Consider the following 57,671-nt stretch of genomic DNA (forward strand, 5'->3'; position numbering starts at 1 on the left):
GGCACTGACCTTCTTCTCCGGGCCCCGGCTACTGGCGGCCCTTATCGTGCTGCCAGCGCTGCTGCTGTCGGCCTGCCTGGCCGCCGTTTGGCCGACCCTCTCTCACTGGATAGCCCAGTTCTCCCATTGGGTGTCGGAAGGGGAGCCGGTGCTGGCCTGGGGCCTTTACGGGGTGGTGGACCGGCTGCTGTCCCCCCTTGGCCTGCAGCACATCTGGAACGTGCCCTTTTTCACCGAAGCCGGCGGCGTGTGTGTGCTGGACGGCCAGCTACTGCCTTTGAACCAGGACTCCTGCTACGGCAGCTGGATAAGGGGAGAGCTGCGCCGCTTCTTGGCCGGCGACCCCACCGCCGGCCATCTGGCCGGGGCTTACCTGACCAAGCTGGTGGGGCTGCCCATGGCGGCCCTGGCCATCTGGCTAAAGGCCAAACCCAAGGAGCGGGCCAAGGTGGGGGGCATCATGCTGTCCGGGGCCCTGGCTTCTCTGGTGACGGGGGTGACCGAGCCGCTGGAATTTGCCTTCCTGTTCGTGGCCCCCATGCTGTACCTCTTTCATGCCCTGATGAACGGCCTGGCCTTTGTGCTCTGCGTCGCTCTCGGGGTGCACCACGGCATGAGCTATTCCCAGGGGCTTATCGACTTTATCGCCTACTGGCCATTGGCCAAGAACCTGGGACCCTTGTTCTGGCTGGCGCCCATTTGGGCCCTGGCCTACTTCCTGGTGTTTTACGTGTCCATCGGTGCCTTCAAGCTGGCTACCCCGGGGCGCACCGACACGGTGGCCGGGGACGAATTGGTGCCTGCCACCCAGCAGTTGGTGGCCGACGCCTTGCTGGCGGCCCTTGGCGGCCGGGACAACCTGGTGCGGGTAGACGCCTGCATCACCCGGCTGCGGCTACAGGTGGCTGACCCGAAAATGGTGGACAAGAAAGCCTGCCGCCGGCTGGGGGCCAGCGGCGTATTGGTGATAGGCAATGGGGTGCAGCTGGTGTTTGGCGCCAGGGCTGTCACTTTAAGGGACGCCCTGGCGCGGCAACTCGCCTGAAAAGTAGCCTGGGGCTACCTTTTTCAATGCTTGTGGCGAGGGTCTTGGTAACGCAGCTGCCCGCGAATAGCACCAGATGGGTACTGCGGGTTATGGACATTGATGTAGAACTGTTCCGGGTTTTCCAGAATGCGCTGCACCAGCCCCGGTTCCATGGTCGGGAACTTGCCGTCTTCATATTCGCTAAGGCAATCGCCGGCGTTACCGTCTTCAGGTCCAGCCAAGTTGGCCACGACGGGCCCGTTGCTACCCCTGGCGCCTTCGTGGATATGTGCGGCCATGCCAGCACCGACCGGCACCTGCTGGATTTTCTCAACGGTCAGCACGTAACAGAGCGTCAGGGGATCGCCGTCGATACCAAAGACATAGGCTTCGCCTCGGCCGTTCGGGTCACCGGCAATGGCGTTGCCAGGCCCGCTGCTCACTTCTTCGGTGCCGTAAAGATCTGTGGTCAGTACCGTATTGGTGTGGCCGGCCAAGGCCAGGGGGGAGGTCAGAGTCAGGGCTGCCAGTAAGGGGACGAAGAGCTGTTTGGGGTGGGAAAGTGTCATGAGGAGGTCCTCTTGGTTGAAAGGATGCGAGACAACCTCTAACCACTGTCCGCCTTTTGTTAACGGCAGCCTGACTGTTTTGGATCACTGATCGTCAAAAAAATGACGAAAAGGCGGCCTGGGCCGCCTTTTTGCCAATGAGTCACTGGCCCTTAGTTATGGGCGTGCAGCTCGGCGTTCAGCTCGATGGCGGACTTGTTGGTCTTGACCTCGATACGGCCGCTTTGGGAGTTGCGGCGGAACAGCAGGTCCGGCTTGCCGGCCAGGGTGCCGGCCTTGACCGTTTCCACGTCCTGGCCCTGGTCGTCCAGCACCACCACCTTGGAGCCACCGGTGACATAGAGGCCGGCTTCCACGGTGCAGCGGTCACCCAGGGGAATACCCAGGCCGGCGTTGGCGCCGATAAGGCAGCCTTCCCCAACCGAGATCACCACGTTGTTGCCGCCGGACAGGGTGCCCATGGTGGAGCAGCCGCCGCCCAGATCCGAACCGTTACCCACTACCACACCGGCGGAGATACGGCCTTCCACCATGCTGGTACCCAGGGTGCCGGCATTAAAGTTGACGAAGCCCTCGTGCATGATGGTGGTGCCTTCGGCCAGGTGGGCACCCAACCGTACCCGGGAGGCGTCGCCGATACGGATGCCGGCAGGCACCACATAGTTGGTCATCTTGGGGAACTTGTCCACAGACTGCACGTCCAGCACCCGCCCTTCGGCGCGGGCCTTGAGCTGGCGCAGGGGCAGTTCGTCCAGGGCCACAGCACCCTCGTTGGTCCAGGCAAGGTTCGGCAGCAGGCCGAACATGCCGGTCAGGTTGATGCCGTGGGGCTGGACCAGGCGGTGGGACAGCAGCTGCAGCTTGAGGTAGACCTCGGGGGTGGAGGCGGGCTGGGCATCGCTTTGCAGCACGGTCAGCACCAAGGGCTGCTTGGTGCCCACCAGGGCCAGGGCGATGGCCTCCTGGTCGGCCAGGCCGGCGGCGGCAAAAGCCTCGGCCAGGGCCGGCAGGGCGCTGGGATCAAGGTCGATGGCCTGGTTGGCGCCCTGGTAGCCAAAATCCTTGGCAAGGGCCTGGATCAGGGCCGCGCTCGGGGCCATCAGGGGCTTGCTATAGAACACTTCCAGCCAGTCGCCGGCGGCGCTGCGGGTACCGATACCCAGGCCCAGACTAAAGTGGTTGCCACTCATCTACAGGGTCTCCTACGAGTTTGAATAGTGCGGCGGCGCACTTGGCACCGCTGTGAAATTGGTCGGCAACGTCAGGCCGCACGCCCCAGTAATGGGGCATTGGGGGGATTATCCCCATTAATGGGCCAGGGCGTCCACCAAGGCGTCCCGCAACCGCTGCTGCTGCTGGTCGGTGAGGGCTTCACCGGCCATGGTGGTGAGGATAAAGAAGTCCTCGGCCCGCTCCCCTATGGTGGTGATCTTGGCTGCCTTGAGGGAAATGTCCTGTTCGGCAAAGACCTGCCCCACCTGTGCCAGCAGCCCCGGCCTGTCCAGGGCGGTAAATTCCACCAGGGTCTGCTTGCGGCTCGACGGCAAGAAGGTGACGTCTGTCGACACCTGGAACGGCTTTAACTGGCGGGGCAGGGGCCTTTGCACCGGTTTGGGGAACTTGGCCTGCAGCAGCGCCTTTTCGATGGCGCGGCGGGTGCTTTGCACCCGGGACGGGCTTTCCACCGGGCTGCCGTCCCGTTCCACCACCACCAGCGAGTCCAGGGCCCAGCCGTCTTTGCTGGTCATCACCTGGGCGTCGTTGATGGACAGGTTCTTGCCGTCCAGCACGCTGGCGATGCAGGCAAAGAGCTGGGCCCGGTCGCGGGTGTAGACGAACAGTTCTGTGCCGCCCCTGGTGGTGTGCTTGGACAGTTTGACCAGGGGGCCGTCCCGGTGCTGGTGCTTGAGGATGGCCTCGGTGTGCCAGGCCACCTGCTCGGGGCTGTGGCGCAGAAAGTAGTCGAGGCGAAAACGCCGCCATAGCTCCTTGAGGGCGCTCTTGGAGATGGCCCGCCTGGCCAGCAGCCGGGCGGCCTCTTCCTTGGCCTCGCGGATGGCGGGGCGGATGTCGATGGGCTTTTCCAGGCCCCGGCGCAGGGCCTTTTGGGCGGCGAAATAGAGCTCGCGTAGCAAGGAGCCCTTCCAGTCGTTCCAGAGCTTGTCGTTGGTGGCGCGGATATCGGCCACTGTCAGGCAATAGAGGTAGTTGAGGTGGGTCTCGTCCCGCACCAGGGCGGCGAACTGGCGGATGACCTCGGGGTCGGAAATGTCCCGGCGCTGGGCGGTCACCGACATCACCAGGTGGTGCTCCACCAGCCAGGCTACCAGCCGGGTCTCGGTGTCGGACAGGCCATGTAGCTGGCCAAAGCCCAGGGCGTCGGCGGCCCCTAATTCTGAATGGTCGCCGCCCCGGCCCTTGGCAATGTCATGGAAAAGGGCGGCCAGGTACAACAGCTCTGGCTTGCGCATCTGCCGCACCAGAAGGCTGGCCAGGGGGAACTCCTTGGCCCTGTCTGGCAAGGAGAAACGGTAGCTGTTGCGCACCACCTTGTAGGTGTGCTCGTCCACGGTGAAGGCGTGGAAGAGATCGAACTGCATCTGGCCGACGATATGGTTCCAGGCCGGCAGGTAGGCGGCCATGATGCCGTGGCGGTGCATCAGCTTGAACGCCAGGCCCATGCCCCTGGGGTGGCGCACCAGGCTCATAAAGCGCTCCCGGCACAGGTGGTCGTCGCAAAGAGGGGTCTTGAGTTCCCGGCGCACGGTGCGAAGGGCCCGCAAGGTGCCGGCGGCGATGCCGGTCAGGTTGGAGTCCCGGGCCAGGTGCAAAAATAGATCCAGCAGGTAATGGGGCTGCTCCCCCAGGCGCTCGGGGGCGCTGCACAACAGCAGGTTGCCACGGGCCTCGAACAGGTCGTCCAGGCGGCGGCTGGGGGGATGGGGCTCGGGGCTCAGCTCTTCGGCGAGGATCTCTAAGAGGATGGCATTGAGCTCCGACACCCGGCGCAGGGTCTGGTAGAGCTGCTGCATCATGGCTTCCACCGCCTGGCGATTGTCCCCTTCAAAGCCCAGGCGCCTGGCCACTTCCGGTTGCAGGTCAAACAGCAGCCTGTCTTCGCTGCGCCCGGCAGCCAGGTGCAGGGCAAAGCGCACCCGCCACAGCAGATCCCGGGAGGCAATCAGCTCGTCCAGTTCGTCCTGCTCCAGCCAGCCCTGTTCGGCCAGGGCCGGTAGGTCCTGGCGGTTAAGGTGGCGCAGCAGTACCCAGACCACGGTCTGAATGTCGCGAAGGGCACCGGGGTTACCCTTGAGGTTGGGCTCGAGGTTGTAGGCGGTGGAGTCGTAACGGCCGTGGCGGGCGATTTGCTCGTCCACCTTGGCCTTGAAAAATTCCGCCACTGGCCAGCAATGGGCCGGGGACACCCCCCTTTTCAGGGCCTCGAACAGGGCCTGGGAGCCATGCAGCAGCCGCGCCTCCAGCAGGTTGGTGGCGATGGTGATGTCGTCCTTGGCTTTTTGCAGGCAGTCTTCCAGGGTGCGGGTGGCGTGGCCAAGGTCGAGGCGGGCGTCCCACAGTTCGGTGATGAACTGGCTGATGGCGTCCTGCTCGGTGGCGGTCAGGTCCTTTTCCGACAACACCAGCAGGTCCACGTCGGAGTAGGGGTGCAGCTCGCCCCGGCCGTAGCCGCCGACGGCGATCAGCGCCAGGCGCCTGTCGTCAAGGCCCAGGGCCTGCCAGCGCTCCACCAGCAGCCGGTCCATCACCGCCGCCCTTTCATGGATCAGGGCGATGATGTCGGCGTCCGGGCTTTGCCGGGCCAGCAGGCTGTCGGTATGGGCTTTGATGCGTTCGCGCAGGGCCAGGGCGGCGTTCATGGCTGTCCTTTCATCCAGAAAAAAGCCCCTCGGCGAGGGGCTTGATGTCAGTGCTCTATGACCCTTGGCAGGTCTTCGTCCGGACGCAGTGTCAGGACCTCGACGCCGTTGTCGGTCACCAGCAAGGTGTGTTCCCACTGTGCTGACAGGCTACGGTCCTTGGTGACCACAGTCCAGTCATCTTTAAGCACTTTACAGTGATATTTACCCACGTTGACCATGGGTTCGATGGTCAGGCACATGCCGGCCTTGAGTTCAAAGCCGGTGTTGGGCTTGCCGTAGTGCAGTACCTGGGGCTCTTCGTGGAACTCGTTGCCGATACCGTGGCCGCAGTAGTCGCGCACCACCGAATAGTTGTGGCCCTCCACGTGCTTTTGAATGGCATGGCCGATGTCCCCCAGCCGCACCCCGGGTTTGACCATCTTGATGCCGATGTAGAGGGCTTCCTGGGCAACGCGGCTGACCCGCTCACCCTGGATGCTGGGCTTACCGACGATGAACATCTTGGAGGTGTCGCCGTGGTAGCCATCCTTGATAACGGTGATGTCGATATTGATGATATCGCCGTCCTTGAGCACCTTTTCGTCGTCGGGAATGCCGTGGCAGACCACGTGGTTGACCGAGGTACAGATGGATTTGGGGAAGCCGTGGTAGTTGAGGGGGGCCGGAATGGCTTGTTGCACGTTGACGATATAATCGTGGGCGATGCGGTCCAACTCACCGGTGGTAACCCCTACCTTGACGTGGGGGGCCAGCATCTCCAGCACGTCGGCCGCCAATTGGCCTGCCACGCGCATTTTCTCTATCTCGTCCGCCGTCTTGATCTTGGCACTCATTGGACTACTCTTTTGGCGCAAAAAACGCGCTTCACCTTGGTTTCAGTAAGTCCTTTATGGTATAAAGCGCGCCGGCAATTTACAAACTGAGTTGCCATTAACCCTAACCCACACACGGGTCGACACATGCGCCGGGGTGCCCTCAAGGGTCGGATGCATGGGACTCGTGGAGGCCTAACCCCAATTTTGGAGACGACAATGTCCAAAGTTTCTATGCGCGACATGCTGCAAGCCGGTGTTCACTTCGGTCACCAAACCCGTTACTGGAACCCCAAGATGAAGCCTTTCATCTTCGGCGCCCGTAACAAAGTGCACATCATCAACCTCGAGCAGACCCTGCCGATGTTCCACGATGCCCTGAACTACCTGTCCTCCGTGGCCGGTAAGAAAGGCAAAGTGCTGTTTGTAGGCACCAAGCGCGCCGCCAGCGAAGCCGTTAAAGACGCAGCCAACAGCTGTGGTCAATACTACGTCAACCACCGCTGGCTGGGTGGTATGCTGACCAACTGGAAAACCGTTCGTCAGTCCATCAAGCGTCTGAAAGACCTGGAAACTCAGTCCCAAGACGGTACCTTCGACAAGCTGACCAAGAAAGAAGCGCTGGATCTGACCCGCGAAATGGAAAAGCTTGAGAAGTCCCTGGGCGGTATCAAAGACATGGGCGGCCTGCCTGACGTGCTGTTCGTGATCGACGCCGACCACGAGCACATCGCCATCAAGGAAGCCAACAACCTGGGTATCCCGGTTGTATCCATCGTTGATACCAACTCCAACCCGGACGGTGTTGACTACGTGGTTCCCGGCAACGATGACGCCATCCGCGCTATCCAACTGTACGTTGGTGCCGTGGCTGCAACCGTGAACGACGCCAAAGGCGCCGCTCCTGTTGCCGAAGGCGAGTTCGTCGAGACTGCCGAGTAAGGCATCCGTCTCGCCCTTGATTAACCATCGAGGATGGATTGGTTAACAGGGGCCCCAAAGGCCCCTGTTTTTTGGCAAGTAAAACCGAGGAATTTCACATGGCAATTACTGCTGCCCTGGTAAAAGAACTCCGTGACCGCACCGCTGCGGGCATGATGGATTGTAAAAAAGCCCTGACCGAAACCAATGGCGACATCGAAGCCGCCATCGAGCTGATGCGCAAAAACGGTCAAGCCAAAGCCGCTAAGAAAGCTGGCCGTATCGCTGCCGAAGGTACCATCATCATCGCCAGCGCCGGTAACAAGGCTGCCATCCTGGAAGTGAACTGCGAAACCGACTTCGTCGCCAAAGACGCATCCTTCCTGGCCCTGGCCAACGCTGCTGCCCAAGCCGCCCTGGCCAACGGCATCACCGACATCGAAACCCTGGCCAACACCGAAGTGAACGGTGAGACCCTGGACACCACCCGCCTGAACCTGATCGCCAAGATCGGTGAGAACATGAGCTTCCGCCGTGTGACCATCGTTGAAGGCGCCAACCTGGGCGTGTACAACCACGGCAGCCGTATCGGCGTTGTGGTCAGCCTGACCGGTGGCAGCGAAGAACTGGCCAAAGACGTTGCCATGCACGTTGCCGCTTCCAAGCCTGAGTTCACCAAGCCTGAAGACGTTTCCGCCGAAGTGGTTGCCAAAGAGCGCGAAATCCAGATCGATATCGCTGTTCAATCCGGCAAGCCCCAGGAAATCGCCGAGAAGATGGTTGAAGGCCGCATGAAGAAATTCACCGGTGAGATCTCTCTGACCGGTCAGCCTTTCGTTAAAGATCCCTCCATCTCCGTTGGTGACCTGCTCAAGGCCGCCGGCGCCGACGCCAACAGCTTCGTGCGTTTCGAAGTAGGTGAAGGTATCGAGAAAGAAGTGGTCGACTTCGCTACCGAAGTGGCCCAGCAAGCTGCCGCAGCTGCCGCTGCCGCCGCAGCCAAGCAGTAAGAAATACCGAGGCCGGCTTGCCGGCCTCCTTTTTATCCGGGCCGTGGCTCAGTGCCGCGGTCGATTTGTGTCTGCAAGGTGAGAAAGGATCATGAGCACCAGTTCCAAGCCCCAATATCGCCGCATCCTGCTGAAGCTCTCTGGTGAAGCCCTGATGGGGGAAGAAGGTTTCGGTATCGACCCCAAAGTCCTGGACCGCATGGCCACCGAGATCAAAGAGCTGATCGAGCTGGGTGTCCAGGTCGGCCTGGTGATCGGCGGTGGTAACCTGTTCCGTGGTGAGGGCCTGGCCCGTGCCGGTATGAACCGGGTAGTGGGCGACCACATGGGTATGCTGGCCACCGTCATGAACGGCCTGGCCATGCGTGACGCCCTGCACCGTGCTTATGTGAACGCCAAGCTGATGAGTGCCATCGACCTCAAAGGGGTCTGCGAAAGCTATAACTGGGCTGACGCCATCGGCATGCTCCGTGACGGCAAAGTGGTGATCTTCTCTGCCGGTACCGGTAATCCCTTCTTCACCACCGATTCCGCCGCCTGCCTGCGCGGCATCGAAATCGAAGCCGACTGCGTGCTCAAAGCCACCAAGGTGGACGGGGTCTATTCTGCCGATCCGGTAAAAAACCCCGACGCAGTGAAGTATGATAAGTTGACATACGCAGACGTACTGGAGCAGGAACTGAAAGTCATGGATTTGGCGGCTTTCACCCTGGCCCGTGACCACAATATGCCGATCCGCGTATTCAACATGAACAAACCTGGGGCCCTGAAAGCCGTGGCCATGGGCGAGCCAGAAGGCACCCTGATTAGTCACCAGGCCTGATAAGAAAGAGGACGTCTATCCGTGATCAACGAGATCAAAGCCGACGCTAAAACGCGTATGGAAAAATCCCTGGAAGCCACCAAGAGCCAGATGGCCAAGGTGCGCACCGGCCGTGCTCACCCCAGCCTGCTGGACAGCATCCGTGTCGATTACTACGGCGCCGCCAGCCCCCTCAAGCAGGTGGCCAACATCACCGCCGAAGATGCCCGTACCCTGGCCATCACCGTATTCGACCGCAACATGATCCAGGCCATCGAAAAGGCCATCATGATGTCCGACCTGGGTCTGAACCCCTCTTCTGCCGGCACCACCATCCGTATCCCGTTGCCGCCGCTCACCGAAGAGCGCCGCAAGGATCTGGTCAAGTTGGTGCGCGGTGAAGCGGAAAACGGCCGTGTGGCTATCCGCAACGTGCGCCGCGATGCCAACAACGACATCAAGGCCCTGCTCAAGGACAAGGAAATCTCCGAGGATGACGAGCGTCGTGCTCAGGACGAAATCCAGAAACTGACTGACGCTTTTGTGAAGCAGGTCGATGAAGTCCTGGCTGCCAAAGAAGCCGAGCTGATGGAATTCTAAGGCCTGATCGGGTAAGGTTTTGACGCCGCATGGCTTTGCTGTGCGGCGTTTGTTTATTTAAAAACCAAGGTAACCGATCGATGTCTCAAATCCCTGCCGTTGATGCCGCTTCAGGCAAGGCAAGCCCCCGCCACATTGCCATCATCATGGATGGTAATGGGCGCTGGGCGGAGAGCCGTGGCAAGGCCAGGATCATGGGGCACAAACAAGGTGTGGAAGCGGTGCGGGAAACCGTGCGGTGTGCCACCCGCCTGGGGGTAGAAGCCCTGACCCTTTTTGCCTTTTCCTCGGAAAACTGGCGCCGGCCAGAGGAAGAGGTCAACTTCCTGATGGAACTGTTCCTGCTGGTCCTCGGCAGGGAAGTGAAGAAACTCCACAAGAACAATATCAAGCTGCGGGTTATCGGTGACTGCAGCGCCTTTTCGGCGCGCCTGAAAAAGAAAATCGATGAAGCCCAGGCCCTGACCGCCGACAACACCGGCCTGGTGCTGAATGTGGCGGCTAACTACGGTGGCCGTTGGGACATAGTCCAAGCCACCCGCCAGTTGGTTGAGCAGGCCGTCCAGGGCGAGCTGCAAAGCAGCGACATAACAGAAGACTTCTTCGCCAAGCAGCTGTGCCTGGCCGAATTGCCAGCGGTGGACTTGATGATCCGCACCGGCGGCGACCATCGCATTTCCAATTTCCTGCTGTGGCAGCTGGCCTATGCTGAGCTGTATTTCACCGACACCCTTTGGCCCGATTTTGGCGAGCAGGCCTTTTCTGAGGCCGTGGCTGCATTCTTGAGCCGGGAACGCCGCTTTGGTTGTACCGGTGCCCAGGTTCGGGCCTGGATGAACGAATCAAAATAAGGATAACGATTTTGCTCAAGCAACGGATCATAACCGCCTTGCTCCTGCTGCCCGTCGCGCTGCTGGTGATCTTCTGGCTGCCTTTGGACGCCTTCGGTTGGGTGGCGGCCGTCCTTATCGCCATCGGTGGCTGGGAATGGGCCCCCCTGGCCGGCCTTAAAGGCCGTTTCTACCAGGGCCTGCTGGCCACCATCACCTTTGCCATTTTGGCCCTGGTGCAATACGTGGTGCCGGTATCGGCCCTGTGGGCCGGTGGCCAGCCTGCCGGTTTTTACAGCCTGATGGTGCTGTTGGCCGGGTTCTGGTGGACGGTAGCTGCCGTGCTTATCACCCAATACCCTGAGCCCACCCGTTTTTGGCAGCAGCATAAACGCTGGCGCCTCATCTTCGGCGCCCTGACCCTGCTGCCCACCTGGGCCGGTCTGGTGGTGCTGCGCAGCTGGCGTTACCAGGAAGACCCCCTGTTCGGTGCCTGGGCCATACTGTTCGTGTTGTTGCTGGTATGGGCTGCCGATACCGGCGCCTATTTTGCCGGCCGCACCTTCGGTAAACACAAGTTGTCCCCCAAGGTCAGCCCCAACAAGACCCTGGAAGGGGCGGCCGGCGGCCTGCTGCTGGCCATGGCCATCTGTGCGGCCTGCCTCTACCTGCGCCCGGCCAGCATTTCGGCCAGCGCCATAGTGGTGGCCAGCGCCCTGACCGTACTGGCTTCCATCCTCGGGGATTTGAGCGAGTCCATGTTCAAGCGTGAGGCGGGCATTAAGGATTCGGGCTCCATCCTGCCGGGCCACGGAGGCATCCTTGACCGCATCGACTCCATTACGGCGGCAGCGCCCATCTTCGTGCTGGTGATGCTGGCCATGGGGGTCTGATGCAAGGGGTAGTGGTACTGGGAGCCACCGGTTCTATCGGTGACTCCACCCTGGACGTCATCGCCCGCCACCCGGACAAGTACCGGGTGGTGGCGCTCTCTGCCCACTCTAATGCCGAGAAGTTGCTGGCCCTGTGCCTGCAGTTTTTCCCCCAGCAGGCGGTGCTGGTGGAAGAGGGCAAAAGCCAGTGGTTGCGGGCCGAGCTGAAAGCCGCCGGCAGCCAGACCGAACTACTTACCGGTGCCAAGGCCTTGGAAGACATCGCTGCCCACCCGGACGCTCGCCAGGTGATGGCCGCCATCGTCGGCGCCGCCGGCCTTCTGCCGACCCTGGCCGCAGTCCGCGCCGGTAAAAGGGTGCTGCTGGCCAACAAGGAAGCCCTGGTGATGTCAGGGGAGCTGTTTATGGATGAGGTGGCCCGCCACGGCGCCGAGCTGCTGCCCATCGACTCCGAACATAATGCCATCTTCCAGTCCCTGCCTTTTGCCTGCCAGCAGGGGGACCACTACCGCCACCATGGGGTGTCGCAGATCTTGCTGACCGGTTCTGGCGGCCCCTTCCGGACCCGGGACCTGGCCAGTTTTGGCGCCATTACCCCGGCCCAGGCCGTGGCCCACCCCAACTGGTCCATGGGCCAGAAGATCTCGGTGGATTCCGCCACCATGATGAACAAGGGCCTGGAATTTATCGAGGCGCGCTGGCTGTTCGATTGCGCCGTGGATGACATCCAGGTGGTGCTGCACCCGCAAAGTATCATCCATTCCATGGTCCGCTACAGCGACGGTTCGGTGCTGGCCCAGATGGGCAACCCGGACATGCGTACCCCCATAGCCCATGCCATGGCCTATCCCGAGCGCATCGACGCTGGGGTTGAGCCCCTGGATTTCTTCTCCCTGGGCCAGTTCAGCTTCGACCAGCCCGACCCGGCCCGATATCCCTGCCTGTACCTGGCCATTAACGCTTGCCGCCTGGGCCAAGGGGCCACCACTGTGCTTAACGCCGCCAACGAAGTGGCGGTGGACGCCTTCTTGAAGGGGCGGCTGCCCTTTACCGGCATTGCCGGGCTGGTTGAGCAAAGTCTCGACACACTTGCCCACAAGACAGCCAGGGATTTGCGCAGTATCCTCGAGCTTGACCAAGAAGCTCGTCACTATGCGGAACGCCTGCTGCCATGCTAACCCTGTTGTGGAACCTGTTTTTCTTCATCCTGGCCCTGGGCCTGCTGATCACCATTCATGAATATGGCCATTTCTGGGTGGCCAGGCGCTGCGGCGTCAAGGTCGAGCGCTTTTCCATCGGCTTTGGCCCGGCCCTGCTGCGCCGGGTAGGGCGGGACGGCACCGAATATGTGCTGGCCGCCATCCCCTTGGGGGGGTACGTCAAGATGCTGGACGAGCGGGTGGCCGAAGTGGCGCCAGAGGATCGGCATCTGGCCTTTAACAACAAGTCCCTCAAGGCTCGAACTGCCATTGTGGCTGCCGGCCCGGCCGCCAATATCCTGTTTGCCATCCTGGTCTACTGGCTGATGTGGATGGTGGGGGTACCCGCCATCAAGCCGGTGGTGGGGGCCGTGGCGCCCCAATCCATCGCTGCCGAGGCCAAGCTGCCCCTGGGGGAGATCTTCAGCATCGACGACCAGCAGACCCGCAGCTGGGAAGAGGTCAATCTGGCGCTGGTGGCCCACATCGGCGAGCCCAGCATCGCATTGCAGGTCAAGGACAACGACGGCCTTATCCATGATGTCCGTTTTGACACCCGCCAGTGGCAGTTCAACCCGGACCAACAAAGCAGCCTGACCAGCCTCGGCATAGTGCCTTTTCGCCCCCGTTTTGACCTGGTGGTGGATAAGCTCAAGGCCGGTGATGCCGCCGAACGGGCCGGCCTTAAGCCCGGCGATAAACTGTTGGCCCTGGCCGACGGTCAAACCCTGGACTGGGACGGCTTCGTCAAGGCGGTGCAGCAGTCGCCCAATAAGCCCCTGGAATTTTTGATTGAGCGGGACGGTGAACGAATGACGTTGACCGTGGTCCCAGATGAGCGAGATGGGCAAGGCTATGTCGGCCTTTATCCTGTGGCACCAAGCTGGCCGGAGGGTATGCTGACCGAGATCCGCTTCGGGCCGCTGGATGCATTGCAAGAAGGTGTTAAACGCACCTGGCAGATGGTTAGCCTTACCGGCAGCACCCTGGCCAAACTGGTGACAGGGGATCTGGCTCTGGACAACCTCTCCGGGCCCATTGCCATAGCGCAGGGCGCAGGGGCGTCGGCCGGCATTGGCTTTGCCTATTTTCTTGGTTTTTTAGGGCTTATCAGTGTTAATCTGGGCATCATTAACTTGTTGCCGTTGCCTGTTTTGGACGGCGGTCATCTGCTGTTCTTTCTGTGCGAAGCGGTGCGAGGCAAACCCCTGTCGGAGCGGGCACAAGACGTGGCCTTCCGCCTGGGCGCCGCACTGCTGCTGACGCTGATGGGCATTGCCATATTTAACGACCTCGCAAGGTTATAGCGGGGCAAGGACGGATAAATAAAATCAATGAGAGCCGTGCAATCATTGCTGTGCGCCTCGGTGCTGGCGGCCGTTTCCGTGCCCAGCCAGGCCATGGATGCCTTTAAAGTCGACGACATTCGGATCGATGGACTGCAGCGGGTCGCCTTGTCAGCGGCCCTGACCTATGTACCGGTCAAGACCGGTGACATCGTGGATCAAGCCCGCGTGTCCCAACTGATCCGCAGCCTTTACAGCTCAACCCACTTCGAGAACATCGAAGTGCTGCGTGACGCCAACACCTTGATCATCAAGGTTAAAGAACGCCCGACTATCAGCTCCATCGATTTCAGCGGCAACAAGGACATCAAGGAAGAACAGCTCAAGCAGAGCCTGGAAGATTCCAATGTCCGGGTCGGTGAACCCCTGGACAGAACCATGCTCACCCAAATCGAAAAAGGTCTGGTGGACTTCTACTATTCCGTCGGCAAGTACGACGCCAGCGTTAAGGCCGTGGCCACGCCGCTGCCCCGCAACCGCATCGGCCTGAAGTTCAACTTCAAAGAAGGTAAGGCGGCCGAAATCCAGCAGATCAATATCGTTGGTAACAAGGTTTTTTCCAACGAGGAACTGCTCGACAAGCTGGAACTGAAAGACAAGCTGGCCTGGTGGCAGGTGTTCTCCGAGAAGCGCTACCAGAAGCAAAAGCTGGAGTCGGATCTCGAGACCCTCAAGTCCTACTACCTGGACCGGGGCTACCTGCGCTTTAACGTGGACTCCACCCAGGTGTCCATGAGCCCCGAGCGTACCGGTGTCTATGTCACCGTTAACGTGACCGAAGGCGAGATCTACAAGGTCAAGGAAGTGAAGCTGGTCGGCAACCTTTTGAACAAAAAGGAGCTGATGGAAAAGCTGGTGCCTATCCAGTCCGGCAGCACCTACAGCGGCGCCGAAGTGACTTTCACCGAAGAGATGCTGGCCAAGTTCCTGGGCCGCTTCGGTTACGCCTATCCCAAGGTCACCACCTACCCGCAGATTGACGACAAGACCAAGGAAGTGACCCTGACCATCAACATCGATCCGGGTTCGCGGATCTACGTCAACAGGGTCAATTTCGAAGGCAACGCCACCACCTCGGACGAAGTACTGCGCCGGGAAGTGCGGCAGATGGAAGGCACCTGGCTGTCCAACAGCCTGGTGGAGCTGTCCAACGACCGTTTGAACCGCCTCGGCTTCTTCGAGACGGTGGAAAACGACATCGACAGGTCAACCGACCAGCCCGATCAGGTGGACGTCAACTTCAAGGTCAAAGAGCAGCCCTCCGGCTCCTTGAACGCCGGTGTCGGCTACGGCTCCTATGGTGGCCTGTCTCTGAGCGCCGGTATCAGCCAAAGCAACTGGCTGGGCTCTGGTAAGTCGGTGGGCATCAACGTCTCCACCAACAACTACCAGAAGCAGGTGAGCCTGAGCTACCTGGACCCCTATTTCACCATCGATGCCATCAGCCTGGGCGGCCGTCTCTACTATAGCGACATCGACTACGGTAGCGCTTACCTGGAAGCCTACGACCAGAGCTCCTGGGGTCTTAACACCACCTTTGGCTTCCCGGTCAACGAATACAACCGCCTGAACTTCGGTATTGGTTACAAGAACTCCAAACTGAGTTCGATCAACTCCCACGACCAGGCGCTGCGTTTCTATAAGGTGTATTCCGACCAGGACATCCTGGACGGCAAGATCGCCTATGACGAAGTCGAGCTGACCGCCGGCTGGAGCCGCCGTACCCTCAACAGGGGTACCTTCCCCAGCGCCGGTTCCAGCCAGGATCTGTCGTTGTCCATGACCACGCCAGACTCTGAGCTGAACTACTACAAGCTCAACTTCAACGCCCGTAACTACTGGCCTTTGGACCGCAACCAGGACTGGGTGATCTCCACCAACCTGAAGCTGGGCTACGCCCAGGGCTATGGCACCACCAACGGCCAGGACAACATCCTGCCGTTCTGGGAAAACTTCTATGCTGGCGGTAGCCAGACCATGCGGGGCTTTGAGTCCAACTCCATCGGTTCTCGCGCCATCTACCGCCAGAAGATTGGGGTAGACGGTGGCACCAGCCCGCCGTACCTGCCGCCTTCCGAGGACCAGGTCTACGTGGGCGGCGCCCTGGGCGGTAACGCCATGGCGGTGGCCAGCCTCGAGTTTATCGTGCCGACCCCCTTCTTGGACGAGGCATACAAGCGCTCAGTACGGACCTCTGTGTTCCTGGACGTGGGTAACGTCTGGGATACCGAGTTCGACTACAGCCAGTACGAGAACCTGGCCCTGCGTAGTGGCAGCCGCGAGCTTTACGACTACTCGGATCCTTCTGCCTACCGTGCGTCCTATGGCCTTAGCCTGCAGTGGCTGTCGCCCATGGGCCCCATGGTGTTCAGTTTCGCCCGTCCCATCAAGAAGCAGGACGGCGACCAGACCGAGTTCTTCTCATTCAATATCGGAACCACTTTCTAAGGAGCTGCCATGGGTAAGTTTCACCTGGGTATAGATGCCCAAGCCCTGGACGGCGCCACCCTGGCCATAGTGCCAGGGGACCCGGCACGGGTTGAGCGTATTGCCAGTTTGTTGGATGAGCCGCAGTTCCTGGCGGCTCAGCGTGAATTTACCATCTGGCGTGGTAAGCTGGCTGGGCAGAGCATCATCGTATGCTCCACCGGCATCGGCGGTCCTTCCACGTCCATTGCCGTGGAAGAACTGGCCCAGTTGGGAATACGCACTTTCCTGCGTATCGGTACCACGGGCGCCATTCAGCCGGATATCGCGGTTGGCAGTATCATCGTCACCACAGGCTCGGTGCGCCTGGACGGGGCCAGCCAGCACTTTGCGCCGCTGGAGTTCCCGGCGGTTGCCGATTTCGAATGCACCGAGGCGCTGGTATCAGCGTCCCGGGCTTTGGGCGTCAAGCCCGTGATAGGTGTAACGGCCTCGTCCGACACCTTCTATCCCGGCCAGGAGCGGTATGACACCTATTCCGGCCGTGTGGTACAGCGCTTCCAGGGCTCACTCAAGGAGTGGCAGGCCATGGGCGTGCTCAATTACGAGATGGAGTCGGCCACCCTTCTTACCATGTGCGCCAGCCAGGGATTGAAAGCCGGCTGCGTGGCAGGTGTGGTGGTCAACCGTACCCAGCAGGAGATCCCGGACGAGGCCATGTTGGCCCAGACCGAGGCTCTGGCCATCAAGGTGGTGCTGGGCGCAGCCGCAGAGCTGCTGAAACAATCACAATAAGGAGAGAACCTTGAAGAAGTCACTCATTGGTGCCGGCCTGGCGCTGGCGTTGTCCGCCGGCATGGCCTTGCCTGCCGCTGCCGATGCCCGCATTGCCGTTGTGGACATGGCCAAGATTTTCCAAAACCTGCCCCAGCGTGAGCAGGTGGCCCAGAAGCTGGAAAAAGAATTTGCCGACCGTATCGAAGCGGTTCGCAAGCTTGAAGAGCAGATGCAGGGTATCCAGGATCAGGCCCGTCGTGATGCCTCCATCATGACCGACAGCCAAAAGACCGACCTGTCCCGTAAAATGGAGTCCCTGCAGGCTGACTACCAGCTCAAGCGCAAGGCCCTGGACGAAGACATGCGCGGCCGCCAGGCCGAAGAGCGCAACAAGCTGCTGACGACCATTCAGAACGCCGTCGATTCTGTCGCCAAAGGCAAATATGACGTCGTACTGCAGCGCGCCGCTGTCGCCTACATCTCCAACGATGTGGATATTTCCGACAAGGTTATCGCTCAGGTTTCCAAAGGTAAGTAACGCATGACATATAGCCTGGCCAAATTGGCCGAGCTGGTTGGCGCTGAAGTAGTCGGGGATGGCGAGCTGATCATCAGTCGGGTCGCCACCCTGGAAAGCGCCACCGTTGGCCAGATCGCTTTTCTGGCCAATAGCAAATACCGTAAGCACCTGGACGCCACCAAGGCGTCTGCGGTGATCTTGGCCGAGGCGGATCTGCCCTTTTGCAAAGGGGCCGCCCTGGTCATGAAGAATCCCTATCTGGGCTTTGCCAAAATAGCGCAACTCCTGGATACCACTCCGGCCCCGGCCGACAGCCTGCATCCTACCGCCATTATCGCCCCCGACGCCGTGCTGGGGGAGGGCGTGGCCATAGGCCCCTACAGCGTCATCGAAAGCGGTGTGGTGCTGGAAGCGGGGGTCAAGATAGGCCCCCACTGTTTTATTGGCAAAGGCAGCCGTATCGGCCAAGGTAGCACCCTATGGTCCAATGTGGCCATCTATCACGGGGTGAGCCTTGGCAGCCATTGTAAGGTCCACGCCAATGCCGTGATCGGCTCTGACGGCTTCGGTTATGCCAACGACAGGGGCAAGTGGGAAGCCATTCCCCAGACCGGCGGTGTGCGCATCGGTAACCGTGTGGATATCGGGGCTGGCACCACCATAGACAGGGGCGCCCTGGAAGACACCGTCATCGAAGATAACGTCATCATCGACAACCAGGTACAGATCGCCCACAACGTGGTGATCGGCACCGGCACGGCCGTGGCGGGCACCACCGTTTTTGCGGGCTCCGTTACCGTTGGAAAATACTGTATCATTGGCGGCGCCTGCGCCATTGCCGGCCATTTGAGCATCGCCGATGGCACCACCATCACTGGCATGTCCATGGTCACCAAGGCCATCACCGAACCGGGCGTCTACAGCTCGGGCACGCCGGCAACCCCCAACCGGGAATGGCGAAAGAGTGCAGCACGTTTCAGGCAGCTTGATGAGATGCACAAGCGGCTTAAGAGCCTGGAAGAGAAGCTGGCTGCCAAAGAGCAGTCCGGCCAATAACGAAGAGTGGACGACGACCCATCATGACTGAAATGAACACCATGGACATTCTTGAGGTGCTGGAACATCTGCCGCACCGCTATCCTTTCCTGCTGGTCGACAAAGTCCTGGATTACACCGTTGGTGAGCGCCTGGTGGCCCTCAAGAACGTGACCATCAACGAACCTTTCTTCCAGGGGCACTTCCCCCAGAAGCCGGTCATGCCGGGGGTACTGATCCTCGAAGCTATGGCCCAGGCCACTGGCATCCTGGCGTTTAAAACGGCCAATCAGAAGCCCACCGACGGTGTGCTTTACTATTTTGCCGGTATCGACAATGCCCGTTTCAAGCAGCCTGTGGTGCCAGGTGATACCCTGATCTTTGAAGTGGAAATCGTCAAACTCAAAGCGGGCATCGGCAAGTTCCACTGCAAGGCCCTGGTTGACGGCAACCTGGTCTGTGAAGCCGACCTGATGTGCGCCAAACGCGAGATCTGAACGTGATCGATCCCCAAGCTTTCGTCCATCCCGAGGCCAAGCTCGGCAACAACGTCAAAGTCGGCCCCTGGAGCTACATCGGCGCCGGTGTCGAGATCGGTGACGACACCGAGATCATGTCCCATGTGGTGATCAAGGGCCCCACCGTCATTGGCAAGCGTAACCGCATCTTCCAATTCGCCTCAGTGGGCGAAGAGTGCCAGGACAAGAAATACCAGGGTGAACCTACCCGGCTGGTGATCGGTGACGACAACGTCATCCGCGAGTCGGTGACTATTCACCGTGGCACAGTCCAGGACCAGGGCCTGACCGCCATCGGCAACAACAACCTGCTGATGGCCTATGTACACGTGGCCCACGACTGCATCATCGGCAACAACGTGATTATGGCCAACTACTCGGCCCTGGCCGGCCACGCGACAGTCGGCGACTGGGCCATCATGGGCGGCCAGAGCGGCGTACACCAGTTCTGCCGGGTCGGTGCCCATGCCTTTGTGGGAGCCTGCGCCCTGGTGGTCCAAGACGTTCCGCCTTTTGTCACCTGCGCCGGCATGCGTGCCGAGCCTTTCGGCATCAACCTCGAGGGCCTCAAGCGCCGTGGTTTTTCCAAGGCCAGCCTGCAGGCACTGCGCAAGGCCTACAAGGCCCTGTATCGCCAGAACCTGACCCTCGAAGAAGCCAAAGTCGAGCTGGCCACCCTGGCCGCCGACGAGCCTGCCGTTGCCGAGCTGTTGGCCTTCATCAACCAGTCCGAACGCGGCATCATTCGCTGAGGTGATCATGTCCAGACCATTACGGGTGGGCATGATCGCAGGCGAGGCCTCCGGCGACCTGCTGGGGGCCGATCTCATGGCCTCCTTGCAGGCCCAACATCCCGACATTCAGTTCTACGGCATCGGCGGCCCGCGCATGCAGGCCCTGGGCTTTGAAAGCCTTTTTGACATGGAAGAGCTGTCGGTGATGGGGCTGGTGGAGGTGCTCAAGCACCTGCCACGCCTGCTGCATATCCGCAAACATATCGTCCGCCATTTCATCGACAATCCCCCCGACGTGTTCATTGGTATCGATGCCCCCGACTTCAACCTGGGGGTGGAAAAGCGCCTCAAGGACAAGGGCATCAAGACGGTGCATTACGTCAGCCCCTCGGTTTGGGCATGGCGGGAAAAACGGGTATTCAAGGTCAAGGCCGCCACCGACCTGGTGCTGGCGCTGCTGCCTTTTGAAAAGGCCTTCTACGACCGTTACCAGCATCCCTGCGTCTTCGTCGGCCACCCGCTGGCCGACCGCATGCCCCTGGACGTGGATGTACCGGCGGCCTGGCAGGCCCTTGGCCTTGCCGAGCAGCACCCGACCTTGGCCATACTGCCGGGTTCCCGTGGCGGTGAAGTGGCCCGCATGGCGCCACTCTTTAAAGAAGCGGCGCTAAAGCTCAAGGCCGACAACCCGGCCCTGCGCTTTTTGGTGCCAGCCGCCAATGCCAAGCGCCGCGAGCAAATCGAAGCGGCCTTTAGGGATGTGGCCGATGTGACAGTGGTGGACGGCAAGGGCCGCGACGTAATGGCCGCCAGCGACGCCGTGCTACTGGCCTCCGGCACCGCCACCCTGGAGGCCATGCTGGCTAAAAAGCCGATGGTGGTGGCCTACCAGGTGCACCCCTTTACTTATTGGCTTGCTAAGAAGCTGGTGCGGGTAAACCGCTTTAGCCTGCCCAACCTGCTGGCCGACGCCGACTGGGTGCCGGAACTGATTCAGGAAGACGCCAGCCCGGATGCCATCTTTGCCGCTGTCAAAGGCGCCTTAGGGGAAGCCCAGCAGGACAACCCGGCCCGTTTTCGCGCCCTTCATGAGCGCATTCGCCAAAACGCCTCCGAGCAGGCGGCCAAGGCAGTATTGGAGCTGTTATGTTGATTGCCGGTGTCGATGAAGTGGGCCGTGGCCCCCTGGTGGGAGACGTGGTCACCGCCGCCGTGATCCTGGACCCGGCCAACCCCATCGCCGGGCTCACTGATTCCAAGAAACTCAGTGCCAAGCGCCGCGAGGCCCTGGCCATCGAGATCCGTGAAAAGGCCCTGGCCTGGTGCGTGGCAAGGGCCACGCCGGCGGAAATCGACGACATCAATATCTTCCAGGCCACCATGCTGGCCATGAGCCGGGCCGTGGAAGGCCTGAGCCTGGTGCCGGATGTGGCCCTGATTGACGGTAACAAGGTGCCGAAGCTGGCCATGCCGGCCCGGGCCATCGTCAAGGGCGATCTACTTGAGCCTGCCATTGGCGCCGCCAGTATCCTGGCCAAGGTGGCCAGGGACGCCGAGATGCTTGCACTGCACCAGTGTTACCCCCAATATGGCTTTGACAAGCACAAGGGTTACCCCACGGCCGAACACCTGGCAAAGCTGGCAGAGTTGGGCCCTATCGACGAACATCGACGCAGTTTTAAACCGGTGCGCCTGGCACTGGGACTTTCAGCATGAGCACTCCAAGCTTTATCCATTTGCGGGTCCATTCCGACTTTTCCATGGTTGACGGTGTGGCCAAGGTCGGCCCCATCGTCAAGGAAGCGGCCGCCCAGCACTACCCGGCCCTGGCCATTACCGATCAGGGCAACCTCTGTGGCCTGGTGCGCTTTTACGGCAGCGCCCATGGTGCCGGTATCAAGCCCATTATCGGTGCCGACCTGTGGGTGACCAGCGGACCCATGGGGGACCAGCTATACCGGCTGACGGCCCTGTGCCTGGACAACACCGGCTACCAGAATCTCACCATGCTTATCTCCAAGTCCTACCTGCGTGGCTATGTGCAGGGCCGCCCCGTGGTGGACAGGGACTGGCTGGCCCACCACAACGAGGGCCTGCTGCTGCTGTCCGGGGGCAGGGAAGGGGACCTGGGCATAGGCCTGTTGAAGGGCAACCAGCAACTGGTGGATGAAGCCCTGGGCTTCTACCAGCAATATTTTGCCGACCGCTTCTACCTGGAGCTGCTGCGCACCAACAGGCCGGACGAGGAAAACTACCTCCATTATGCCGTGGAGCTGGCCCAGGCCAGGGGTATTCCGGTGGTGGCCACCAACGAGGTGGTGATCCTCAAGGAAGAGGACTTCGACGCCCACGAGACCCGGGTTGCCATCCGCGACGGTTATGTGCTGGCCGACCCCAACCGCCCCAAACGCTACAGCAACCAGCAGTATTTGAAATCTGCCGAGCAGATGGCGGAGCTGTTCTCTGATATTCCCTCGGCCCTGGAAAACAGCGTTGAAATCGCCAAGCGCTGTAACGTCACCATCCGCCTTGGCGAATACTTCCTGCCCAACTTCCCCACCGGGGAGCTGAGTATCGAGGACTTCCTGGTCAAGGTGTCCGAGAAGGGCCTGGAAGAGCGCCTGACTTTCCTCTTTCCCGACGAGAAGGTGCGGGCCGAGAAGCGCGGCGAGTACGACGAGCGCCTGAAGATCGAGCTGGACGTGATCAACCAGATGGGTTTTCCCGGCTACTTCCTGATCGTAATGGAGTTTATCCAGTGGTCCAAGGATAACAACATTCCGGTAGGGCCGGGGCGGGGCTCGGGGGCGGGGTCATTGGTGGCCTATGCCCTGAAGATAACCGACCTGGACCCCCTGGAATTTGACCTGCTGTTCGAGCGCTTCTTGAACCCCGAACGGGTATCCATGCCTGACTTTGACGTCGACTTTTGCATGGACAAAAGGGACCAGGTCATAGACCACGTGGCCGAGCTCTACGGCCGCGATGCGGTATCGCAGATCATCACCTTCGGTACCATGGCCGCCAAGGCGGTGGTGCGGGACGTGGGCCGGGTCATGGGCCACCCCTACGGCTTTGTGGACCGTATCTCCAAGCTCATTCCCGGTGACCCGGGCATGACCCTGAAAAAGGCCTTCGAGGAAGAGCCGCGCCTGCAAGAGGTGTATGACGCCGACGAGGAAGTGCGCGCCGTTATCGACATGGCCCGCAAACTCGAAGGGGTTACCCGTAACGCCGGTAAACACGCCGGGGGGGTGGTGATTGCCCCCACCACCATCACCGATTTTGCGCCCATCTACTGCGATGACCAGGGTAACCACCCTGTTACCCAGTTTGACAAAAACGATGTGGAATACGCCGGGCTGGTCAAGTTCGACTTCCTGGGCCTTAGGACCCTGACCATCATCGACTGGGCGCTGGAGATGATTAACCCGCGCCTGGAACGCATGGGCAAAGCGCCGGTGGATATTGCCGCCATTCCCCTGGACGACAGGTACAGCTTCTCCAAGCTGCTCAATGCCGAAACCACGGCGGTGTTCCAGCTCGAATCGAGGGGTATGAAGGAGCTTATCAAGCGCCTCAAACCCGACTGTTTCGAAGACATGATAGCCCTGGTGGCCCTGTTCCGGCCTGGCCCTTTGCAGTCGGGTATGGTGGACAACTTCATCGACCGTAAGCACGGCCGTGAGGAGCTCTCCTACCCCGACGCCCAATACCAGCACGAAAGCCTCAAGCCCATACTGGAGCCTACCTACGGCATCATCCTCTACCAGGAGCAGGTGATGCAGATAGCCCAGGTGCTGGCCGGCTATAGCCTGGGCGGCGCCGACCTGTTGCGCCGGGCCATGGGTAAGAAAAAACCGGAGGAAATGGCCAAGCAGCGGGCCACCTTCGAAGACGGCGCCAAGGCCAACGGCGTCGACGGCGAACTGGCGATGAAGATCTTCGATCTGGTAGAGAAGTTCGCCGGTTATGGCTTTAACAAGTCGCACTCTGCTGCCTACGCCCTGGTTTCCTACCAGACCCTCTGGCTCAAGGCCCACTTCCCGGCCGAGTTCATGGCGGCGGTAATGTCCGCCGATATGGACAACACCGACAAGATAGTGACCCTGGTGGACGAAGTGCGCCGCCTGGGCCTTGTCATGCAGCCGCCGGACGTCAACGTCGGCCTCTACAAGTTCACCGTCAACGACAAGGGTGAAGTGATCTACGGCATAGGGGCCATCAAGGGGGTAGGGGAAGGCCCTATCGAGGCCATCCTCGAAGCCCGCGACCAAGGGGGCCCCTTTAGCGATCTCTTTGATTTTTGCAATAGGGTCGACATCAAGAAGGTCAACCGCCGGGTGTTGGAAAAGCTGGTCCAAGCCGGCGCCATGGACAGCCTTGGGCCCATTAAGGGCAGCCTCAAAGGGCGCCTGGGCGAGCAGCGGGCGCGGCTCTTTGCCACCTTGCCAGAAGCCATCAAGGCCGCCGAACAGCACACTAAGGCACAGAGTATCGGCCAGGGAGATCTGTTTGGCCTGGTCAACGAAAGCCCCGAAGATAACCAGCAGAGCTTTGCCCAGGCCGATACCTGGCCGGACGAAGTCTGGCTGCAAGGGGAACGGGACACCCTGGGGCTTTATCTTTCTGGCCACCCAATAGACAGATACCTGGGGGAACTCAAGCACCTGGTGCGCTCAAGACTGTCCGACGTTCAGCCGACTCCTAAAGGAGGGAGCGTGGTCCTGGCCGGCCTGGTGCTGGCGGTACGCCCCATGATCAACAAGCGCAACGGCAAGCGTTGGGGTATTTTGACCCTGGATGATGGCTCTGCACGATTAGATGTCATGCTATATGCTGACACTTACGAGCAATATCAGGATTTTTTGGCTCCGGATCTGGTATTGGTGGTCGAAGGACAGGTCAGCTTTGATGACTTTTCCGGGGGCTATAGAATGACGGCACGTAATGTGATGACCATCACTCAAGCCCGTGAACGCCATGCCCGGGGTTTGACGTTGCAGGTCGCGGACCACATCAGCCCCGAGCAGTTGCTGGGGGTGCTGGAGCCTTTCAGCCAGGGCACTTGCCCTGTCACCTTGCACCTGGCTAACCAGGAAGCGGCGGGTGAATTGAACCTGGGAGTGCGTTGGCGGGTGATGCCGGAGGACGCGCTGCTGTTCAAGCTGGGGACCTTATTGGGGAAAGAGGCGGTAACGCTTCAGTATGACGCTTAAGGCGAAGCCTTCAGGATAATGGATAGAACATGAGCCTTAACTTTTTGGAATTCGAACAACCTATCGCCGAACTGCTTGCCCAGATCGAAGAACTCAAGGCGGTAGGCGACAACAACGGTGTCGATCTCAACCTCAACGAGGAGATCGGCCGTCTTAACGACAAATGTGACGAACTGACCAGGAAGATTTTCAGCGATCTGACCCCCTGGCAGGTGGCTCAGCTGGCCCGTCACCCACAGCGCCCTTACACCTATGACTACGTCAAACACATCTTCACCGAGTTTGACGAGTTGGCCGGTGACCGCGCCTATGCCGACGACAAGGCCATTGTCGGTGGCGTTGCCCGCCTGGAAGGGGAGCCGGTGATGGTGATCGGCCACCAGAAGGGCCGCGACGTGCGTGAACGCACCAAGCGTAACTTCGGCATGCCGCGCCCCGAAGGCTACCGCAAGGCCCTGCGCCTAATGCAGATGGCCGAGCGCTTTAAGATGCCGATCATGACCTTTATCGACACCCCCGGTGCCTACCCGGGTGTGGGCGCCGAAGAGCGCGGCCAGTCCGAAGCCATCGCCCGCAACCTAAAGGTCATGGCCACCCTCAAGGTGCCGGTGATCTGTACCGTTATCGGTGAAGGCGGCTCCGGCGGCGCCCTGGCCATCGGCGTGGGTGACCGGGTCAACATGCTGCAATACTCCACCTACTCGGTGATCTCCCCCGAAGGCTGCGCCTCCATCCTGTGGAAGAGCGCCGACAAGGCCAGCGTGGCCGCCGAGGCCATGGGCATCACCGCCGGGCGCCTCAAGGAACTCAAGCTCATCGACACCGTTATCGAAGAGCCCCTGGGCGGCGCCCACCGTAACGCCACCTTGACGGCCGAGCGCCTCAAGTCCCGCCTTATCACCGACCTTGACGCCCTGCGCGGCCTGGACGGTGACACCCTGCTGGACACCCGTTACGAGCGCCTGATGGGGTACGGCTACTGCTGATGCAGGCTGTACTCGACGCCCTCGATACACAACTGAGCCCCCGCCTTGGCGGGGGCTCTGTGATCCTGGCCCTGTCCGGTGGCCTGGACTCCCTGCTGTTGCTCCATGCCCTGGCCCCTTGGTGCCAACAGCAAGGGCATCCCCTCAAGGCGGTCCATGTCCACCATGGCCTCTCTGCCAACGCCGACGCCTGGGTTGCCCATTGCCAGGCTGCCTGTGACCACTTACAAGTGCCCTTGGCCGTCCACCGCCTAAACCTGCAAAAAGGCCCGCGCCAAAGCCTGGAAGCCCTGGCCAGGGACGGGCGTTACCAGGCGCTGGCGGCGGCCATGGCGCCGGGGGATTGCCTGGTCACCGGCCACCACCAGGACGACCAGGCCGAAACCTTCCTGCTGGCGGCCCGCCGGGGCTCGGGCCTTGAGGGGCTCGCTGCCATGCCGGTGGCCAGGGCCTTTGGCCCGGGGCTTTTGGTCAGGCCGCTGTTGGGGCTGAGTCGCCAACAGCTGGAACACGAAGCCCAGGGCCTTCATTGGGTGGAAGACGAGTCCAACCAAGACACCGCCTTTGACCGCAACTTCCTGCGCCAACGGCTTCTGCCCCAAGCCAACCAAAGGCTGGGGGGCTTTAGCCAGGGCTTGGCCCGCAGCGCCGGGCTCTTGCAGCAGGAGCTGCCGGCCCGGGACTGGCTGCTGGCCCAGGAGCTAAGGCGCCGCTGTCTGGCTGACGGTAGTTTGGATCTTGCCGAGGTGCCGTCCGAGGCGGCGGCCTTGCTGCTAAGGGCCTGGACTGCTGAGCTGGGGCTCAGCCTGTCCCATAACAGCCTGGCCCAGATGCTGAGCCAGCAGCAGGCCAGGGAGGACGCTTCGGTGCGGGTGGGTCCCTTTGGCCGCTTCCAGGGCCGCTGGTACCTGATACCGCAGGCCCTTGGGGAAGTTGAGCTGCACTGGCAGAGCGGCCTGGGCCTGGCCAGCATCCAGGGCCTGGAATTGACTCAGGGGCTGCCTGGCAGCACGTCTTTTCACCCCCATGACAGGGACAAGGGCCGGACCTTGAAGAAACTGTGGCAGGAATGGGGCATTCCCCCCTGGCTCAGGGCCCATTGGCCGCTGCTGGTGGATAAGAACGGCGTTCTGGTGGCGGTGCCGGGTCTGGCGGTCAGCCAACCCCTGGCCGTCACCGACGGCCAATTTCCCACCCTGGCGGCCCCTTCGGCCTTGATGGCCTTCCAGCGCCTGCCTTAAACCAGTCCCAGGTGCGGTGCCAGGGCGCCCCTTTGGGCCTCGGCGTCCGCCTCCCCCAGGGCGATGAGCTCTTTACAGTAGGGGCTTTCAAAGAGCAGATAGGACAGCAGCGAGGATTCCGCTTCGTCCGCTACCCCCACCCGGCCCAGCAGCCAGCGCACCGTCTTGGGCAGCACCTTGTAATGGCGCGCCGCCAGCTTATCCAGATCCTGGCTGGGCTGGATCACCATGACGTTAAGGGGCCTTAAGGCCAGTTGCTGGCGTTTTCGCTCCGGCACCAGCTCCAGGGTCTGGTTGATGCGCCAGGCCCTTTCCATGTCGGCGTTAAGGGCGTCGGTAAAGATGGTGTCTAGCATATGGCCGGCGATGGCCCCCACGGTTGGCGGGTGGCTGGGGTTGCGGTTTTGCACCGGGATCTGGTGGTGCTGGGTCCCTATCACCAGGATCCGCTCGGCCCCAAGGTGGATGGCCGGGCTCAGGGGGCTGAGCTGGTGGATGGTGCCGTCGGCGAAATACTGGTTCTTGATACGCACCGGCGGAAACAGGAAGGGCAGGGCGGTACTGGCCATCAGGTGCGCTTCGTTGAGGTGGGCCCTGACCCCCATGCGCCGGGCCCGCTGCCAGGGGTGACAGTCCTTGACGGCGGTAAAGAAGCTCACCGAGGTGCGCTGGCTATAAGACGATGCGGTTATGGCCAGGGCTCGCAGCCGACCCCGGGTCAACTGGTGCTCGAGGCGTCCAAAGGGGATGTTGTCCGCCAACAGCTTTTGCAGGGGGGCCGGGTTTAGCAGGCAGGGTTGGAGCTGGCGGGCGTAGTCGGCCTGGAAGAAGCGAGCCAGGCGGCGAGTGAGATGGCTGCTCAAATGCCAGAGATCGGCGTGGAACACCTGGCCGGTGTGGAACTGGCTCCACACCCCTTCCAGTTGTTTGACCCCCTTGCAAAGGCAAGAGGCCCAGGCTGCCAGGGCGGTGGCATTGATGGCCCCGGCCGAGGTGCCGGAGAGGATATGAAAAGGCAAGCCCCTGTGGGGCCCCTGCCAGCGCCCTATGGCCTTGAGCACCCCTACCTGGTAGGCAGCGCGGGCGCCGCCTCCGGAGAGGATAAGGGCGGTGTGGACAGGGTTGAACATGACTGGCCTCTGGCGGAAATCCTGCTATATCAGCTTAGATTACAACGCCTTAACCTGCCCTCTGGTAGGATAAGCCAAGAAAAAGCCCCGCAGATGCGGGGCTTTTTTATCAAGCTTGCAGCTTGGCCTTGAGGCTGGCCACCACCTGGTCGAGGGGCAGGTTGTCCTTGTCGCCGCTGCGACGGGACTTGTACTCCACTTCGTTGGTGTCCAGGCCACGTTCACCGATGATGATGCTGTGGGGAATACCGATAAGCTCCATATCGGCGAACATGACGCCGGGGCGCTCTTTGCGGTCATCGAACAGCACCTCGATACCGGCGGCCTGCAGCTCCTGATAAAGCTGCTCGGCGGCGTCCTGTACCCGGTGGGACTTGTGCATGTTCATGGGGATGATCACCACCTGGAAGGGGGCGATGGCGTCCGGCCAGATGATGCCCTTGTCGTCATGGTTCTGCTCGATGGCGGCGGCCACTACCCGGGATACGCCGATGCCGTAGCAGCCCATTTCCATGACGGTGGCCTTGCCCTGCTCGGACAATACCGTGGCTTTCATGGCTTCGGAATACTTGGTGCCCAGTTGGAAGATATGGCCCACTTCGATACCGCGCTTGAGCTCGATGGTGCCCTGGCCACAGGGGCTGGGGTCGCCGGCTACCACGTTGCGGATATCGGCAACGGCGGCAAATTGGGCATCGCGGTCCCAGTTGACGTTGGTGTGGTGCTTGCCATCGACGTTGGCGCCGGCGGCAAAGTCGCTCATCACCGCCACGCTGCGGTCCACGATCACCGGCAGTTTCAGGCCAACCGGGCCCAGGGAGCCGGGGCCGGCACCGATGGCGGCGCGGATGGCGGCTTCGTCAGCAAAGGCGAAGGGGCTGGCCACCTGGGGCAGCTTCTCGGCCTTGATCTCGTTCAGCTCGTGGTCGCCACGGACCAGCAGGGCCACCAGGGGGGCCTCTTCGCTGGCACCTTTGACGATCAGGGTCTTGACGGTCTTGTCGATGGCGATACCGAACTGGCTGACCAGGTCATCGATGGTCTTGGCATTGGGGGTGTCCAGCAGCGCCAGTTCGGCGCCGGGGGCGGCACGCTCGGCGCTCGGGGCCATGGCCTCGGCCATCTCGACGTTGGCGGCAAAGTCGGAACCGGTGGACACCGCAATCAGATCTTCACCGCTGTCGGCCAGTACCTGGAACTCATGGGAAGCGCTGCCGCCGATGGAGCCGGTGTCGGCCACCACGGGACGGAAATCCAAGCCCATACGGCTGAAGGTGTTGCAGTAGGCCTGGTGCATCTTCTGGTAGGTGTCTTCCAGGCTGGCCTTGTCTAGATGGAAGGAATAGGCGTCCTTCATCAGGAACTCGCGGCCACGCATCACCCCGAAACGGGGGCGCACTTCGTCGCGGAACTTGGTCTGGATCTGGAACAGGTTCAGGGGCAGCTGTTTGTAGCTGCTCACCTCACCGCGTACCAGGGCGGTGATCACTTCTTCGTGGGTCGGGCCCAGTACGAAGTCGCGATTACCCCTGTCCTTGAAGCGGCACAGCTCGGGGCCGTAGGCTTCCCAGCGGCCGGACTCCTGCCATAGCTCGGCGGGCTGGACCACCGGCATGGACACTTCCACGGCACCGGCTTTTTCCATTTCCTGGCGCACTATGGCTTCGACCTTTCTCAGGGTGCGAAGGCCGGTGGGCAGCCAGGTGTAGAGGCCGGCGGCGATTTTACGCACCATACCGGCACGCATCATCAACTGGTGGCTTTTGACCTCAGCGTCGGCTGGGGTTTCCTTAAGGGTGGACAGCAGATATTGGCTGGTACGCATCTTCCGAACTTGGCCGTCAAAAAGTGAAAAAAGGTGCTGTAGTGTAGCAGCCCCGGCGGCCCCCTAGAAGCCCAGGTGGCGGCCCATTCTGTGCTCTTCCAGTTGCGCCAGCAGTTGGGTGGCATTGCTGCCCGGTTGCACCGGCAATCTAGAAGCCCGGGTGGCGGCCCATTCTGTGCTCTTCCAGTGGCGCCAGCAGTTGGGTGGCGTTGCTGCCCGGTTGCACCGGCAATACCGCCCAGGACAATACCAGCCCAAGCGGCGGCCCCAGCTGTAGGCTAAGGGCTTCGGCAAAGCTTTCGGCTTGCGGGTGGTTGGCCCTTGGCAGGTACATCAGCAGCCGGGCACCGTCGCCCCTGGCCAGGATGTCTCCGGCCAGGCACTCGCGCTTGAGGCGCTCGGCCAGGGCCTTGAAGGCCTTGTCGCCGCTGTCAAAGCCCTGGGCCAGGTTCAAGGAACGCAGGTTATCCACGTGCACCATCAGCAGCCAGGCGTCCTGTTCGTTCCTGTCCATCAGCCGGCACAGGCGGGCCCGGGTGGGCAGGCCGGTGATGGAGTCATGCTCCAGGCGGTGTTCCAGGCGGGCCAGGCGGGCCATGTTGCGCTGCAGCCGGCCCTGGGCCAGGCGCCAGCGCCAGGACAAGAGCCCAAGGGCGCTAAGGGCCAGTGCCAGGGCCAGCCAGGGCAACCAGTGCCAACTGGCCGGGGCGGCCGGCTGGTAGAGGAAGGTGCTGATGTCGTCGACCTTGGGGATTTGGCCAATTGCGGCCAGTTCATCGGCGATCAGCCGCCAACGCCTGGGGTTCATGTGCCCAATGCTCACCAGGTCCGGCATGATCAATTGGCGGGCAGTGTCCAATTCGAAGCGCATATGGCCCTGGGACTTGCCGATGCTGTAGTGCTGGTTGATGAGATCCAGGGTTTCCTGGGGGTGGTCCAGGGCGTAGGCCCAGCCCCTCAAAGAGGCACGGCGAAAGGCGGCCACCTGGTCCGGGTGGGCCTTGAGGTAGTCCTGGTTGGTAAAGAGGATGTCGGAGTAAAAATCCATGCCCAGGGAGCGGGGGTCGAGGATCAGGTAGGGGAGCCCCAGCTTGTCCAACTGGTAAGGCTCGTTGGTCAGGTAGGCGTTGAAGGCGTCCACCTTGCCGGAGATAAAGTCCTGGATGTCGGTGGAGGTGTCGACCCGGCTCAGCTGCTCCGGGCTGATGCCGGCCTTGTTGAGCATGGCGATGATCTCCGGGTCTAGGCCGCCGGGAAAAAACATCACCTTGTGGCCCACCAGATCCCGCACCGTCTTGATGCCCTTGTCGGTGCGTGCCACCAGCACCGAAGGGGAATGCTGGTAGATGGCGGCCAGGGCCACGAAGGGATAGCCTTCGGCCCAGAAGCTCAGTACCTCCATATTGCCGACCCCGAACTGGGCCCGCCCTTCCTGCACTTCTATCACCGGAAAGCGGTTGGCATTGCCCTCGCGAATGGCTACATCCAGCCCTTCGTCCTTGTAAAACCCCTTGTGCAGGGCCACGTAATAGCCGGCGAATTGAGGCTGATGGTGCCAACGCAGTTGCAGGGTGATGGGATCGGCGGCCAGGGCGAAGCTGAAGAGAAGGGCGAGGGCAGCGGCCAGTCGCAGCATGGAGAGTCCTTGAACCATAGAGGCGTGAAGCCACTATGGTTCAAGGTCTTCACTGAGTAAAGCCTTGGATATCCAAGACTTGCACCTGATCGTCTTTGACCTGAAAACGCACATTGAGGCCAGAGAGCTTGACCCCGTAGGCCTTGTCGTCGGCTTGGCCCTTGCGGTAGGCCGGCCTGGGGTCCTGGGCCAGTACGTCGCTGATAAAGTCCTGCAATTCTTCCTTGCCGGCCTGGGCCAGGGCGGCAAGGGCCTCTGGGGTCCAGCTTACCGCCAATACCTTGGGCGCCTCGGGTGCATAACCGCCCTTGGCGTCGGCCAGGGCGTCGGCGTAGGGCAGATAGGGCTTGATGTCGAGGATGGGGGTGCCGTCCACCAGGTCCAGCCCCCCCAGGGTCAGCACCCCGGCCTGGGCATCCACGGCTTTAAGTTCCACCACCGACAGCCCTATGGGGTTGGGCCTGAAGGTGGAGCGGCTGGCAAAAACCCCGGTCTTGGCGTTGCCCCCCAGGCGCGGTGGCCGCACCAGGGGCTGCCAGCCCCGCTCCAGGTGTTCGTGGAACACGAATACCAACCACAGATGGGAGAAGGCCTCGATGCCGCGCAGGGCCTCACCCCGGTAGGGGGCTTCCAGCACCAGGGACGCCTCTGCTGAGGCGACCAGCCCAGGCTGGCGGGGCACGGCGAATTTCTCGGCGTAGGGGCTGGCGATATGGCCTATGGCCTCGAATGAAAAGGCGCCCATCAGGGCGCCTCCATTTTGATGGCCTGAGCCTGGCAAATGGCCTGGGTGAGGCAGCCGGGGGCGGCGTCCTCCCCGCCCAGGGTCAGGCATTGGCGAACCACTATGGCGTTGGCCCCAAGGGCAGCCGCCTTGGCACGGGCGTCGGTGCGGGCGTCGCCGATTTGCGCCGGCCGCTCGTTGGCTGCCTCCTGGCAGGCTTCACCGCTGACCATGCCCAGTACCCGGTAAGGCTGGCCTGCCAGGGCGTCACTGCTCAGCACCTGAACCTGGCCCGGGGCGAAGTAACCTTCGATACGGGATTGGTCGAGGTTAGTGTTGACCTGGTAGTCGGTGGCGCAGCCGCCGAGCAGCAGGGCCAGCAGCAGCGGCTGCGACAGGCCTTTGTTCATTCCTTACTGTCCTTTCTGTTGGTACTTGCGGTACAGGCGTTTTTGGCGATTATCCAGATCCACGGCCGCGCCGTCGATATAAAGCGCCTTGACGCTGACCCCGCCGTAATCGAACAGGGGATGGTCGGTGAGCAGCAGGGTGGCGCTGCGGCCTACCGCCAGGTCGCCGTACTGCTTGCCGATACCCAACAGGTTCGCCGGCACCTGGGTCACCGAGGCCAAGGCCTTTTGCGGGTCCAGGCCCCAGGCCATGGCCTGGCCTACGGCAAAGGGCAGGTCCCGGGACGACCAGGAGCTGGGCAGGGCGATGGCCACTTCTACCCCGGCCTTGTCGAGGATGCCGGCCAGGGCAAAGGCCTCGTCGTAGGGGGCATCGTCACTGGACGGCAAGCCTTGGGGGCTGGTCACCACCACAGCCACCTGGCGGCGGGCCAGGTCCTTGGCGTAGGTTTCGGCGCCACGGCCGCCCACCAGGGTCCACTTGAGGCCGAAACGGTCACCAAAGCGCAGGATCTGGTGGATGGCGGCGCCGCCATCGGCATGGATAAAGAGGGGGATGCGTTTTTCCATCACCCCGGTCATGGCTTCCAGGTTGGCGTCCAGCAGCTGCTGTTCACTGTCGGAACGGCGCTGGCGATAGGCTTCGGCGTCGGCGAAGTAGTTTTCCAACTTTTCGCGGGCCTGTTCGTCGCCCACCTCTGGCCAGTAGAGGTGCATGCCGGTGTCTTCACGGGCCATCATGTCCCGGCGGTTCCAGCCGTCCAGGCGCATGACGGCAGAGCGGCCGGCCACCAAGCCGCCCTGGGGGGCCACTTCCACCAGGGCTACACCGTTGGAGCGCACCGTCGGCAGCAGCTCGGAGTCGGCGTTAAAGGCGGTCTCGGCTGCCACTTCCGGGGTAAAGGTGCCCACTTCTTCCACGTCGTTGGTAGAGCGCACCGCTTCGATTTCCGACAGGCCCAAGTAGGTGGACAGGCCTATCATGCCGGGGTAGAGGTGCTTGCCGCTGGCGTCTATTACCTGGGTACCGACCGGGGCCTTGAGATCGGCGCCAATGGCGGTGATAAGGCCTTTTTCAAAGAGCAGATCAGTGTTGGCCAGGGCGCCGTTTTGGACGCTGTGCACCGTGGCACCCTTGATCAGGACAGGGGCGCTTTGGGGCTTGCCGGGCAGCATGTCGTTGGCCAGGGCCGGCTGGGCAACAAGCAACAGGGCAGCTATCAATGAACGCATTACATTTCCTCCAGATGGCTGTCCATGTCTTCACAGTGCCAATGCACTACGGCAGGGCGGTAGCCTTTGCGGTCCTCTGCCGGCGTTTCGCCGCTGTTGAGGATCTTGTTGATTAGGGCTGCTTTCTCGGCCTTGATGGCGCTGCGTTCCACCAGATCCTGCTTGCGGTCAAAGTAGCGTTTGCCGTCCACCCAGGTCGCCTGGACCCGGGCCCGGGCCGACAGGGGGTTGGCGTCCCACAGCACCAGGTCGGCGGCCTTGCCTTCCTTGATGGAGCCGGTGTACTGGTCAATCTTGAGCTGCTTGGCCGGGTTGATGGTGGCCATCTTCCAGGCTTCTTCCGGGCTCATGCCGCAATAGGCCATGGACTTGGCCGCTTCCAGGTTCAGGCGGCGGATCAAGTCTTCCGAGTCGGAATTGATGGAGGTCAGTACCCCTTTGTCGTGCATCAGGCAGGCGTTTTGGGCGATGGCGTCATAGACCTCGAACTTGTAGGCCCACCAGTCGGCGAAGGTGGACGCCGAGGCGCCATGGGCCTTCATTTCGTCGGCCACCTTGTAGCCTTCGAGGATGTGGGTGAAGGTCTGGATCCGAAAATCGAACTCTTCCGCCACTTCCATCAGCGCCAGGATCTCCGAGGCCACATAGGAGTGGGCGTGGACGAAGCGCTCCTTGTTCATGATCTCCACCAGGGCGTCCAGGCGGTAGTCACGGCGTGGCGGCAGCACTTCGCTGCGGTTGCGCCTGGACAGCAGATCGTAGCCGGTGCGGGCTTCCTGGTACTCGCGGGCGGTTTGGAAAGCGTCGGCAACCAGGCTCTTGACCCCCATGCGGGTCTGGGGATAACGCACCGTAAAGGCATCCCCCCAGTTGGACTGCTTGACGTTTTCCCCCAGGGCGAACTTGATGGAAGCCGGGGCCTCCTTGAACTTCATGTCCTCGGCGGTTTCGCCCCAGCGCAGCTTGATCATCTGGGCCTGACCCCCTATGGGGTTGGCCGAACCGTGCAGCAGCTGGGCACTGGTGGTGCCGCCGGCCAGGGCGCGGTAGACGCTGACGTCGTTGGGATTGATCACATCACCGATACGCACTTCCGAGGTCACGGCGTTGGCAAATTCGTTGACGCCGCCGCTGATGGCGATATGGCTGTGTTCGTCGATGATGCCGGCGGTCAGGTGCAGGCCGGTGGCGTCTATCACCTGGTAGCCGCGCGGCGTGGAGAGATCCTTGCCTATCTTCTCGATGACGCCGTCTTCCACCAGCACATCGCTGTGCTCGAGGATGCCGTCCTTTTCAGAGGTCCAGACGGTGGCGTTCTTGAAGTGCAGTTTTTCCTGTTTGGGGTGGGCGGCCAGGCCATAGGCCTGGTTGGGGAAAGTGACCCGGCTGACCAGTTCCTGTTCGCCGTTTTCTTCCGCTTTTTCATCTTCGGCGGCCTTGGTGCTCACCACCAGGTTCTGCCAGGCGCCCCCTTGGAAAGAGGCCAGTTGCGGCGCCTTGGCGCTGCCCGACAACAGCCAGTAATGGCTGCCGGCCTCGTCAACCCAGCGCAGCTGCAGGTGCTGGTCTTCAAACTGGCTGGACAGCTTGTCTACCGCTTTGTCGCCAAGGCTCAGGCTGGCACCGCCGTCGGCTTTGACCGACAAGCTGTAGCCCCCCGCCACCTGATAGTCGCCCCAGAGGGCGGCCTGGCTCAGGGGAACTTGGCTGTGAGGCTGGCCTTGGGTCCAGGTGGACAGCACCTTGCCGTCCTTGAACAGGTTGCCGGAGGCCAGCACGAAGTCGGCCATCATGCCGGGCTTGAGTTGGCCGGCAATGGTGTCGATACCACTGACCTTGGCCGGCACCGTGGTGAGGGCGGCCAGGGCCTTGTCTTCACTCAGGCCGGCTTCAATGGCCTTTTTCAAGGCTGGCCAGATGGAGCCTTCCAGGCCGTGGCGGGTAAAGGCGATAGCCACGCCTTTGTCGCTCAGGGCCGCCGCGCTGCTGGGGGCCCTTTCCCAATGACGCAGATCCGCCAGTTGCGCCCGCTCCAGATCCGCTTCACTGGTGACCTTGGGGGGCTTGGGGAAATTGAGCGGCAACACCACGGTGTTGGTGGCCTTGGCCACTTCGTCGGCGCGGTCGTATTCGAAGTTGGAGCCCAGGTAGACGGGGTTTAGGCCAAACCCCTTGAACAGGGTAGCGGCGCTTAGCAGCTCGTCTTCGTGGCGGGTGGCCAGCAGTACCCCTTGGCTCTTAAGGTTGCCAAGGGCGGCCAGGTCGGCGTTGGCTTCCAGTTCGGCCTTGGCGGCCTCGTGGCTCTGGGCCTCTTTGTACCAGGCGGCATCCGACAGGGTCTGGCGCACCAGGGCCATGGCCCCCATCAGGGAGCTGGGGTAGGCCTGGGGGGAGCTGCCCTTGTCAAAGGCCATGAACTGGCGGCCGCTGTCTTTATAGATCAGCTGGTTGCTGGGCAGGTCCGCCAGGGAAAGAGACACGCTGTAACCTTGGAAAACGCCGTCGAGGCGGGCGCTGGCCAGGCTGGTAAAGCCGTCTTCCAGGTAGGGTTTGGCCGCTTCGCTATCGGCCTTGGCCTCACCGCGCCAGACCTTGGCACCATGGATGGCGGCATTGGGGGCGGTGGCACCGGCCCTGGGCCAGGCGTAATGAGGCACGTCGTCATTGACTGGGCCATAGGCCTTGTCCGGCAGGCCGTAATTGGAATAGGGGTCAACAAAACCCGGGTAAATCCAGGCGCCTTGGGTGTCTATTACCCGGGCCCCACTGGGCACCTTGCCGCCCACCGACAGGATGCGCCCGTCCTTGATCACCAAGGTGGCGTCTTCACGTTTTTCCCCTGGGGCTGTTACCAGGGTAGCGTGGGTCAAGGCCAGGGTCTGGCCCGGCTTAGAGTAGAGGCCGTGCGGGTCTGCGGTCTGGATTTGGCTGCCATGAGACAGGAAGGGCAGGAGCGCACTGGCGAGAACAGACAGTTGTACTGTCTTTTTCCTTGCCGTCATTGGAGTTTCCCTTTTGGTTTTATTAGCACCATCTCAACACAGGGATCACGGCGGCGCAACGGCCTGCCGACCAACCGCTGTTAAGACAGGAACAAGCGAAAGGGCTGCCTTTTAGCGGGGGGGCTGGCTCAGGTGCTGGCGCAGGAAATGGTCGAGCTGGCGCAGTTCATCATCGTTGGCATTGCCGTAATAGGCCTGGAAGCAGACCTTGGAACCGTCCCGGCATTGCAGATTGAGCTGAGTGTGCTTGAGGGTTTGCTGGGGCTGGATGCTGACTATCTTGTCCAGGGCCAGGGCCTCAAGGCGGCGGCTGTTGACGGCCTTGAACTGGAGCTGGCCCTGCTGCACCACCAGGAATTCTTCGGCGGGGTTGTTGAGCACCCAGTAGACCAGGGCGGCGGATACGCCGGCACCCAACAGGGGTAACCAGTCCGGCAAGCCCATCAGGGGCAATAATAGCGACAGCAGGGTTATGCCGATGGCCAGCCCCAGGATCTGTACGCTCAAGGGGCGAGGGCGATGCAGGCTATGTCTGGCAGTCGCGTTCATTTGGACGTCTTTGCTTCCATGCATGGTGCCACAGTGTGTCCCAGCCCCTGCGGTGGTGCAAGGGTTTTCTCTGCAAATTCACCGTATAAACAATTGCTTAATCTTCGACCTCTGGGAGCCCGTGCAAGGCCATAATATTGTTGGCCAGCAGCCGGGTGCCGGGGCCTATCTGGTCCGGATCCGGAATCACCAGGTTAAGGACACCGGCCCTGGTGCCGCCGTCTTTGATGCTGAGCAGCTTGAGGCTACCATCGGCCAATTCCGCTTCCACCCAATGGCGGGGCACCCAGATAAAGCCCATGCCGCCTTTGAGCACCGGCAGGGCGTCGGCAAAATGGCCGAAGGTCCAGCGGTTTTCCGCCTTGAGCCAGCCCTGGGTTTCCCTGGGCTTGTTGGCGGTATCGCGGATCACCAATTGCAGTTCCTGGGCCAGCTCGTCGGCGGCAATGGCCTTGGTGCGGCCGGCCAGGTGGTGGCTGTGGTGCACCACCGGCACCATTTCCACCGTCATCAGGGCCTGGCCCATAAAGCCCCTGGGGATAATGCTGGTAATGGCGATATCCACCTTGCCGTCGAGGATCAGCTCTTCTGAACCGGTGATCACCGAGTTGTAGACCTGTAGCCGCGAGCCCCGGCTCAGGGGTTGGAAGCCTTCCAGCAGCTGTACCAGCAACGATTGGGGGTAGATGGATTCTACCGCCAGGCGGATCTCCGGCTCCCAGCCACATTCGATATTGCGGGCCAGGCTCTCCAAGGTCTCGACGGTGTCGGTCAGCACCCGGGAGCGGCGCAGCAGCACCTCGCCGGTGGGGGTCAGGAAGGCTTTGCGGCCTTTGACCTCCAGCAGGGCAACCCCCAACTGGTCCTGGAGCTTGGATACCGCATGGTTGAGTGACGACTGGCTTTTATTGAGGGCCGCCGCAGCCTGGGCGTAGCCGCCGTTGTCGACGACGGCCTGGAGCATGCGCCATTGTTCGAGGGTGGTCTTGGGCCTGTACATGATTTGCCTCTTTCTGGGTTGCTGCCAGCTTGCCTGAAAATGGCCATTTTGGAAAACGGCGACTGGCCTCAACTTTTTTCGCGAAAACGTTTTCTTTTAAAAAAGGCTATGGCATAGTGCCTTCAGTGGCGAGCTAAGTGCCCGCCATTCCTCAAAAGCATGTTTGTTTATCAATCATCCTGTGAAGCCAAAACCCCGTAGGGATTTCCTACGGGGTCTTTTTTTATTTGGCGACGATGCCGAAGGGAAGTTTGGCCTGCTGGCCCAGGTTTGGCCCGGGATAGCGCTTGGCCGGCCAATCCAGAAGGGCGATGGCCAGGACATTGCGGTGTTCGCCGCTGGACAGCTCAATCTTGCCGGAAACCGAGGGGATCATGCCGGCTTTGGGGTCAATGGCCTGTTTCAGCTGATCTTTGATGGTTCTGACCAGGGGGTTGTCTCCTTGGCCAGTCAGTTCCAGGCACAGGGCCACTTCCGCTATCACGTCTTCGGAGGTGCGTTCGAGGATCTGCTGCTGGTGGGCCAGGAAATAATCGGTGATCCACTGGTACTTGGCCTTGTCCAGGTCCTGCTGGTAATAGCCGGAGGCGGCCAGCACCACGTGGGTCATACCGTACACCTTGTTCTTGAACTGCTTCTTGCTGAGCTTGGCGTCTTTGCTGTCCGGGTAGGTTTCTTTCAGGGCGGCGTCGAAGTCGTCACGGATATCCGCCACACCCAGTTGGTCCAGCCAATAGACGTAGTTGGCGGCCTGGGCGGCATAGGCGCGGATAAATTCGGGCTCCAGCATCACCTTTTTCAGGTCCGGATGGCCCTTGAGGTAGCTGAGCAGTTCGGCCTGGCGCTCATGCTTGAGGCCCAGATCGTCCAATTTAGCCAACAGATAGGTCAGGTACATGGCAAAGCGCAGATCCCCCGAGCCTTGCAATACCGCCTTGCGGCGCTGGCCACGGGGGCCGTCGGAGATGTTGCCAATAAGTCGGTCCGACTCGGCGTGCCTGGCGTCTTTGTCGTCCATCATCCGCACATAGTGGTTAAGGCGGCTGGCGGTCTCGTAGGCGTCGGCCACCACGTCGGTGAGGTAGGGCTTTTGGCCGGTCAGCCGGTAGAGGCGCAGGGAATAGTGCTGGCGAGCGCCGGAGCCCAACTTCAGGTAGTTGTTCTCAAAGGTGTGGCGCAAGGTGGCGGCAGCAGCCAGATCGGACGCCACAGGCGCCGCCGGGGTGGCGGCCCCGGCCGGTAAGGCCAAGGCCAGTAGCAAGGGCAGAGCAAGGTAGCGTTTCATGGTCATTTATCCTTCTTCTTCGGCAGGGCGACCACCGACAGCGGCAGGTCGTCCCTCAAGGCTTTGAAACGGCCCAGCAAAGGGCCCTTGTGCAGTTTGTCCGGCCAGTTAAGCAGCATCCAGGCCAGCACGTTGCGGTGTTCGCCAAGGGCCAGATCCGGGTTGCCCTGTTCGGACAAAACCACTTTATGCTCAGGATCGATGGCGGCCAGCACCGCCCCTTTGGCCTGGGCCAGGGTCGGGCTGTCCTTGAGTCCCAGCAGCTCAAAGACGATACCCACCTCGGCATAGACGTCGGGCTTGGTGCGTTCCAGGATTTCGTCCATATGGCGGGTCAGGTAATCGGTTATCCAGCGGTATTCTTTGGGATCCAGGTGGCGCTGGTAATACTCGGAATCGGCAAAGACGATATGGGTCATGCCGTAGACCTTGTTCTCGAACTGCTGGTCGCTCAGCTCGCCGTCCTTGTCGTTGGGGTAGGTGGCCTTGAAAGCCTTCACGAAGTCTTGGCGCAGGTCGACAATGCCCAGCTGGTGCAGCCACCAGACATGGTTGGCCAACTGGGCGGCCCAGGCTTTGATCATCACCGGATCGGTGACCGCCGGTTTGAAGTCATAGCTTTTCAGGATGTTGCGAAAGTAAGGGTCCGAGGGGTGGCGAAAACCCAGTTCGTCCAGGCGGCTCATATAGCGCAGCAGCTCATCGGCGTAGAACAGGTACTTCTCCCGGCCCTTGACCGACGCCTCACGGAGCCGGCCCCGTTCGGTATTGGGCTGGCCTTCCACCAGGCGGCGGCTGTAGTCGGCCACGAAGCCCGGTTGAGTCAGGCCCCGGGAAATGGCCTCCAGCCGGTCCGACACCACGTAGAGATCGTAAAGGGCGCTGTTGAGGTACTGCCTGTCACCGGTCAGGCGCCACAGGCGGATACCGTAGTGGCCCTGCACCCGGGGAGGCAACTGGTAGAGATGGTGTTCCAGTTGCTGCTGAATACCCAGGCTGGCCTCTTCGGCCGTGGGCACCTGGCTCTGAGGCGCGCCAAGGGCGGGCAGGGCCAGGGCCAGCAGCAGGGAACAGAGGGCAAAAGGCGGTTTTGTCATCTTGGGCTCCTTAATCTACAGCGGTGGCACAGGCCAACTGGTCGCGGGCCGGTATGCTGGCACCGGGTTCAAGCATGCAATGGGCAAACTGGCGCAGGCTCAGCTGGCCGGCCTTGATGGCATCGCTGATGTCGTTGGCCTTGGCGTCGGCATAAAGGTAGGTGAAGTAGGCCGGGCCATAGCTGGCCAGGTGGCGAAAAGCGTACTGGGGCGACAACCCTGGGATGTAGTCCCGGTGCAGGTACTTGCGATAGAGCTCGCCATTGATGGCTTCCATGTCCGGCTGGCCGGACTGGTGGTAGGCCAGGGCCATGGCCGATTTCAATATGCGCTCGTCAAGGGCAATGCCGCTTTGGCGATCATCAGGGGTCGGGCTGTGGGCTATGCCGGTCACGGCCTTGTGGACCTTGGGGTCCCAGGCCAGTTGCTCGAGGACCTTGGAGGGCACTTCCACCAGATCCGAGGGCAGCCTGATGCCGGAGAGGATCTCATAGGGCTGGCTGGCCAGCAGGTTGTTGAGGGCATGGCCGCTCTCGTGCATCAGGCTCTTGAGGTGCTTGTGGTGCCAGCTGTCCGTGGGCAGGTTCATCACCAGCACCGAGGCCGGCAGCTGCACCCCGTCTATGCCCCGGCGCAGTTCCCGGTGGCGGTTATGGCCGTATTTACCGTCGCGGCCGAATAAATCCAGGTACAGCTCACCAATGGCCTTGCCCTGGCGTTCCAGGCGGTAGGCGCTGATGCCGTCTGCCCAGTTGAGTTTCGGCTTGATGGGTTTGAACTGGATATCCAACTCCTGGCCCAGCCAGGCCAGGTAACCGGCCAATACCGCCTTGGGCTGGTAGCTGACCGGCTCTTCCTTTTTACCATCCTGGCCCAGTTGCCAAAGGGGTTTATCTCCTTGGGCTTTTCGCTCGGCCTCGGAAGCGGCCAGGTTACGCTTGGACAGCTTGTCCAGGTAGCGCCAGACAGCTTCGCCATTGCCCAGTTGGGTACGGGCCAGGCGGCGATCGGCGTAGTCTTTGAAACCGTCCAGCTTGGCCTGCTGCTGGCGTACGGCCAGCAGATCCTTGAGCACAGCGCCGTTGCTGGCCTTCAGGCGGCTTTCGTAAGCGACGAACATATCCTGCTGACATTGGGCCGGCACGTCTTTGAGGGCGGCCAGCACGGAGCCGCCGCGCAGGGGAATGGCCTCTTGCCAGCGCTTGGGCAGGTTGCCTTGACAACCCTTGGGCACCGGGTAGCTGCCATCGTACTTGTCGATATTGCCGCGAAACCGCTGACTGAGCTGGCGGGCCTTGTCGTTGACCGCCCTGTACTGGGCGCTTTTGAGGGCTTTGGAGGAGCCGGCCCAGGCTTTAAGGGCTTGGGCTTCGAGGCCACTGGCCTGGGGCAGCAGGGCGCGGGCCTGAAGGCGCAGGCTGTTGGTGTGTTTCTCAAAGGCCTGGGACAGGTTGTTGATGCACTGGCGAGCGGCCTTGCGGGTTTGGGGCGCGGTGGCGGCGTCGTTAAACACATAGGCGGCCAGCAGCTTGTTGCGGGCCGGCAGCCGCCATTGATCCACGGCCTGGAGCCAGGCTTGGGGTTCTTGGGGGAAAGCGGGCAGGGCGGTAAGCCCTGCCAGTTCAGATTGGCAATCGAAGGAAGGGGAGAGGGACGGCTCAGCTGCCTGTTTGGCCAACAGGGGGAAGCTCATCAGGGAGGCCAAAAGCATCCATCGCATACAGCACTCTTTCCTTAGCCGAACTGTGGCGGCGTTTGAGTTTCTCGATATGACGCAGGCGAGGCAGCAGGCCACAACCGTTGGCTACCTGGATAGACAGGCCGGGACGGGCGTTCAGTTCCAGGAGCAGCGGCCCCTTGTTCTTGTCCAGCACCAGATCGGTGCCGATATAGCCCAGGTCGGTCATGTCGTAGCAGGTAGCGGCCAGTTCCAGCATCTCGGTCCAGTAGGGGATCTTGATCTCGTTGAGCGCCCTGTTGGTGTCCGGATGATGGGAGACCACCTCGCCAAACTGTACGGCGTTGAGGCAGCGGCCGGTGGCGATGTCCAGGCCGACGCCGACGGCACCCTGGTGCAGGTTGGCCTTGCCGTCCGAAGCGCGGGTGGCGCAGCGCAGCATGGCCATCACAGGGTAGCCCTGGAAGATGATGATGCGGATATCCGGCACACCCTGGAAGGAGAAGCCGTCGAACCTGTCATCAAATTCGATCAACTCCTCAATGATGACCACGTCCGGCTTACCGCCCAATGAATAAAGGCCCGCCAAGATGTTGGTCATGTGGCGCTTGACGTCCTCCTGGGTGATAACACTGCCGGAGGCTTTGACGTAGTCGTCCCCCTGGCGGCCGGTGATCACCAAGATGCCTTTACCGCCGGAGCCCTTGGCGGGTTTGATGGCAAAGGAGGCGTAGTTGGTGACCAGTTCCGCCACGTGCTCTATTTCATGCTGCTGCACTACTGTGCCCAGCAGTCTGGGCACCGTGACCTGGTATTTCTCGGCCAGCAGTTTGGTCTTGAGCTTGTTATCCACCAGCGGGTAAAGGCTGCGCTTGTTGTACTGGCCTATGTAGGCCACGTTGCGCCGGTTCATGCCGAGGATGCCGGCCCTTTTCAGGGCAAAAGGACTGGCCCACTTCATGTCCGGTCCACCATGGCTTTAAAGCGCTTGAGCTCGGTGAGCTTGTAGCCCTTGTATTGACCCATCAGAAGGATCATCGCCAGCAGCACCAGGTGCAGCTCGGGGAAGTTGAAGGTCAGGTGGCTGACCAGCTTGGACTCCATGGCCAGGAAGGCGAGGATGGCCACCAGCAGCGAGCCGCCCCCTTGCTTGAGCACTTCCTTGGGACCGTCTTCCTCCCAGAGGATGGACATCCGCTCTATGGTCCAGGCCATGATGATCATCGGGAAGAAGGTGATGGTCATGCCGGTGTTAAAGCCCAGCTGATACCCGACGATGCTCATGATGGCGATGATAAAGACCACCAGGATCACCAGGGTGGCTATCCTGGCCACCAGCAACAGGTTAAGCCTGGACAGGTACCCCCGCAGCAGCAGGCCAAGGGCCACTACCGTCACGAAGCTGACGATGCCGGGCAGCAGGGAGGTCTGCAAGAAGGCCACGGCGATCAGCACCGGCATAAAGGTACCGCTGGTCTTGATGCCCACTATGATGCGCATCAACACCACCACCGCCGCTCCAAGGGGCAACAGCAGCAGCAACTTGAACATGGATTGTTCTTCGATGGGCAACTGGTAGATGGAGAACTGGCCGAAGCCGTGTTCCTCGGCCTGGGCCCGGGCCAGCTGCAGGGCCGGCACCGTCTGGCGGATAATGGAGAAGGACACGTTCGAGCCGCTGCCGCCGGTCACGTCCAGCAAAGACATACCCTGGCGGTGCCACATCAGCACGTTGTCCGGCAGGCCTTGTTCACCGGTTTTGGGGTCAAACACCAGCCAGCGCTCATCGGCGTAGATTTCCACAAAGGAACTCAGGCTCTGGCGACGGCGGGCGTCTTCCAGGTACAGGCCCTGGGATTCCCTGGCCGGCAGGCCGGCTTGGTTCAACAGTTTGACCAGCAGGTCCGCCTCGCTGTGGTTGGACAGCAGCAGAGCGGCGTTCTGGCCGGGTTCGGGCTGGTTCAGCAGCTTGATAAGCTCCCGGGTCAAGGACTCGGGGGTGGAAGAGCGCTGGGAAGCCTGGGCCAACAGTTGGGTGGCGGCGGTGGACTGGGGCTCGTCCCAATCTACCGGCTGGGCCAGCGGTGGTGTCTGCTCCGGCAGCTCTTCTATATCACCGGCCTGCAGGAATTGGGCCTTGTAATAGAGGGTCTGGGGGCCGACGGCGCGGCGGATGGACCATTCGCCACGGCGGTTGCCGTCATGGCGGATCACCGAAAAGCCGTAGCCGGGGCTGGCGGCCTGCTCGGTGAACAGACGAAAGCCCGGCGGACTGTCGGGCAGATCCATGCTGACCAGTACCGGCTCGTTCCTGGCGTTGAAATCGATACGGGCTTCCACCAGCCAGACCGGGCGCTCTTCGCCGGGCAGGAAGGGGATCTCCATCTGGATATGGCGGGATATGGCCAGGCCCAGGCCAGCCAGGATCAGCAACACCACTATGGTGTAGAAGGGCACCCTCGACATCATTACTTGGCGTCCTTGTCTTCAGCTTTCATGGGCGGCAGTTTCAGGCTGTATTCCTTGCCCACATCTACCACCATCACGTCTTTGAGGATGTTACGGCCAATGAGCACCGGGAATTCCAGGTGGGAGCGGTCGGACAGGTTGAATTCGGCACGCTGATTGATGGGGCCTATGTCGAACTTGAACTCCACCACAGGGCGGCGTTCCCCTTCTTCGGAGCTGGACTGGATGATGCGCACCCAGCGGATCACCTTGCGTTCTACTTCCATGTAGTCGCTGCCTTTGTCGTCGGTGGGCACCTTGAAGCGGACCCAGTCGGCGCCGTCGCGCTCAAAGGTCTGGATGTCGCGGGCATCCAGGGACGCCGAGGTGGCACCCGTGTCGATACGGGCGGTCAACACCACGTCAGAAGGATGCAGGCGCACTTTTTCTAGGGCGCCGACCACCAGTTTGTCGTCCTTCACCGGCATAGGTTTGGTCTCCGGGCATTGTTGTTGTGTTACTTGCGGGCAAATCACCGGTTGCTGATGTTCGTTGAGCTTGGCGGCGATGGCGGCCAGGGACGCCTGCTGGGCGGCCTGGGCGCTGAGGATTTGTTCCTGGCCCTGTTTCTGTTGGACCTGGAGGGCAGCCAACTGCTGCTGTTGGGAGGCGGTCAGGGACTCGAGGTGGCTTTCAATGCGGGTAACTTCGGGAGCGGGCTGCTGGAGGGCCGGGTTTTGTACACAGGCCTGCAGCAGCAGGGATCCACCGAGCAACAAGAGCGCTTTGCGCATGTCCTTACGTCCTTTCTTTGTCGGGGTCATGGATTTAACCATACGTTCTATCAACACATTCTGAATTAAATTCCGCCGGGGTTGCCGTTGCATTTGCAAGGTCCCTGGCGACAATAGGCCCATGTATTCTGCGTTACGGCTCGCTTGTGGACCTGCAACAGCTTCTTACCGACATTAATGCCGCCGCTCCTGACCACTTTGGCCAGGGCAAGGTGGCCGATTATATCCCGGCTTTGGCATCGGTGCCTGCCCGGCAATTCGGCATAGCCGTCTATACAGTGGATGGTGACCTGTATTTTAGCGGTATGGCGCAAAAAAGGTTTTCCATTCAAAGCATTTCAAAGGCGTTCTCCCTTGCCATGGCCATTAATCGCCACGGTGACGCCCTCTGGGAACGGGTGGGCAAGGAGCCCTCTGGTACTGCTTTCAACTCCCTGGTGCAGTTGGAGTTCGAGCACGGCATTCCCCGCAATCCCTTTATCAATGCCGGCGCCCTGGTGGTGGCCGACAGCCTCTGTTCGCGCCTGTCGGCGCCGGTGCACGCCATGCTGGAAATGGTCCGGCTGCGCGCAGGAGAGGCTTCTATCCTAATCGACCGCAAGGTGGCCGACTCGGAATACGAGCATCGCTATCGCAATGCCGCCATGGCCAACCTAATGAAAAGCTTTGGTAATTTCCACAACGATGTGGACAGGGTACTGCGCGCTTATTTCAGTTATTGCGCCCTGTCCATGAACTGTGTGGAACTGGCCAAGGCCTTTAGTTTCCTGGCCACAGGGGGTAAATGCCTGCAAAGCGGTGAGCAGTTTTTGAGCCGGCGCCAGGCCCAGCAGATGAATGCCCTGCTGTTTACCTCTGGCCTTTACGATGCGGCGGGGGACTTTGCCTACCGAGTCGGTATGCCTGGCAAGAGCGGGGTAGGGGGCGGCATAGTCGCGGTGCTGCCGGGGCGCTTTACCGCCTGTGTCTGGTCTCCGGAACTCAATGAGTACGGCAACTCTGTGGCGGGGATCTGGGCCCTGGAGGAGTTGTCCAAGGCCCTGGATTTAAGCCTCTTTTAACAGGCGGTGGCGATCAGCACCGCCCTTTTCGGAGCCGGGTAGCCTTCCACCGTCTTGCTGGGGTCGTTAGGGTCCAAGAAGTCCTTGAGGGACTCGTTGCGCATCCAGGCCGTGGCGCGCTGCTCATCGATGCTGGTGCTGTCGATGTCCACCACCTTGATGTCTTTAAAACCGCAGCGGCTGACCCACAGCTTTAACGCCTCGGCCGACGGCAGGAACCAGACGTTGCGCATCTGGGCGTAGCGGTCCTTGGGCACCAGCACGGCGGTGTCGTCGCCGTCGATGACCAGGGTTTCCAGCACCAGCTCGCCGCCGTCCTTCAGCTGGGCCCGAAGTTGCTCGATATGCTCGATGGGGCTCTTGCGGTGATAGAGCACCCCCATGGAAAAGACGGTGTCAAAGGCCCTTAGTTCCGGCAGCTGCTGGATACCAAGGGGCAACAGATCGATGGGCAGCTGTGGGCGGGCGGCCTTGGCAAAGTGTTTGATGGCCTGGAACTGGATAAGGAACAGATCGGAAGGGTCTATGCCCACCACCCGCCAGGCCCCTTCCCCCAGCATCCGCCACAGGTGGTAGCCGCTGCCGCAGCCCACATCCAGTACGAAGCGGTTTTTAAGGGGCGACAAGTGGGGCAGCACCCTGTCCCATTTCCAGTCCGAACGCCATTCGGTATCGATATGGACGCCGTGCACGTCGAAGGGGCCCTTGCGCCAGGGGTGGAATTTTTGCAACAAACCCTCGATGGCCTTCTGGGTGCCGCCGTCCAGGTCCCCCGGGGCGCCAATGGTGACTCCGTTTTTGATGTCCAGGTGCTGGGTGCCCACCTCCGGCAGTTGGCTCAAAATGCGCTGCCAGTGGCGAAATTCCCCGTGGCGGCTTTGCTCTTCCCATTCCCGGAGCTGCCTTGGCAGCACTTCCAGCCAGTGGCTCAGCTGGCCTTCGGCGATGTCGGCGTAGAAACGTTGGAACCAGTTCATCGAAGGCCTTCTTATTTAATGGCAACCAGGGACGCGAAGTTGTAGCACTGGTACCAGAGCTGGCTGTGGCTGAAACCTGCCTCCCCCAGGCGCTTAAGGTGGATTTGGGGGCTGTCGGGGCGCATCACGTTCTCGATAGCGGTGCGCTTTTGGGCGATCTCCAGCTCCGAATAGCCGTTGTCCCTTTTGAAATCCCAGTGCAGCTCACAAAGCAGGTCATTGATGGCGTTGTCTTCAAACACCAGCTTTTCCGACAGCAGCAGCAGGCCGCCGGGGCGAAGGCCGTTGTAAATTTTGCCGATAAGGGCGTCCCGGTCTTCCGGGGGCAGGAACTGCAGGGTGAAGTTGAGCACCACCAAGGAGGCGTTTTCGATGGCGATATCGCGGATATCGGCTTCCTTGAGGCTGACCGCCACCTTGCCCTTGTAGGCCCCCAACTGGCGCTCGGCGCGGCTGATCATGGCCGCCGAGCTGTCCACGCCAATCAGTTCCACCCCTTCGATGTCGACGCTGCGCTTGATGGCAAGGCTAGCGGCGCCCAGGGAGCAACCCAGGTCGTAGATGCGGGTGCCGGATTTGGCAAAGCGGGGCGCCAGTTTGCCCAGGGTGTGCAAAATGGTGGTGTAGCCCGGTACCGAGCGGTTGATCATGTCGTTAAAGACATCGGCCACTTGCTCGTCGAAGGCGAAATCCTTCACGGCGCCGTGGGGTTGGGCGTAGATGCGATCCTGGGACATGGGCCACCTCATCAGAAAAACGGGCGCTATTTTGCCTCAGTTTACCTGCATGGGCGAGGGCCGCTTAGAACAGCGGCGCCTGGGCAAAGGGGGGCAGGGCCGGCAGGGTGTGGCGCTTGGCCACCTCGTCATAGAACCAGCGAGCCAGCAGCGGCGCCTGGTCGTTGTCGGCGCTGTGCACAAAAAAGTGGGGGCTAAGGCCCTGGTCCAGCCACTGGGCCACCTTGCTGACCCAGGGGGCCAAAAAGCCGTGGTTAAGGGCCGGCTCGGGCAGGCCGACAAAGCGCACCACCGGGCGCTGGCCTGTGGCAATGGCGTGCACCGGCACCCTGGGCTTTTTTTGCTGGGCGTCCACCAGCGCCGGGTTGCTGGCGGGCATTGAGAACACCGGCCGGCTGTCCATGATGATGCGGTCTATGCCCTTGTCCATCAGGTAGCGGTTAAGGGCCCGCTCTGCCTCGCCCTTTTGGAAAAAGGCGCTGTGGCGTACCTCAAGGGCCAGGGGCAAGCCCGGCGGCAGCTGCTCCACAAAGGCGGCCAGGGCCCCCAGCTGCGCCGGCCCAAAGCTTGCTGGCAGCTGCAGCAGGTAATGGCTGATTTGGCTATGCAAGGGGGCCAGGCGAGTCAGAAACTGGTCCAGTTCCTGTTCTGTTGCCACCAGGGCCTTGTGGTGGCTGATGCTTTGGGGGAACTTAAAGGTAAAGCGAAAGCCGGCCGGCACCGCCTCTTGCCAGCGTTTGACGCTGTCTTCAGAGGGCAAGGCATAGAAGCTGGTATTGCCTTCTATGGCATTGAACACCTTGGCGTAATGGGCCAGGTGTTGGCTTTGGGGCGTGCCCGGCGGATACAGCAGGTGTTTCCAGGCCGGGTGTGACCACATGGGGCATCCGAGGTATAACATGGGCGGCATTATAGCCGCCGAATTGAATCCCCCAAGCCCTGCTCGCTATAATCGTCCGCCAATATGGCGTCATAGCCACACCAATTCGTCAAAGGACTCAAAGTTTCATGCGCAGCATCTATTGTGGACAGATCCGCGAAGCCCACGTCGGCCACAGTGTTCAACTGGTTGGCTGGGTCAACCGTCGCCGTGACCTGGGTGGCGTTATCTTCGTCCAGCTTCGTGACCGCGAAGGCCTGGTTCAGGTGGTTTTCGACCCGGATCTGCAAGAGGTTTTCGACAAGGCCAACAGCCTGCGCGCCGAATTCTGCGTCCAGATTGAAGGTGTGGTGCGTGCCCGCCCCGAGTCCCAGGTGAATGCCGATATGGCCACCGGTGCCGTGGAAGTGCTGGGCAAGCAGCTGACCATCATCAACAAGGCGCTGCCCCTGCCCATCGCCCTGGATGACCACCAGAAGAACAGCGAAGAGGCCCGCCTCAAGTACCGCTACCTGGACCTGCGCCGCCCGGAGATGACCGAGCGTCTGATCTTCCGTGCCAAGGTCACCGGTTTTGTGCGCCGCTACCTCGAAGCCCAGGGCTTTTTGGACATCGAAACGCCGATCCTCACCAAGGCCACCCCGGAAGGGGCCCGCGACTACCTGGTGCCCAGCCGCACCCACAAGGGCAAATTCTTCGCCCTGCCGCAGTCGCCGCAGCTGTTTAAACAGCTGCTGATGGTGGCCGGCATGGACCGCTACTACCAGATAGTCAAATGCTTCCGCGACGAAGACCTGCGTGCCGACCGCCAGCCGGAATTCACCCAGATCGATATCGAGACCTCCTTCCTGACCGCCCCCGAGGTGCGCGCCATCACCGAAGGCCTGGTCACCGAGCTGTTCGAGGAAATGCTGGGGGTCAAATTCGACGCCTTCCCCACCATGACCTACCTGGAAGCCATGACCCGTTTCGGCTCCGACAAGCCGGATCTGCGTAACCCCCTGGAAATTGTCGACGTGGCCGACCTGCTGGCCCACGTGGAATTCAAGGTGTTCAACGGCCCGGCCAACGACCCCAAGGGCCGGGTAGCCGTGATCAAGGTCCCCGGTGGCGCCAGCCTGTCCCGCAAGCAGCTGGACGACTACCAGGCCTTCGCCGGTGTCTACGGTGCCAAGGGCCTGCCCTGGCTCAAGGTCAACGACCTGAGCAAAGGCGTTGAAGGCCTGCAGTCTCCCATTTTGAAATTCCTGGACGACCAGGCCATCCAGGGCCTGCTGGCCCGCCTTGAGGTGGCCGATGGCGACCTGCTGCTGTTCGGCAGCGATTCCTACAAGGTCTGTACCGATGCCCTGGGCGCCCTGCGCCTGAAGCTGGGTGAGGATCTGGGCTTTACCCGCACCGAAGAGTGGGCACCGCTGTGGGTGGTGGACTTCCCCATGTTCGAAGAAGACGAAGGCCGCCTCTACGCCCTGCATCACCCCTTTACCGCGCCCCTGAACGCCAGCCCAGAGCAGCTGACGGCAGACCCCCTGTCCACCATCTCCAACGCCTACGACATGGTCTTGAACGGTGTGGAACTGGGCGGCGGTTCAGTGCGTATCCACGACAACGCCATGCAACAGGCGGTGTTCAAGCTGCTGGGCATCTCCAGCGAAGAAGCCGAAGAGAAATTTGGCTTCCTGCTCGAAGCCCTGCAATACGGCGCCCCTGTTCACGCCGGCCTGGCCTTCGGCCTGGACCGCCTGGTGATGCTGATGACCGGCGCCAGCTCCATCCGCGACGTGATGGCCTTCCCCAAGACCACCACCGCCGCCTGCCCCTTGACCGAAGCCCCCAGCTTCGCCAACCCCCAGGCCCTGGAAGAGCTGTCTTTGGCCGTCAAAAAGACCGACGCCTGAGCATGGCTAAACCGAGCCCTGTGATGACCCGGCCGCCCCTTTTTGGGCGGCCGGGCTTTTCTTGGGGGGAGCAAAACCCATGAGCCGAATCATCCTCGGTATCGACCCGGGCTCGCGGATCACCGGCTACGGCCTGGTGCGCCAGGTGGGGGTCAAGTTCGCCTACCTGGGCAGCGGCTGTATCCGGGTCAGCGGCGATGAGCTGCCCGGGCGCCTCAAGCAGGTGTTTGACGGCGTCTCGGAGATCATCCGCCAGTTCCAGCCCGACGAGCTGGCCATAGAACAGGTGTTTATGGCCCGCAACGCCGACTCGGCCCTCAAATTGGGCCAGGCCAGGGGCGTGGCCATTGTGGCCGGGGTTAACGCTGGCCTGCCCATCGCCGAATATTCGGCCCGCCAGGTCAAACAGGCGGTGGTGGGTACCGGCGCCGCCGACAAGGCCCAGGTGGCCCATATGGTCACCCATATGCTCAAGTTGCCCGGCACGCCCCAGGCCGATGCCGCCGACGCCCTGGCCGTTGCCCTGTGTCATGGACACACCAGTACCAGCCTGACTAAGATGGCCCTAGACAAGCACAAGCTGGTGCGTGGCCGCCTGCGAAAATAACGGAACCTTATGATTGGAAGATTGACCGGACAGGTGGCTGCCAAGCAGCCGCCGGAGATCCTGATTGATGTGGCCGGTGTCGGCTACGAAGTGCAATGCTCCTTGCAGTCCTGTTTTGCCCTGGGTGAGATAGGGGCCAAGGCCAGCCTGCACACCCACCTTATCGTCCGTGAAGACGCCCACCTGCTGTTCGGCTTTGTCACCAAGGAAGAGCGGGCCCTGTTTCGCCAGCTGATCAAAGCCAACGGTGTCGGCCCCAAGTTGGCCTTGGCCATTTTGTCGAACATGACAGTGGGGCAATTTGTGCAGGCCGTTCACCATAACGATATGTCTACCTTGGTGAAATTGCCCGGTGTCGGTAAGAAGACCGCCGAGCGGTTGTTGGTGGAGATGCGCGACAAGCTCAAGGATTTTGGCGCCGATCTGGCGGTGCCGGTGCTGGATATGGCACCTTTGACCGACTTCGAAGTGCCGGCCAGTTCCCCCAAGGACGACGCCCTGGCAGCCCTGTTGGCCCTTGGCTACAAGCCGGCCCAGGCCGAGTCGGTGATCAAGAAGGTGGCCAAGGAGGGTATGAACTCCGAGACCATCATCCGCGACGCCCTCAAGGCCATGCTCTGAGGTAAGCCATGATCGAAGCCGACCGCCTTATCAAACCCCAGGCCGACCGTGAAGACGATGTCATCGACCGCGCCATCCGCCCCAAGAGCCTGGCCGACTACCAGGGCCAGGACCATGTGCGGACCCAGATGGAGATCTTCATCCAGGCCGCCCGCGGCCGGGAAGAGGCGCTGGATCATCTGCTGATCTTCGGCCCCCCTGGCCTGGGTAAGACCACCCTGGCCAACATCGTCGCCAACGAGATGGGGGTGAACATCAAGACCACCTCAGGGCCGGTGCTGGAAAAGGCCGGGGACCTGGCGGCCATGCTCACCAACCTCGAGCCCCACGATGTGCTCTTTATCGATGAAATTCATCGTCTGAGCCCGGTGGTGGAGGAGATCCTCTACCCGGCCATGGAAGACTACCAACTGGACATCATGATCGGCGAAGGGCCGGCGGCCCGCTCCATCAAGCTGGACCTGCCGCCCTTTACCCTGATTGGCGCCACCACCCGCGCCGGTTCCCTGACTTCGCCCCTGCGTGACCGCTTCGGCATAGTGCAGCGCCTGGAGTTCTACAAGGTGGACGACCTGGCCACCATTGTCGCCCGCAGCGCCCAGTACCTGAACCTGGACCTGGACCAGAGCGGCGCCATGGAAGTGGCCAAGCGCAGCAGGGGCACCCCCCGTATCGCCAACAGGCTGCTGCGCCGGGTCAGGGACTTTGCCCAGGTCAAAGGTGACGGCACGGTTGACGCCGCCATGGCGGCAGCGGCCCTGGACATGCTGGATGTGGACAACGAAGGCTTCGACTATATGGACAAGAAGCTGTTGATGGCCATCATCGACAAGTTCCTGGGAGGCCCGGTAGGCCTGGACAACCTGGCGGCAGCCATAGGCGAAGAGAAAGACACCATTGAAGACGTGCTGGAGCCTTTCCTCATCCAGCAGGGCTTTTTGCAACGTACCCCTAGAGGGCGCATTGCCACCGATCGGGCTTATCGCCACTTCGGATTAAGCCGCAGCGAGTAAGGGCCAAAGCGCCAAGGAGTAAAGTGAGCCTGTTCAAGCCGTTACGGCGAAGGGGACGGGGTTTCTGGCTGGGCTGCCTGTTGCTGGCCCAAGCCATGCCCCTTTGGGCAGCGCCCGCCCTGAAATACGATCTCAAAGGCCTGGACGGCGCCTTGGAGGACAACGTCGAGATCTACCTGGCGCAGCTGCCTTCCGTGCCTCTGGACGGAGCAGGGCGCTACCAGGACGAGATTGAGACGGCGGTTCGCGAGGCACTGCAGGCCCTGGGATACTACCAGCCCGAGATCCGCCTTGGGCAGGTATCTGACGGCCAGCTTCCCATCACCATCGATGCCGGTGAGCCGGTTCGCTATCGCGATGTTTCCTATCAGATAGAAGGCGACGCAAAAGACGACGAACTGTTCCAGGCGTTGCTGGAAAACCTGCCGGTGAAAAAAGGCGAAGTACTGCGCCATGACCAGTACGAGTCCAGCAAGAGCCGGCTGCTGAGCCTGGCCCTGCAAAGGGGTTACTTTGACGCCCAGCTGACCCTGGCCCGGGTCGAGGTGCGCCCGGAGCAGCAGGCGGCCGATGTGATAGTGCACTTTGCCAGTGGCCCCCGCTACCGGTACGGCCCCTTGAGCATCGACAGCGACCGGGAGCTGGACGGCCTGCTCGATCCCTTGCTGACCCTGGAGGAAGGGGACTTCTACCAGGCTTCGGCCGTGTCTGAACTCAATCGCAGCCTTTCTTCCACCAAGTACTTCAGGACAGTGGAAGTGATACCCCTGGTGGATAAGGCCGACGATGAGCATCGTATTCCCCTGACCCTGCGCCTGCGGGCCAAGGCCGACAACCAGGTGGAACTGGGTATTGGGGCTTCGTCTGATGAGGGCCCTAGGGGATCGGTGTCCTGGACTAAGCCCTTTCTCAACAAGTACGGCCACAGCCTGACCACCGAGCTGAAAGTCTCGGCGCCACGCCAGGAGGCCACCTTCGAATACCGTATGCCCCGTGGCGACCCCATCAACGAGTTCTACAGCCTGCAAGGGGGTTACCAGTACCTCAACCAGGAAGACACCGAGAGCCAGCAGTTGACCTTTGCCCTGCACCGCTGGGACAAACGCACCAACGATTGGAGCCGGGATCTGTTTATCCGCACCCTCTACGAGTCCTACACCCAGGCCGACCAGGACGACGATGTCTTCCTGCTGATCCCCGGGGTGTCTTTTAACCGCACCCGGGTCAGGGGCGGCCTGGAAACCACCTGGGGCGACAGCCAGCAGATCACCTTGGAGTTGTCCGAGCCGGGCTGGGGCTCGGACAGCCGCTTTGTGCGGCTCTGGGGGCGCAGCAAGTGGCTGCGCAGCCTGGGTGAGAATGGCCGCATCATAGCCCGGGCCGAGCAGGGGGCCGTCTGGGTCAACAATGTGGACCAGTTGCCTCCTTCCCTGCGTTTTTTCACCGGTGGTGACCAGACGGTGCGCGGTTTTGCCTACCGCACCATAGCGCCCCGTAACGAGGACGGCGATCTGGTGGGGGGCAAGTACAGCACCGCCCTTAGCCTCGAGTACGATCACCGTGTCGCCGACAAATGGCGCCTGGCCGGCTTTGTGGACGGTGGTACCGCCACCAACAGCTACGCCAGTGGCTTGGCGGATTGGAAAGTCAGCACCGGCTTTGGGGTACGTTGGATGACCCCCATAGGTCCCATTCGCCTGGATCTGGCCTTTGGGGTCAGTGAAACCCACGTGCCTTGGCGGCTGCACTTCACCATGGGGCCTGAACTCTGATGCGTTGGTTGAAATGGGCCGCCTGGGCCTTCCTTATCCTGTTGGCGCTGCTGGTATTGCTGCCGGCTAGCATCTTGTTGACCGATACCGGCAACCGTTGGGTCTGGGCCCTGGCCAAAGATCAGGTGCCGGGGCTGGCTGGTGAGCTGGTGGACGGTAACCTCAGCCGGGGCTGGCATTTCAAGAATTTGGCCTTCCAAGGAGAGGGCCTGTCCTTGCGCCTGGATGAGATCAGCCTGGCCTGGGCCCCTTCGGCCTTGCTGGACGACAAGCTCCATATCCAGGCCATTGACGCCAAGGGCCTGGTGGTCGAGGTGGCGCCAAGCGAGGATGCCCCTTCAGAGGCGCCGGCAGCGGCCAGCAGCCAGCCGCTGGTTTTACCCTTGATGCTGGTATTGGACGAGTTGAGCCTGGACGGAGCCAAGGTGGCGCTGCCCGGCCTGGCCCTGGCCCTTGAGCGGTTGGGACTCTCGGCCCAGTGGGACGCCAATGGCCTGAGCCTCAATGGCCCGAACGTGAAGGGCCTGGCCCTGACCCTGCCCGCCGCAGCGGCCGAGCCCGCTGCGGCGCCCAGCCCGGCCCCGTCCCAACCCCTGGTGCTGCCCGATGTGGCCCTGCCCATGCCCATCAAGGTTAAAGGCATGGTGCTCACCGATAGCCGTTTTGAGCAAGGTGAACTGCAAGAGCTGCTGCCCTTGCTGAGCCTGAGCGCCGATGCCAGGGGCAGTCAGGTGGCCATTGCCCGGCTGGCCCTTCGCCACGGCTATGGGGAGCTTAGCCTCAGTGGCCAGGCACAGCTGAGTGGCGACTGGCCTCTTGGCCTGCGTTTGGATGCCAGCCTCGGCAGTGCCTTGCTCGATGGCCAGCTTGACGGCGAAACCCTGGGGTTAGACCTTGGCGGTTCCCTTAAGACCCTGAACCTGGTGCTTAACGCCAAAGGCCCCCTGGCCTTTGACCTTAAAGGCAGCCTCAAGCCCTTGGCTGAGGAGCTGCCCTTTAACCTGGCCCTTAACTGGCAAGACAGCGGCTGGCCCCTTGTTGAACCTCAATACCACCTCAAGGCCGGCAGCCTTAGCGCCGAGGGCAGCCTGCAAGACTACAGGTTGCAGTTGGACACCGCCGCCAGTGGCCCTTCACTGCCCCTGACCACCCTGGCCATGGCCGGGCAGGGGGATCTGAAAAGCCTGGAGCTGAAGACGCTGACCTTGAAGCCCCCTTCAGGTGAGCTGGCCGTCTCGGGGCGTCTTTCCTGGCAAGAGGGGGTGGACTGGCAGGGACAGTTGGCCCTCACCGACGTGGATCCCGGCCTTTGGGTCGATAGCCTGGCCGGCAATGTCAGTGGCACCTTGCAGAGCCGTTTTCACCTGCAAGGGCAGCAGTGGCAGCTGTGGGCCCAGCCAGCCTTGAGTGGCACCCTGGCCGGTTTTCCCCTGGCCCTGGCCGGCAAGGTGCAGCTGGACCAGGCCCTGGCCGGCCAGCTTGAACTGGTATTGGATAACGGCCCCAACCGTCTTGACGCCAAAGGCGCCCTTGGGGAGCAGCTGGCCCTGGCCGGTAAGGTGCAGGTGACCGACCTGGGGCTTTACCACAAGGCCCTCAGAGGGGGCCTTAACGGGGATTGGCAATTGGCCGGCCCCAAGGCGGCGCCCGAACTCAAGCTGTCTTTGGCCGCCCAGCAGCTTGGCTATGACGACCTGGACGCTAAAGACCTCAACCTCAAGGCCGAGGCCAAGTTGGGGCCAAAGCCCCAAGGGCAGTTGAACCTGGCCCTGGCCAGCCTGACCCAAGGTGCGGCCTTAGCCCTTAACGACATTCACCTGGATGCCGGCGGCAGCGAGGCCGACCACCAGCTCAAGCTGCGTTTTGCCGGTGAGCCGGTGGCCGGTGCCTTGACCCTCAAGGGACAATTGGCCGGCAGCGACTGGCAGGGGCAACTGGCCGACGCCG

Annotated in this window: 49 protein-coding genes (1 of these 49 running past the window's edge); 27 read left to right on the forward strand and 22 right to left on the reverse strand. The window is 61.6% G+C overall.

Going from position 1 to position 57,671, the window contains the following annotated elements:
- A partial coding sequence (locus tag B3C1_RS15380; RefSeq protein WP_008485957.1) for a PTS transporter subunit EIIC occupies positions 1-1,045 on the forward strand: 1,045 nt, incomplete at its 5' end.
- A 23-nt stretch (positions 1,046-1,068) separates the two neighbouring features.
- On the opposite strand, the gene B3C1_RS15385 is transcribed toward B3C1_RS15380, so the two are convergent.
- The 4 genes from B3C1_RS15385 to map form a co-directional block, all read right to left on the reverse strand.
- Entirely contained in the window at positions 1,069-1,596 is a 528-nt protein-coding gene (locus tag B3C1_RS15385; protein ID WP_008485958.1) for a CHRD domain-containing protein, read from the reverse strand.
- 152 nt (positions 1,597-1,748) lie between these two features.
- Positions 1,749-2,786 (reverse strand): 2,3,4,5-tetrahydropyridine-2,6-dicarboxylate N-succinyltransferase, encoded by a 1,038-nt coding sequence (dapD, locus tag B3C1_RS15390; protein ID WP_008485960.1) that lies wholly within the window; start codon positions 2,784-2,786, stop codon positions 1,749-1,751.
- Positions 2,787-2,903: 117 nt separating this feature from the next.
- Positions 2,904-5,474: a [protein-PII] uridylyltransferase gene (gene glnD, locus B3C1_RS15395; RefSeq protein WP_008485962.1), complete on the reverse strand. Its 2,571-nt coding sequence runs from the start codon at positions 5,472-5,474 to the stop codon at positions 2,904-2,906.
- A 47-nt stretch (positions 5,475-5,521) separates the two neighbouring features.
- Positions 5,522-6,310 carry a type I methionyl aminopeptidase gene (gene map / locus B3C1_RS15400; protein WP_008485963.1) on the reverse strand — a complete coding sequence of 263 codons (789 nt, stop codon included), beginning with the start codon at positions 6,308-6,310 and terminating at the stop codon, positions 5,522-5,524.
- Positions 6,311-6,508: 198 nt separating this feature from the next.
- Between map and rpsB the strand changes: the two genes are divergently transcribed.
- The 19 genes from rpsB to tilS all read left to right on the forward strand — a co-directional run bounded on the left by rpsB (position 6,509) and on the right by tilS (position 27,347).
- Entirely contained in the window at positions 6,509-7,231 is a 723-nt protein-coding gene (gene rpsB, locus B3C1_RS15405) for a 30S ribosomal protein S2 (protein WP_008485964.1), read from the forward strand.
- 98 nt (positions 7,232-7,329) lie between these two features.
- Positions 7,330-8,220 carry a translation elongation factor Ts gene (tsf, locus tag B3C1_RS15410; protein ID WP_008485965.1) on the forward strand — a complete coding sequence of 297 codons (891 nt, stop codon included), beginning with the start codon at positions 7,330-7,332 and terminating at the stop codon, positions 8,218-8,220.
- A 91-nt stretch (positions 8,221-8,311) separates the two neighbouring features.
- Positions 8,312-9,043: a UMP kinase gene (gene pyrH / locus B3C1_RS15415; RefSeq protein WP_008485966.1), complete on the forward strand. Its 732-nt coding sequence runs from the start codon at positions 8,312-8,314 to the stop codon at positions 9,041-9,043.
- 21 nt (positions 9,044-9,064) lie between these two features.
- Entirely contained in the window at positions 9,065-9,622 is a 558-nt protein-coding gene (gene frr / locus B3C1_RS15420; protein WP_008485967.1) for a ribosome recycling factor, read from the forward strand.
- An 80-nt stretch (positions 9,623-9,702) separates the two neighbouring features.
- Entirely contained in the window at positions 9,703-10,473 is a 771-nt protein-coding gene (gene uppS, locus B3C1_RS15425) for a polyprenyl diphosphate synthase (protein ID WP_008485968.1), read from the forward strand.
- An 11-nt stretch (positions 10,474-10,484) separates the two neighbouring features.
- Positions 10,485-11,345, forward strand: coding sequence for a phosphatidate cytidylyltransferase (locus B3C1_RS15430; protein ID WP_008485969.1), 861 nt, complete (start codon positions 10,485-10,487; stop codon positions 11,343-11,345).
- Positions 11,345-12,523 carry a 1-deoxy-D-xylulose-5-phosphate reductoisomerase gene (gene ispC / locus B3C1_RS15435; RefSeq protein ID WP_008485970.1) on the forward strand — a complete coding sequence of 393 codons (1,179 nt, stop codon included), beginning with the start codon at positions 11,345-11,347 and terminating at the stop codon, positions 12,521-12,523. The genes B3C1_RS15430 and ispC overlap by 1 nt, the downstream gene beginning before the upstream one ends.
- Positions 12,517-13,851 (forward strand): sigma E protease regulator RseP, encoded by a 1,335-nt coding sequence (gene rseP, locus B3C1_RS15440; protein WP_008485972.1) that lies wholly within the window; start codon positions 12,517-12,519, stop codon positions 13,849-13,851. The genes ispC and rseP overlap by 7 nt, the downstream gene beginning before the upstream one ends.
- A gap of 27 nt (positions 13,852-13,878) precedes the next feature.
- On the forward strand, positions 13,879-16,338 hold the full coding sequence (bamA, locus tag B3C1_RS15445) for an outer membrane protein assembly factor BamA (protein ID WP_035482442.1): 2,460 nt from the start codon (positions 13,879-13,881) through the stop codon (positions 16,336-16,338).
- A gap of 9 nt (positions 16,339-16,347) precedes the next feature.
- Positions 16,348-17,112, forward strand: coding sequence for a uridine phosphorylase (gene udp / locus B3C1_RS15450; RefSeq protein ID WP_008485974.1), 765 nt, complete (start codon positions 16,348-16,350; stop codon positions 17,110-17,112).
- A gap of 10 nt (positions 17,113-17,122) precedes the next feature.
- The gene (locus B3C1_RS15455; RefSeq protein WP_008485975.1) at positions 17,123-17,632 is read left to right on the forward strand and encodes an OmpH/Skp family outer membrane protein; all 510 of its coding nucleotides are present in this window, start codon (positions 17,123-17,125) and stop codon (positions 17,630-17,632) included.
- A 3-nt stretch (positions 17,633-17,635) separates the two neighbouring features.
- A complete protein-coding gene (gene lpxD / locus B3C1_RS15460) occupies positions 17,636-18,670 on the forward strand; it encodes a UDP-3-O-(3-hydroxymyristoyl)glucosamine N-acyltransferase (protein ID WP_008485976.1) in 1,035 nt (344 codons plus the stop codon).
- Positions 18,671-18,690: 20 nt separating this feature from the next.
- Entirely contained in the window at positions 18,691-19,146 is a 456-nt protein-coding gene (fabZ, locus tag B3C1_RS15465; RefSeq protein WP_156804584.1) for a 3-hydroxyacyl-ACP dehydratase FabZ, read from the forward strand.
- 2 nt (positions 19,147-19,148) lie between these two features.
- A complete protein-coding gene (gene lpxA / locus B3C1_RS15470) occupies positions 19,149-19,919 on the forward strand; it encodes an acyl-ACP--UDP-N-acetylglucosamine O-acyltransferase (RefSeq protein WP_008485978.1) in 771 nt (256 codons plus the stop codon).
- Between the two features lie 4 nt (positions 19,920-19,923).
- Entirely contained in the window at positions 19,924-21,054 is a 1,131-nt protein-coding gene (gene lpxB, locus B3C1_RS15475) for a lipid-A-disaccharide synthase (protein ID WP_336391128.1), read from the forward strand.
- The gene (gene rnhB, locus B3C1_RS15480) at positions 21,048-21,617 is read left to right on the forward strand and encodes a ribonuclease HII (protein ID WP_008485980.1); all 570 of its coding nucleotides are present in this window, start codon (positions 21,048-21,050) and stop codon (positions 21,615-21,617) included. The genes lpxB and rnhB overlap by 7 nt, the downstream gene beginning before the upstream one ends.
- Positions 21,614-25,120: a DNA polymerase III subunit alpha gene (gene dnaE / locus B3C1_RS15485; RefSeq protein WP_008485981.1), complete on the forward strand. Its 3,507-nt coding sequence runs from the start codon at positions 21,614-21,616 to the stop codon at positions 25,118-25,120. Before rnhB ends, dnaE begins: the two co-directional genes overlap by 4 nt.
- Before the next feature lie 29 nt (positions 25,121-25,149).
- Positions 25,150-26,106 (forward strand): acetyl-CoA carboxylase carboxyl transferase subunit alpha, encoded by a 957-nt coding sequence (gene accA / locus B3C1_RS15490; protein WP_008485982.1) that lies wholly within the window; start codon positions 25,150-25,152, stop codon positions 26,104-26,106.
- Positions 26,106-27,347 carry a tRNA lysidine(34) synthetase TilS gene (tilS, locus tag B3C1_RS15495; protein WP_008485984.1) on the forward strand — a complete coding sequence of 414 codons (1,242 nt, stop codon included), beginning with the start codon at positions 26,106-26,108 and terminating at the stop codon, positions 27,345-27,347. Before accA ends, tilS begins: the two co-directional genes overlap by 1 nt.
- On the opposite strand, the gene B3C1_RS15500 is transcribed toward tilS, so the two are convergent.
- The 15 genes from B3C1_RS15500 to B3C1_RS15570 all read right to left on the reverse strand — a co-directional run bounded on the left by B3C1_RS15500 (position 27,344) and on the right by B3C1_RS15570 (position 46,158).
- Positions 27,344-28,477 (reverse strand): patatin-like phospholipase family protein, encoded by a 1,134-nt coding sequence (locus B3C1_RS15500; protein ID WP_008485985.1) that lies wholly within the window; start codon positions 28,475-28,477, stop codon positions 27,344-27,346. The two genes, tilS and B3C1_RS15500, sit on opposite strands and share 4 nt — an antisense overlap.
- 109 nt (positions 28,478-28,586) lie before the next feature.
- Positions 28,587-30,302 carry a proline--tRNA ligase gene (locus tag B3C1_RS15505; RefSeq protein ID WP_008485986.1) on the reverse strand — a complete coding sequence of 572 codons (1,716 nt, stop codon included), beginning with the start codon at positions 30,300-30,302 and terminating at the stop codon, positions 28,587-28,589.
- A gap of 148 nt (positions 30,303-30,450) precedes the next feature.
- Positions 30,451-31,938 (reverse strand): ABC transporter substrate-binding protein, encoded by a 1,488-nt coding sequence (locus B3C1_RS15510; RefSeq protein WP_008485987.1) that lies wholly within the window; start codon positions 31,936-31,938, stop codon positions 30,451-30,453.
- Between the two features lie 49 nt (positions 31,939-31,987).
- Entirely contained in the window at positions 31,988-32,683 is a 696-nt protein-coding gene (gene tsaA, locus B3C1_RS15515; RefSeq protein WP_008485988.1) for a tRNA (N6-threonylcarbamoyladenosine(37)-N6)-methyltransferase TrmO, read from the reverse strand.
- Complete coding sequence (rcsF, locus tag B3C1_RS15520; RefSeq protein WP_008485989.1) at positions 32,683-33,072, reverse strand: Rcs stress response system protein RcsF; 390 nt, start codon at positions 33,070-33,072, stop codon at positions 32,683-32,685. The genes tsaA and rcsF overlap by 1 nt, the downstream gene beginning before the upstream one ends.
- A gap of 3 nt (positions 33,073-33,075) precedes the next feature.
- Positions 33,076-34,305 carry an amidohydrolase family protein gene (locus B3C1_RS15525; protein ID WP_008485990.1) on the reverse strand — a complete coding sequence of 410 codons (1,230 nt, stop codon included), beginning with the start codon at positions 34,303-34,305 and terminating at the stop codon, positions 33,076-33,078.
- Entirely contained in the window at positions 34,305-37,307 is a 3,003-nt protein-coding gene (locus B3C1_RS15530; RefSeq protein ID WP_008485991.1) for an amidohydrolase family protein, read from the reverse strand. Before B3C1_RS15530 ends, B3C1_RS15525 begins: the two co-directional genes overlap by 1 nt.
- Before the next feature lie 111 nt (positions 37,308-37,418).
- The gene (locus B3C1_RS15535; RefSeq protein ID WP_008485993.1) at positions 37,419-37,856 is read right to left on the reverse strand and encodes a hypothetical protein; all 438 of its coding nucleotides are present in this window, start codon (positions 37,854-37,856) and stop codon (positions 37,419-37,421) included.
- Between the two features lie 97 nt (positions 37,857-37,953).
- Positions 37,954-38,856, reverse strand: coding sequence for a LysR family transcriptional regulator (locus tag B3C1_RS15540; RefSeq protein ID WP_008485995.1), 903 nt, complete (start codon positions 38,854-38,856; stop codon positions 37,954-37,956).
- Positions 38,857-39,079: 223 nt separating this feature from the next.
- Positions 39,080-40,141 carry a DUF3541 domain-containing protein gene (locus tag B3C1_RS15545; RefSeq protein ID WP_035482451.1) on the reverse strand — a complete coding sequence of 354 codons (1,062 nt, stop codon included), beginning with the start codon at positions 40,139-40,141 and terminating at the stop codon, positions 39,080-39,082.
- Between the two features lie 2 nt (positions 40,142-40,143).
- Positions 40,144-41,238, reverse strand: coding sequence for a DUF3541 domain-containing protein (locus tag B3C1_RS15550; RefSeq protein ID WP_008485997.1), 1,095 nt, complete (start codon positions 41,236-41,238; stop codon positions 40,144-40,146).
- Positions 41,239-41,248: 10 nt separating this feature from the next.
- The gene (locus B3C1_RS15555; RefSeq protein ID WP_156804586.1) at positions 41,249-42,958 is read right to left on the reverse strand and encodes a M3 family metallopeptidase; all 1,710 of its coding nucleotides are present in this window, start codon (positions 42,956-42,958) and stop codon (positions 41,249-41,251) included.
- The gene (locus B3C1_RS15560; protein ID WP_008485999.1) at positions 42,897-43,877 is read right to left on the reverse strand and encodes an alpha-L-glutamate ligase-like protein; all 981 of its coding nucleotides are present in this window, start codon (positions 43,875-43,877) and stop codon (positions 42,897-42,899) included. Before B3C1_RS15560 ends, B3C1_RS15555 begins: the two co-directional genes overlap by 62 nt.
- Entirely contained in the window at positions 43,874-45,385 is a 1,512-nt protein-coding gene (locus B3C1_RS15565; RefSeq protein WP_008486000.1) for a UUP1 family membrane protein, read from the reverse strand. Before B3C1_RS15565 ends, B3C1_RS15560 begins: the two co-directional genes overlap by 4 nt.
- Complete coding sequence (locus tag B3C1_RS15570) at positions 45,385-46,158, reverse strand: ATP-dependent zinc protease family protein (RefSeq protein WP_008486001.1); 774 nt, start codon at positions 46,156-46,158, stop codon at positions 45,385-45,387. The genes B3C1_RS15565 and B3C1_RS15570 overlap by 1 nt, the downstream gene beginning before the upstream one ends.
- Before the next feature lie 146 nt (positions 46,159-46,304).
- On the opposite strand from B3C1_RS15570, the gene glsB reads away from it, so the two are divergent.
- Entirely contained in the window at positions 46,305-47,219 is a 915-nt protein-coding gene (gene glsB, locus B3C1_RS15575; RefSeq protein ID WP_008486002.1) for a glutaminase B, read from the forward strand.
- On the opposite strand, the gene cmoB is transcribed toward glsB, so the two are convergent.
- From cmoB to B3C1_RS15590, 3 genes are all read right to left on the reverse strand, one after another.
- Entirely contained in the window at positions 47,216-48,196 is a 981-nt protein-coding gene (cmoB, locus tag B3C1_RS15580) for a tRNA 5-methoxyuridine(34)/uridine 5-oxyacetic acid(34) synthase CmoB (protein WP_008486003.1), read from the reverse strand. The genes glsB and cmoB overlap by 4 nt on opposite strands.
- Positions 48,197-48,207: 11 nt before the next feature.
- A complete protein-coding gene (cmoA, locus tag B3C1_RS15585; RefSeq protein WP_008486004.1) occupies positions 48,208-48,933 on the reverse strand; it encodes a carboxy-S-adenosyl-L-methionine synthase CmoA in 726 nt (241 codons plus the stop codon).
- A 64-nt stretch (positions 48,934-48,997) separates the two neighbouring features.
- Positions 48,998-49,813 carry a DUF72 domain-containing protein gene (locus B3C1_RS15590; protein ID WP_008486005.1) on the reverse strand — a complete coding sequence of 272 codons (816 nt, stop codon included), beginning with the start codon at positions 49,811-49,813 and terminating at the stop codon, positions 48,998-49,000.
- Between the two features lie 128 nt (positions 49,814-49,941).
- Between B3C1_RS15590 and aspS the strand changes: the two genes are divergently transcribed.
- The 6 genes from aspS to tamB all read left to right on the forward strand — a co-directional run.
- On the forward strand, positions 49,942-51,711 hold the full coding sequence (aspS, locus tag B3C1_RS15595) for an aspartate--tRNA ligase (RefSeq protein ID WP_008486006.1): 1,770 nt from the start codon (positions 49,942-49,944) through the stop codon (positions 51,709-51,711).
- Between the two features lie 79 nt (positions 51,712-51,790).
- Positions 51,791-52,318, forward strand: coding sequence for a crossover junction endodeoxyribonuclease RuvC (gene ruvC, locus B3C1_RS15600; protein WP_008486007.1), 528 nt, complete (start codon positions 51,791-51,793; stop codon positions 52,316-52,318).
- Between the two features lie 9 nt (positions 52,319-52,327).
- Positions 52,328-52,939 carry a Holliday junction branch migration protein RuvA gene (gene ruvA / locus B3C1_RS15605; protein ID WP_008486008.1) on the forward strand — a complete coding sequence of 204 codons (612 nt, stop codon included), beginning with the start codon at positions 52,328-52,330 and terminating at the stop codon, positions 52,937-52,939.
- A gap of 8 nt (positions 52,940-52,947) precedes the next feature.
- A complete protein-coding gene (gene ruvB / locus B3C1_RS15610) occupies positions 52,948-53,952 on the forward strand; it encodes a Holliday junction branch migration DNA helicase RuvB (RefSeq protein WP_008486009.1) in 1,005 nt (334 codons plus the stop codon).
- A 23-nt stretch (positions 53,953-53,975) separates the two neighbouring features.
- Complete coding sequence (gene tamA, locus B3C1_RS15615; protein WP_008486011.1) at positions 53,976-55,724, forward strand: autotransporter assembly complex protein TamA; 1,749 nt, start codon at positions 53,976-53,978, stop codon at positions 55,722-55,724.
- Positions 55,724-57,671: the 5' portion of an autotransporter assembly complex protein TamB gene (gene tamB / locus B3C1_RS15620; RefSeq protein ID WP_008486012.1), read on the forward strand. Its footprint extends 1,733 nt past the window's final position; only the first 1,948 of its 3,681 coding nucleotides appear in the window; it begins with the start codon at positions 55,724-55,726; its stop codon lies off the right edge, out of view. The genes tamA and tamB overlap by 1 nt, the downstream gene beginning before the upstream one ends.

This window comes from Gallaecimonas xiamenensis 3-C-1 (genome assembly GCF_000299915.1).
GTDB classification, from domain to species: Bacteria; Pseudomonadota; Gammaproteobacteria; order Enterobacterales; family Gallaecimonadaceae; genus Gallaecimonas; species Gallaecimonas xiamenensis.

Excerpts from the sequence above, each read along its gene's own strand:
- B3C1_RS15385 (WP_008485958.1), bottom strand. The coding sequence starts at position 1,596 with ATGACACTTTCCCACCCCAAACAGCTCTTCGTCCCCTTACTGGCAGCC.
- dapD (WP_008485960.1), bottom strand. The coding sequence starts at position 2,786 with ATGAGTGGCAACCACTTTAGTCTGGGCCTGGGTATCGGTACCCGCAGC.
- glnD (WP_008485962.1), bottom strand. The coding sequence starts at position 5,474 with ATGAACGCCGCCCTGGCCCTGCGCGAACGCATCAAAGCCCATACCGAC.
- map (WP_008485963.1), bottom strand. The coding sequence starts at position 6,310 with ATGAGTGCCAAGATCAAGACGGCGGACGAGATAGAGAAAATGCGCGTG.
- rpsB (WP_008485964.1), top strand. The coding sequence starts at position 6,509 with ATGTCCAAAGTTTCTATGCGCGACATGCTGCAAGCCGGTGTTCACTTC.
- tsf (WP_008485965.1), top strand. The coding sequence starts at position 7,330 with ATGGCAATTACTGCTGCCCTGGTAAAAGAACTCCGTGACCGCACCGCT.
- pyrH (WP_008485966.1), top strand. The coding sequence starts at position 8,312 with ATGAGCACCAGTTCCAAGCCCCAATATCGCCGCATCCTGCTGAAGCTC.
- uppS (WP_008485968.1), top strand. The coding sequence starts at position 9,703 with ATGTCTCAAATCCCTGCCGTTGATGCCGCTTCAGGCAAGGCAAGCCCC.
- ispC (WP_008485970.1), top strand. The coding sequence starts at position 11,345 with ATGCAAGGGGTAGTGGTACTGGGAGCCACCGGTTCTATCGGTGACTCC.
- rseP (WP_008485972.1), top strand. The coding sequence starts at position 12,517 with ATGCTAACCCTGTTGTGGAACCTGTTTTTCTTCATCCTGGCCCTGGGC.
- bamA (WP_035482442.1), top strand. The coding sequence starts at position 13,879 with ATGAGAGCCGTGCAATCATTGCTGTGCGCCTCGGTGCTGGCGGCCGTT.
- udp (WP_008485974.1), top strand. The coding sequence starts at position 16,348 with ATGGGTAAGTTTCACCTGGGTATAGATGCCCAAGCCCTGGACGGCGCC.
- lpxD (WP_008485976.1), top strand. The coding sequence starts at position 17,636 with ATGACATATAGCCTGGCCAAATTGGCCGAGCTGGTTGGCGCTGAAGTA.
- rnhB (WP_008485980.1), top strand. The coding sequence starts at position 21,048 with ATGTTGATTGCCGGTGTCGATGAAGTGGGCCGTGGCCCCCTGGTGGGA.
- dnaE (WP_008485981.1), top strand. The coding sequence starts at position 21,614 with ATGAGCACTCCAAGCTTTATCCATTTGCGGGTCCATTCCGACTTTTCC.
- accA (WP_008485982.1), top strand. The coding sequence starts at position 25,150 with ATGAGCCTTAACTTTTTGGAATTCGAACAACCTATCGCCGAACTGCTT.
- tilS (WP_008485984.1), top strand. The coding sequence starts at position 26,106 with ATGCAGGCTGTACTCGACGCCCTCGATACACAACTGAGCCCCCGCCTT.
- B3C1_RS15500 (WP_008485985.1), bottom strand. The coding sequence starts at position 28,477 with ATGTTCAACCCTGTCCACACCGCCCTTATCCTCTCCGGAGGCGGCGCC.
- B3C1_RS15505 (WP_008485986.1), bottom strand. The coding sequence starts at position 30,302 with ATGCGTACCAGCCAATATCTGCTGTCCACCCTTAAGGAAACCCCAGCC.
- B3C1_RS15510 (WP_008485987.1), bottom strand. The coding sequence starts at position 31,938 with ATGCTGCGACTGGCCGCTGCCCTCGCCCTTCTCTTCAGCTTCGCCCTG.
- tsaA (WP_008485988.1), bottom strand. The coding sequence starts at position 32,683 with ATGGGCGCCTTTTCATTCGAGGCCATAGGCCATATCGCCAGCCCCTAC.
- rcsF (WP_008485989.1), bottom strand. The coding sequence starts at position 33,072 with ATGAACAAAGGCCTGTCGCAGCCGCTGCTGCTGGCCCTGCTGCTCGGC.
- B3C1_RS15525 (WP_008485990.1), bottom strand. The coding sequence starts at position 34,305 with ATGCGTTCATTGATAGCTGCCCTGTTGCTTGTTGCCCAGCCGGCCCTG.
- B3C1_RS15530 (WP_008485991.1), bottom strand. The coding sequence starts at position 37,307 with ATGACGGCAAGGAAAAAGACAGTACAACTGTCTGTTCTCGCCAGTGCG.
- B3C1_RS15535 (WP_008485993.1), bottom strand. The coding sequence starts at position 37,856 with ATGAACGCGACTGCCAGACATAGCCTGCATCGCCCTCGCCCCTTGAGC.
- B3C1_RS15540 (WP_008485995.1), bottom strand. The coding sequence starts at position 38,856 with ATGTACAGGCCCAAGACCACCCTCGAACAATGGCGCATGCTCCAGGCC.
- B3C1_RS15545 (WP_035482451.1), bottom strand. The coding sequence starts at position 40,141 with ATGAAACGCTACCTTGCTCTGCCCTTGCTACTGGCCTTGGCCTTACCG.
- B3C1_RS15550 (WP_008485997.1), bottom strand. The coding sequence starts at position 41,238 with ATGACAAAACCGCCTTTTGCCCTCTGTTCCCTGCTGCTGGCCCTGGCC.
- B3C1_RS15555 (WP_156804586.1), bottom strand. The coding sequence starts at position 42,958 with ATGCGATGGATGCTTTTGGCCTCCCTGATGAGCTTCCCCCTGTTGGCC.
- B3C1_RS15560 (WP_008485999.1), bottom strand. The coding sequence starts at position 43,877 with ATGAAGTGGGCCAGTCCTTTTGCCCTGAAAAGGGCCGGCATCCTCGGC.
- B3C1_RS15565 (WP_008486000.1), bottom strand. The coding sequence starts at position 45,385 with ATGATGTCGAGGGTGCCCTTCTACACCATAGTGGTGTTGCTGATCCTG.
- B3C1_RS15570 (WP_008486001.1), bottom strand. The coding sequence starts at position 46,158 with ATGCGCAAAGCGCTCTTGTTGCTCGGTGGATCCCTGCTGCTGCAGGCC.
- cmoB (WP_008486003.1), bottom strand. The coding sequence starts at position 48,196 with ATGAACTGGTTCCAACGTTTCTACGCCGACATCGCCGAAGGCCAGCTG.
- cmoA (WP_008486004.1), bottom strand. The coding sequence starts at position 48,933 with ATGTCCCAGGATCGCATCTACGCCCAACCCCACGGCGCCGTGAAGGAT.
- B3C1_RS15590 (WP_008486005.1), bottom strand. The coding sequence starts at position 49,813 with ATGTGGTCACACCCGGCCTGGAAACACCTGCTGTATCCGCCGGGCACG.
- aspS (WP_008486006.1), top strand. The coding sequence starts at position 49,942 with ATGCGCAGCATCTATTGTGGACAGATCCGCGAAGCCCACGTCGGCCAC.
- ruvC (WP_008486007.1), top strand. The coding sequence starts at position 51,791 with ATGAGCCGAATCATCCTCGGTATCGACCCGGGCTCGCGGATCACCGGC.
- ruvA (WP_008486008.1), top strand. The coding sequence starts at position 52,328 with ATGATTGGAAGATTGACCGGACAGGTGGCTGCCAAGCAGCCGCCGGAG.
- ruvB (WP_008486009.1), top strand. The coding sequence starts at position 52,948 with ATGATCGAAGCCGACCGCCTTATCAAACCCCAGGCCGACCGTGAAGAC.